Source organism: Candidatus Woesearchaeota archaeon (genome assembly GCA_016192995.1).
In the GTDB taxonomy this organism is placed as follows: domain Archaea; phylum Nanobdellota; class Nanobdellia; order Woesearchaeales; family DSVV01; genus JACPTB01.
Genome location: JACPTB010000006.1, coordinates 115,343 through 161,317 on the forward strand (window position 1 = coordinate 115,343; position 45,975 = coordinate 161,317).

Annotated in this window: 48 protein-coding genes and 3 tRNA genes (1 of these 51 running past the window's edge); 30 read left to right on the forward strand and 21 right to left on the reverse strand. The window is 34.3% G+C overall.

Annotation, left to right across the window (positions count from 1 at the left end; all coding sequences use genetic code 11):
- Positions 1-407: the 3' end of a pyridoxal phosphate-dependent aminotransferase gene (locus HYY69_05635; GenBank protein MBI3032932.1), read on the forward strand. The gene continues 796 nt to the left of window position 1, outside the view; 407 of the gene's 1,203 nt are visible here — the last part of the coding sequence; the start codon falls outside the window, past its left edge; it ends in the stop codon at positions 405-407.
- A 20-nt stretch (positions 408-427) separates the two neighbouring features.
- On the opposite strand, the gene HYY69_05640 is transcribed toward HYY69_05635, so the two are convergent.
- From HYY69_05640 to HYY69_05660, 5 genes are read right to left on the reverse strand one after another with little or no spacing between them, the layout of a single operon-like run.
- Positions 428-643: a hypothetical protein gene (locus tag HYY69_05640; GenBank protein ID MBI3032933.1), complete on the reverse strand. Its 216-nt coding sequence runs from the start codon at positions 641-643 to the stop codon at positions 428-430.
- Positions 644-646: 3 nt separating this feature from the next.
- Positions 647-1,831: a hypothetical protein gene (locus HYY69_05645; protein MBI3032934.1), complete on the reverse strand. Its 1,185-nt coding sequence runs from the start codon at positions 1,829-1,831 to the stop codon at positions 647-649.
- 47 nt (positions 1,832-1,878) lie between these two features.
- Positions 1,879-2,139, reverse strand: a complete 261-nt coding sequence (locus HYY69_05650; GenBank protein ID MBI3032935.1) for a diphthamide synthesis protein — start codon at positions 2,137-2,139, stop codon at positions 1,879-1,881.
- Positions 2,140-2,169: 30 nt separating this feature from the next.
- Positions 2,170-2,325 carry a hypothetical protein gene (locus HYY69_05655; GenBank protein ID MBI3032936.1) on the reverse strand — a complete coding sequence of 52 codons (156 nt, stop codon included), beginning with the start codon at positions 2,323-2,325 and terminating at the stop codon, positions 2,170-2,172.
- A gap of 32 nt (positions 2,326-2,357) precedes the next feature.
- Positions 2,358-2,741, reverse strand: coding sequence for a hypothetical protein (locus tag HYY69_05660; GenBank protein ID MBI3032937.1), 384 nt, complete (start codon positions 2,739-2,741; stop codon positions 2,358-2,360).
- Positions 2,742-2,954: 213 nt separating this feature from the next.
- On the opposite strand from HYY69_05660, the gene HYY69_05665 reads away from it, so the two are divergent.
- Together HYY69_05665 and HYY69_05670 are read left to right on the forward strand one after the other, a co-directional pair.
- Positions 2,955-3,470 (forward strand): hypothetical protein, encoded by a 516-nt coding sequence (locus tag HYY69_05665; GenBank protein ID MBI3032938.1) that lies wholly within the window; start codon positions 2,955-2,957, stop codon positions 3,468-3,470.
- 109 nt (positions 3,471-3,579) lie between these two features.
- A complete protein-coding gene (locus HYY69_05670; GenBank protein MBI3032939.1) occupies positions 3,580-3,819 on the forward strand; it encodes a hypothetical protein in 240 nt (79 codons plus the stop codon).
- Here the strand turns inward: HYY69_05670 and HYY69_05675 are convergent.
- Both HYY69_05675 and HYY69_05680 read right to left on the reverse strand, forming a co-directional pair.
- Positions 3,811-4,227: an HIT family protein gene (locus tag HYY69_05675; protein MBI3032940.1), complete on the reverse strand. Its 417-nt coding sequence runs from the start codon at positions 4,225-4,227 to the stop codon at positions 3,811-3,813. The two genes, HYY69_05670 and HYY69_05675, sit on opposite strands and share 9 nt — an antisense overlap.
- A gap of 39 nt (positions 4,228-4,266) precedes the next feature.
- A complete protein-coding gene (locus HYY69_05680; protein MBI3032941.1) occupies positions 4,267-4,683 on the reverse strand; it encodes a nucleotide pyrophosphohydrolase in 417 nt (138 codons plus the stop codon).
- A gap of 151 nt (positions 4,684-4,834) precedes the next feature.
- Here HYY69_05680 and HYY69_05685 point away from each other — a divergent pair, with 151 nt between their 5' ends.
- Both HYY69_05685 and HYY69_05690 read left to right on the forward strand, forming a co-directional pair.
- On the forward strand, positions 4,835-6,439 hold the full coding sequence (locus tag HYY69_05685) for a DsbA family protein (protein ID MBI3032942.1): 1,605 nt from the start codon (positions 4,835-4,837) through the stop codon (positions 6,437-6,439).
- Positions 6,440-6,643: 204 nt separating this feature from the next.
- A complete protein-coding gene (locus HYY69_05690; protein ID MBI3032943.1) occupies positions 6,644-7,831 on the forward strand; it encodes a methyltransferase in 1,188 nt (395 codons plus the stop codon).
- On the opposite strand, the gene HYY69_05695 is transcribed toward HYY69_05690, so the two are convergent.
- Positions 7,832-8,599, reverse strand: coding sequence for a hypothetical protein (locus HYY69_05695; protein MBI3032944.1), 768 nt, complete (start codon positions 8,597-8,599; stop codon positions 7,832-7,834). It abuts the gene before it with no gap.
- A gap of 43 nt (positions 8,600-8,642) precedes the next feature.
- Here HYY69_05695 and HYY69_05700 point away from each other — a divergent pair, with 43 nt between their 5' ends.
- Together HYY69_05700 and HYY69_05705 are read left to right on the forward strand one after the other, a co-directional pair.
- Positions 8,643-9,242 (forward strand): hypothetical protein, encoded by a 600-nt coding sequence (locus tag HYY69_05700; protein MBI3032945.1) that lies wholly within the window; start codon positions 8,643-8,645, stop codon positions 9,240-9,242.
- A gap of 56 nt (positions 9,243-9,298) precedes the next feature.
- Positions 9,299-9,853 (forward strand): hypothetical protein, encoded by a 555-nt coding sequence (locus tag HYY69_05705; protein MBI3032946.1) that lies wholly within the window; start codon positions 9,299-9,301, stop codon positions 9,851-9,853.
- A gap of 2 nt (positions 9,854-9,855) precedes the next feature.
- Here the strand turns inward: HYY69_05705 and HYY69_05710 are convergent, their stop codons facing one another.
- The 6 genes from HYY69_05710 to HYY69_05735 form a co-directional block, all read right to left on the reverse strand.
- Complete coding sequence (locus HYY69_05710) at positions 9,856-10,362, reverse strand: hypothetical protein (GenBank protein ID MBI3032947.1); 507 nt, start codon at positions 10,360-10,362, stop codon at positions 9,856-9,858.
- A gap of 201 nt (positions 10,363-10,563) precedes the next feature.
- On the reverse strand, positions 10,564-11,844 hold the full coding sequence (locus tag HYY69_05715) for a ketopantoate reductase family protein (GenBank protein MBI3032948.1): 1,281 nt from the start codon (positions 11,842-11,844) through the stop codon (positions 10,564-10,566).
- Between the two features lie 76 nt (positions 11,845-11,920).
- On the reverse strand, positions 11,921-12,835 hold the full coding sequence (locus HYY69_05720) for a transcription initiation factor IIB (GenBank protein MBI3032949.1): 915 nt from the start codon (positions 12,833-12,835) through the stop codon (positions 11,921-11,923).
- 181 nt (positions 12,836-13,016) lie between these two features.
- Positions 13,017-13,100: transfer RNA gene (locus HYY69_05725), tRNA-Ser, on the reverse strand.
- Between the two features lie 629 nt (positions 13,101-13,729).
- Positions 13,730-15,223: an AMP phosphorylase gene (locus tag HYY69_05730; GenBank protein ID MBI3032950.1), complete on the reverse strand. Its 1,494-nt coding sequence runs from the start codon at positions 15,221-15,223 to the stop codon at positions 13,730-13,732.
- Complete coding sequence (locus tag HYY69_05735) at positions 15,207-16,289, reverse strand: AI-2E family transporter (protein MBI3032951.1); 1,083 nt, start codon at positions 16,287-16,289, stop codon at positions 15,207-15,209. The genes HYY69_05730 and HYY69_05735 overlap by 17 nt, the downstream gene beginning before the upstream one ends.
- 242 nt (positions 16,290-16,531) lie before the next feature.
- On the opposite strand from HYY69_05735, the gene HYY69_05740 reads away from it, so the two are divergent.
- From HYY69_05740 to HYY69_05765, 6 genes are all read left to right on the forward strand, one after another.
- Positions 16,532-17,344 (forward strand): TrmB family transcriptional regulator, encoded by an 813-nt coding sequence (locus HYY69_05740; protein MBI3032952.1) that lies wholly within the window; start codon positions 16,532-16,534, stop codon positions 17,342-17,344.
- Positions 17,345-17,389: 45 nt separating this feature from the next.
- Positions 17,390-17,827, forward strand: coding sequence for a hypothetical protein (locus HYY69_05745; GenBank protein ID MBI3032953.1), 438 nt, complete (start codon positions 17,390-17,392; stop codon positions 17,825-17,827).
- Between the two features lie 102 nt (positions 17,828-17,929).
- A complete protein-coding gene (locus HYY69_05750; GenBank protein ID MBI3032954.1) occupies positions 17,930-18,082 on the forward strand; it encodes a hypothetical protein in 153 nt (50 codons plus the stop codon).
- On the forward strand, positions 18,066-18,269 hold the full coding sequence (locus HYY69_05755; protein ID MBI3032955.1) for a hypothetical protein: 204 nt from the start codon (positions 18,066-18,068) through the stop codon (positions 18,267-18,269). Before HYY69_05750 ends, HYY69_05755 begins: the two co-directional genes overlap by 17 nt.
- Before the next feature lie 32 nt (positions 18,270-18,301).
- Positions 18,302-19,348 (forward strand): ribose-phosphate pyrophosphokinase, encoded by a 1,047-nt coding sequence (locus HYY69_05760; GenBank protein MBI3032956.1) that lies wholly within the window; start codon positions 18,302-18,304, stop codon positions 19,346-19,348.
- A 46-nt stretch (positions 19,349-19,394) separates the two neighbouring features.
- Entirely contained in the window at positions 19,395-20,432 is a 1,038-nt protein-coding gene (locus HYY69_05765; protein MBI3032957.1) for a hypothetical protein, read from the forward strand.
- Between the two features lie 194 nt (positions 20,433-20,626).
- On the opposite strand, the gene HYY69_05770 is transcribed toward HYY69_05765, so the two are convergent.
- The 6 genes from HYY69_05770 to HYY69_05795 form a co-directional block, all read right to left on the reverse strand.
- Positions 20,627-22,189 carry a hypothetical protein gene (locus tag HYY69_05770; GenBank protein ID MBI3032958.1) on the reverse strand — a complete coding sequence of 521 codons (1,563 nt, stop codon included), beginning with the start codon at positions 22,187-22,189 and terminating at the stop codon, positions 20,627-20,629.
- A 93-nt stretch (positions 22,190-22,282) separates the two neighbouring features.
- Positions 22,283-22,356, reverse strand: a tRNA-Ile gene (locus HYY69_05775).
- Between the two features lie 1,009 nt (positions 22,357-23,365).
- Positions 23,366-23,468, reverse strand: a tRNA-Asn gene (locus tag HYY69_05780).
- An 84-nt stretch (positions 23,469-23,552) separates the two neighbouring features.
- Positions 23,553-24,011 carry a dual specificity protein phosphatase family protein gene (locus HYY69_05785; protein ID MBI3032959.1) on the reverse strand — a complete coding sequence of 153 codons (459 nt, stop codon included), beginning with the start codon at positions 24,009-24,011 and terminating at the stop codon, positions 23,553-23,555.
- Positions 24,008-24,217 (reverse strand): hypothetical protein, encoded by a 210-nt coding sequence (locus HYY69_05790; GenBank protein MBI3032960.1) that lies wholly within the window; start codon positions 24,215-24,217, stop codon positions 24,008-24,010. The genes HYY69_05785 and HYY69_05790 overlap by 4 nt, the downstream gene beginning before the upstream one ends.
- A 260-nt stretch (positions 24,218-24,477) precedes the next feature.
- Positions 24,478-25,962: a radical SAM protein gene (locus HYY69_05795; GenBank protein ID MBI3032961.1), complete on the reverse strand. Its 1,485-nt coding sequence runs from the start codon at positions 25,960-25,962 to the stop codon at positions 24,478-24,480.
- Between the two features lie 363 nt (positions 25,963-26,325).
- Here HYY69_05795 and HYY69_05800 point away from each other — a divergent pair, with 363 nt between their 5' ends.
- From HYY69_05800 to HYY69_05835, 8 genes are all read left to right on the forward strand, one after another.
- Positions 26,326-27,756: a hypothetical protein gene (locus tag HYY69_05800; GenBank protein MBI3032962.1), complete on the forward strand. Its 1,431-nt coding sequence runs from the start codon at positions 26,326-26,328 to the stop codon at positions 27,754-27,756.
- 46 nt (positions 27,757-27,802) lie between these two features.
- Positions 27,803-28,435 (forward strand): hypothetical protein, encoded by a 633-nt coding sequence (locus tag HYY69_05805; protein MBI3032963.1) that lies wholly within the window; start codon positions 27,803-27,805, stop codon positions 28,433-28,435.
- On the forward strand, positions 28,426-29,364 hold the full coding sequence (locus tag HYY69_05810) for a hypothetical protein (protein ID MBI3032964.1): 939 nt from the start codon (positions 28,426-28,428) through the stop codon (positions 29,362-29,364). The genes HYY69_05805 and HYY69_05810 overlap by 10 nt, the downstream gene beginning before the upstream one ends.
- 82 nt (positions 29,365-29,446) lie before the next feature.
- A complete protein-coding gene (locus tag HYY69_05815; protein ID MBI3032965.1) occupies positions 29,447-29,893 on the forward strand; it encodes a hypothetical protein in 447 nt (148 codons plus the stop codon).
- Positions 29,894-29,905: 12 nt separating this feature from the next.
- Positions 29,906-31,015 carry a hypothetical protein gene (locus HYY69_05820; GenBank protein MBI3032966.1) on the forward strand — a complete coding sequence of 370 codons (1,110 nt, stop codon included), beginning with the start codon at positions 29,906-29,908 and terminating at the stop codon, positions 31,013-31,015.
- Positions 31,016-31,085: 70 nt separating this feature from the next.
- Positions 31,086-32,552 (forward strand): CpaF family protein, encoded by a 1,467-nt coding sequence (locus HYY69_05825; protein MBI3032967.1) that lies wholly within the window; start codon positions 31,086-31,088, stop codon positions 32,550-32,552.
- 28 nt (positions 32,553-32,580) lie between these two features.
- Positions 32,581-33,399: a type II secretion system F family protein gene (locus HYY69_05830; protein MBI3032968.1), complete on the forward strand. Its 819-nt coding sequence runs from the start codon at positions 32,581-32,583 to the stop codon at positions 33,397-33,399.
- A gap of 190 nt (positions 33,400-33,589) precedes the next feature.
- Complete coding sequence (locus tag HYY69_05835; GenBank protein MBI3032969.1) at positions 33,590-34,624, forward strand: type II secretion system F family protein; 1,035 nt, start codon at positions 33,590-33,592, stop codon at positions 34,622-34,624.
- Positions 34,625-34,786: 162 nt separating this feature from the next.
- On the opposite strand, the gene HYY69_05840 is transcribed toward HYY69_05835, so the two are convergent.
- Positions 34,787-35,947 (reverse strand): DUF1704 domain-containing protein, encoded by a 1,161-nt coding sequence (locus tag HYY69_05840; GenBank protein MBI3032970.1) that lies wholly within the window; start codon positions 35,945-35,947, stop codon positions 34,787-34,789.
- 139 nt (positions 35,948-36,086) lie between these two features.
- Here HYY69_05840 and corA point away from each other — a divergent pair, with 139 nt between their 5' ends.
- The 9 genes from corA to nadA all read left to right on the forward strand — a co-directional run bounded on the left by corA (position 36,087) and on the right by nadA (position 45,824).
- On the forward strand, positions 36,087-37,037 hold the full coding sequence (gene corA, locus HYY69_05845) for a magnesium/cobalt transporter CorA (protein ID MBI3032971.1): 951 nt from the start codon (positions 36,087-36,089) through the stop codon (positions 37,035-37,037).
- 56 nt (positions 37,038-37,093) lie between these two features.
- Entirely contained in the window at positions 37,094-37,882 is a 789-nt protein-coding gene (locus tag HYY69_05850; protein ID MBI3032972.1) for a hypothetical protein, read from the forward strand.
- Positions 37,883-37,924: 42 nt separating this feature from the next.
- The gene (locus HYY69_05855) at positions 37,925-38,518 is read left to right on the forward strand and encodes a hypothetical protein (GenBank protein ID MBI3032973.1); all 594 of its coding nucleotides are present in this window, start codon (positions 37,925-37,927) and stop codon (positions 38,516-38,518) included.
- A gap of 200 nt (positions 38,519-38,718) precedes the next feature.
- Positions 38,719-39,816 carry a GTP-binding protein gene (locus tag HYY69_05860; protein MBI3032974.1) on the forward strand — a complete coding sequence of 366 codons (1,098 nt, stop codon included), beginning with the start codon at positions 38,719-38,721 and terminating at the stop codon, positions 39,814-39,816.
- A gap of 348 nt (positions 39,817-40,164) precedes the next feature.
- Positions 40,165-40,878 carry a DUF2238 domain-containing protein gene (locus HYY69_05865; protein ID MBI3032975.1) on the forward strand — a complete coding sequence of 238 codons (714 nt, stop codon included), beginning with the start codon at positions 40,165-40,167 and terminating at the stop codon, positions 40,876-40,878.
- Between the two features lie 199 nt (positions 40,879-41,077).
- Positions 41,078-43,423 (forward strand): hypothetical protein, encoded by a 2,346-nt coding sequence (locus HYY69_05870; GenBank protein MBI3032976.1) that lies wholly within the window; start codon positions 41,078-41,080, stop codon positions 43,421-43,423.
- Positions 43,424-43,478: 55 nt separating this feature from the next.
- Entirely contained in the window at positions 43,479-44,396 is a 918-nt protein-coding gene (locus HYY69_05875; protein ID MBI3032977.1) for a nucleotidyltransferase domain-containing protein, read from the forward strand.
- The gene (locus HYY69_05880; GenBank protein MBI3032978.1) at positions 44,389-44,667 is read left to right on the forward strand and encodes a hypothetical protein; all 279 of its coding nucleotides are present in this window, start codon (positions 44,389-44,391) and stop codon (positions 44,665-44,667) included. The genes HYY69_05875 and HYY69_05880 overlap by 8 nt, the downstream gene beginning before the upstream one ends.
- 128 nt (positions 44,668-44,795) lie before the next feature.
- Complete coding sequence (gene nadA, locus HYY69_05885) at positions 44,796-45,824, forward strand: quinolinate synthase NadA (GenBank protein MBI3032979.1); 1,029 nt, start codon at positions 44,796-44,798, stop codon at positions 45,822-45,824.
- The last annotated feature ends 151 nt before the right edge of the window (positions 45,825-45,975 follow it).

Here is a 45,975-nt window from a genome sequence, read left to right on the forward strand (position 1 = left end):
CTACCATGTTCCCGAGCAAACCTGCGCAATTAATAGTGGAGAAGTTCTTAGAAAATAATAGTGCTATCAAACATAGTTTTGTTATGAATAACATTCTTCCTGAATACAAAAGACGGCGTCAGATAATGGATACCTGTTTGAAAAAATATCTTCCTCAAGCTAAATATATCGTTCCTGAAGGTGCATTTTATTTTTTCGTTAATATTTCTTCTTATCTCAATAAGAAGAAAGTCACCTCTGTTAAAGAATTCTCAGAAAAGTTATTACTTGAAGAAAAGTTAGTTACTATTCCTGGATCATTTTTTGGTAAACAAGGTGAAAATTATCTCCGTTTAACTTTTGCAGCAGAAACAGAATCAAGAATTAAAGAAGGATTTGAAAGATTCTCGAAGTTTGTTGAAGAATAAAAACAGAATTGGGCAAAAAATTATTTACGTTTTAATAGAATTTTGTCTAATTCTTTAATAAGCCATTTTCTCCAGTGACGTTCAAGTTGTGTTCTTATCAGTTTAATTAAAAACTTCTCGTCTTTAGTTAATTTTAATTTTTCAAGTTGTTTAACTTTAGAAAGAATTTCATAATCTTGATCAACCGACATTACATATTTCTTTTTCTCTGTTAGTGTTAATGAGATTTTATTCATTGATCAACACCTTTTACAATATTCTAGAACTTCTTTAATTACTTCTTCACGGCTAGCTTCAATGAAATTAATTGATCCAGCTACTCTATGTCCACCTCCATCAACTTGTGCTTCAGGAAATTTCTTTTGAAGCAATGCTATAATCTGATTTACATCAAAATTTTTGATTTCTGTTGAGCATCTAAAGCTAATGCCTGTTTTTGTATAGCCGCAAGTAATAACTGGTTTTTTATGTTTTGTTTTCAACCAATCATGAAGCATTCCTGTTGTTTTTCCACGTGGTGGAAAACCAGTAGTGTTTTTCACTTTATCTATGTCTATCTCTGCAATGATTTTATCTTTTTGTTCATGAACTTTATGGTATTTGATATTGCTTTCTAATTGAAGCTTTTTCTTTTGATTGAGTTGCTTTCGAAATATATGTAATAAAGGAAGATTGCGTTCGCTTTTAGGATTAAGAATATCAGTAACAATTTCCCTGCTTTCAGCATTGCTTACTAAAAATCCAAGATAATCAAGGCATTCAGCAGTATTGTAAATATGTTCTTTGGAAATTATTTGTTCAGCAAGTTTCAGGTATTGTTTAAACTCATCACTTTCAACGCGGTCAGCTACGCCGCCAACAGCTGCTATAAACGCTAAATCGTAGGCATGAGGATTAACTAAATGGGCTAATTCACTGCATAACATGCCGGTGCAGTAATCATAAGTAGAACCAACTTTGTGGGGATTAATATGACTTCCAGTAAGTGTATCAATTTCAGGCGATGGAGGATGATGGTCAACAACAAGGACTGTCGCGCCATAAAGTTTCACTAGTTTAATCCCATCAATATCCTGTTGGCAACTGCCATTATCGCAAATGATAATGACCGGGGCTTTGGCATGTCCTCGGACATCAGTGAACGTGCTAATATCGCGAAGCGCGTCTTCTTGACTATAAAAAGGAGCTTTACAAGGAAGCCGTCTGAAATAATAAAATGCATCTCTTTCCCGAGTATGTTTTTTATTAACTAAAGGTAAAATTGCTCGTTCAAGGGCAACGCCTCCTGTATACCCATCACTATCAAGATGATGTCGAACAATAATTGGTGTTCGAGATTCAATAGCATCAATAATAATGTCTGCAGCTTTTTTCATCTCTGGTAAAAGCTGGTCTAATATGTTGCTTGATATCATTGTTTTCATGCTTTCACGTTATTTCATAATTTTAACTTTAGTTTCAATTTCTTGTTTTATTGCCATCGCCACTCACTATGGCCCCAAGCTACAAGGAGATCAACACCTATTTTACTTAGTTCTAAGGGGAAATCACATGCTCCATAATTGCTTCCTTCCCAAATCAAAAGTTCTGCAGATGTTGCAGCATGGATTGCATCTTGTATCTCTTCAGCGCGAGGTTTTAAACCATCAGGTAGTTGAATGCAGACAGTTTTTGCCTGAGTTTCCTTTATCTTTTCAATAACTCGATTAAGCTCTAAATCATAGGTTTGCATAATATAATAAATGATTATTTGTTTAAAAAGTTAACCCAACAACTGTCCTGAAATAGCCAAAGAAGAATCCTGCATATACCAGGTCATAAAAAAAGCAACGCCGAAGAATATCACAACGATTACCCCTATAAGAAAAAAGCTAAACAAACTATGGCTGTAATTGTCTTCATATTCGTATCCAAACATTACTTTTCTTGGGAAATATTTGTTTATATATTTTACCTTAGTTCTCGTATCCAAAGAAGTCCAATTTTAATCATTGCTTTGTTAAATTTGTCACTAATTCTGTAAGTTTTCTTGTAAAGATCATAATCAATCAAACCCATGCCTTTCATAGGTGTTAAAATCCGATCATAAAATTGCCGTTTATTATAACTAAGCTTTACTTGCTTGCCTTTATACTGGGGTAAATCAAGTTGTGTTACTAATTGCCCATCATGTAATGCCATGGCAAAAGCACTCATCTCAGATTTAGTGATTTCTCCGCCTTTCATTTTCATATCATTGATAAGAAGCTTGCCAACTATTCTTTGTTGATCTGTTGCAAAAATGATCTCATAAACATCTTCTGGAAGATTAAATATGTCAAACAACATTACCATAACTATATACCCCCTTGAGCCATATAAAGCATACAGCTATATAAATATTGTTATTAGTATACTGGGGTTGTGCATATATGCACAACCCTCTCTTTTATATAAAATATATATCCTCAAAGATATAAATCTTTATAAAGCAGGGTATGAAGAAAATGACAGTTTATTACGTTTATTCAGGGGGTGTAAGTACTTTAACCTTTAGGTATACCTATCATGACCAAAAAAATACGTTTAACGCCTAAATTAACTGAAGAAATCCTTACTGAAGTAGTAGGGCAGGACACGCTTCCATTAATTGAATTTCTAAAAAATCGAAAGAATATATCTGAATTTATTATAGCTGAAAAGACTAAAATTGAGATTCATCAAGTGAGAAATATTCTCTATCGTATGCATAGTCAAAACCTCGCAACTTATAGGAGAAAAAAAGACTCTAAAAAAGGTTATTATATCAGTTATTGGACTTATAATGCTAAACGGATAAAAGACCTTGTTTTGGCGTTACATCAACAAAAATTAGATCGTTTAATGGTTCGTTTGGAACGAGAGGAAAAGAATAAAGGATGTTTCTTCTTATGTGCTAATGCTTGTGCGAGGTTAGATTTCGAGCAAAGCTCAGAATTAAGCTTTAAGTGTCCTGAATGCGGTTCATTATTAAATCAGCAAGATAACTCTCGAACAATAGATCACATTAAACAGCAAATAAAGGAATTAGAAGCTTTGATGTAATGATATTTCTTATGGATTTGGCGTTTTGAGGTACTTTGTAACTAACAAGTAACAACAGTTCCGAAACATTTATATATAAGCACTTCCAGTAAAAGCATAGGTGGTTACTATGGAAGAAAAACTAGGAAAGGAAGGTAAAGAGTTGGAAGTTACTGTAGATAATACGCCTAGTCATAATAAAGAGCATTCTTCTGGTGTTGCTGTTAATAATCAAGTAGTAGTTGAATATGAAGACCCTCTTACTGAGGATTATAAAATAGAACGAAGCAATAATATTGAATCTAAAACATTCCTTGTACAAGAAGTATGGGCAAAAAAAGACATTGAACATAATATAAGATTACATTAATTTTGCTTTAATTTTTTCTTGATAAGATTCTTTTTCCTTGTCATCTACGTATTCATCCACTGGCCAGGTAAATTTAATTTCATCATGGTTATAACGCGGAATAATATGGAAATGAACATGAGGCACTATTTGGCCTGCCGCTTTATGGTTATTCATTAATACATTGTAACCGTCAGGATCAAGAGCAAGCTGTATTGCATGCGCAATTTTCTTAACTCTGATTACTAATTCTTGCGCTAGCTTATCAGGAAGCTTATCAAGCACTTCGACATGTTGTTTGGGAACTACTAAGGTATGCCCTTTATTGCCTGGTGCAATATCAAGAAAACCAATAAAATGCTCATCATCATATACTATTTGCGTTTTAATTTTACCAGTTACTATATTACAAAAAACACAGTCTGCCATTACTATCATCTCCTTATTGCTTGGAGTTGCCCTTTGTTTTTATGTTTTGTTGTTTTTACGTTTTTCCTCTTTCAAACGCTTTTCTTCTGCTTTAGTTTTTTTCCAATGTGCTTTGATTTCTTCGAGAGATCCAAAGGTAGCATTGCCAAAAACATGAGGATGGCGGCGTACAATTTTCTCTTCAACTTGTTTGATTACGTCCTTATACGAGAACAAACTTTGTTGTTTTGCCAAGGTGCAGATATGAGTAATATTCAATAATAAATCTCCTAATTCTTCTCGTAATTCATCATAATCCTTTTTATCAATTGCTTCAGCTATCTCTTCTGCTTCTTCAAGAATATACTTTTTCATGGATTCAATGGTTTGTTCTTTATCCCAGAGACAACCCTCGTGGTCATGCAAACCATGCAGTTGCTCTACTTTTTTGACAAAAGATTCAAAGGATTCTTTCATGAAGGAGTAAAACTCTTATGAGTTATAAAAAGTTATTGAAACTGCGGTTCTGTCTCAAATCTCGGGACAGAACCGCAGTTTCAATAACTTTAAATATAAACTATTATTGAGCATTTAAATTAAGTTTAAGTACAAATGAGGTGGGTAGGGCATGGCTAAGAAAAAACAACACGTAGATGTTCCAGCAGAGGTTCGAAGTATTCAAGATAATATTCAAGATAATGTTCAACAAAGTGAAAAAACAGGTTCTCAAATAGATGTACAATTAATAGTTAAAGTATTAGCAGGCTTGTTCTTATTAATTATCATTATCTCTGGTTTTAAAGGGATGTCTGGTGGAATAACAAGTGGTGTAAGCGATGATGGTTATTTCAAAGGTGCAAAAGATGCTAAAATAACGATGATTGAGTGGAGTGATTTTCAATGTCCATTTTGCGGTAAATTTTACACAGATACATTATCTCAAATTCAAAAGGATTACATAGATACTGGCAAAGTTAAGCTCGTTTTCAAGCATTTCCCTTTAAGCTTCCATGAAAATGCGCAGAAAGCAGCAGAATCAGCAGAATGCGCAGGAGAGCAGAATAAAGAGAAATTCTGGGCAATGCATGATAAAATGTTTGAAAATCAGGAAGCATTAACGGTTGTGGATCTTAAAAAATATGCAAAAGAGCTTGGATTAAAAGAAGATAAGTTCAATGATTGTTTAGGTACTAGTAAATATGCGCAGAAAGTTGCTGATGATATGCAGCAAGGTCAAAAAGCAGGAATTTCAGGGACACCAGGGTTTACTATTAATGGTGTATTAATTTCAGGCGCTCAACCCTATGAGAATTTTAAAAAAGTATTTGAGCAGATACTTTCAGGTGAAACACCGGCAGGAGATGAGCCTGAACCGTCAGCTGATAGTCAATTAGCAGATTCATCAAAAGATCCAGAGATTCTGTTAACCATTGTTAATGATAAGAATTGCAAAGCTTGTGTCACGACAGGTGTTTCTAATATTAATCAGCAGGCATTTAAAACAGTAAAAGAAACACTTGTTGATATAAGCAGCAAAGAAGGGAAAGAATTAATGAAAAAATATGATATTAAGGCATTGCCTTTTTACATCTATGACAACAAGATAAAAGAAGCAGCTAATTTTGATAAAATTCAGCAGGCTCTTGTTGAAAAAGACGGGAGTTATTACATCAATCCTGAAGCAGGGGTTGCAGTAAAACTTTTAGAAGTGCCTAAAATGACTTTAGATCATGTAAAAGGTAAAGCAGATGCTAAAATAACAATGATAGAATGGAGTGATTTTCAATGCCCATTCTGCGGAAAATTTTATAGTGAAACACTGCCTGAACTGCAAAAACAGTTTATAGATACTGGCCAGGTAAAATTAGTTTACAAGCATTTCCCTTTAAGTTTCCATGAAAATGCGCAAAAAGCAGCAGAAGCATCAGAATGCGCAAGTGAGCAGAATAAAGAGAAATTCTGGGCAATGCATGATAAAATATTTGAGAATCAAGGTGCATTAACTTTAGTCGATCTTAAAAAATATGCAGCTGACTTGAAGTTGGACAGCAAAAAATTTGATGAATGCCTTGACACCGGTAAATATGCAGACAGAGTTAAAGCTGACATGGAAGTAGGCGCAAAAGTAGGTGTCTCAGGAACACCAGGGTTCCTTATCAATGGGATTATAATCAGCGGAGCCCAACCATTAGCAGCATTTGAAGAGCTGTTTAAAGCTGAACTCCAAGAGTAAAGGTACGTAATAAGTCTTCCTTTAGTTTTAGCGCCGGTTCAGCTTTTGAAGTGTGTTTCAATTGGATTTTTCTCTATGGAACTCCGAAAAATCCCCGATGTTGACTAAGAAGAGCTTCACAAAAGTAGGCGCTAAAACCCAAGACTTATTACGTACCTCAAAGAGTAAAGCTTAAATTCTCTTTTCTTTTTCTTTATTATCATTATGCAATCTCCAGTCTATTATCCAAAAGAAGATTCGTATCTTCTCCAAAAACATATTCAGGAATATGCGGAAAAAGCGCATAACGTATTGGATGTAGGTACAGGAACAGGAATATTAGCAATTGAAGCAGCAAAATATGCTCAAAAGGTAGTTGCCGTAGATATTAATCCTCAAGCTCTTGCTATTGCAAAGGCAAATATGTATAAAGAGAATAAAGGCAAATTAACTCATTTGGTTTTCAAGTACGCTGATATCTTTTCTGAAATCAAAGAAAAATTTGATCTCATCATATGCAATCCTCCGTATTTGCCTGCAGATCCAAACTATCCGGACATTGCTTTAGATGGCGGGAAAAAAGGATATGAATTTATTGAAAAATTCCTTAACAAAGTGAATGATGTTCTTACAAAAGATGGAAAAGTATTATTATTATTCAGTTCATTAACAAAAAAAGATAAAGTAGAGGAATTTATAAAAAAAAATCTTCTTACCTTTGAAAAGATTGACCAGGAAAAGTTTTCTTTTGAATTGCTGTATGTTTATGAGCTTCAAAAGACAGCATTAAGAAAAAAATTAGAATCTTTGAACATTAAGGACATTGCGTATTTTACCAAAGGACGCCGCGGAATTTTATTTAAAGGAATTTTGAACAAAAAACAGATAGTAGTCAAAGCAACCAATGAAACATCAAAAGCGTTTAATAGAATAGCAAATGAAGCAACGATATTGAGAAAATTAGAACAATATAATATCGCTCCAAAAATAGTCTGCGCTGAAGAGAATTTTTTAGTATATGAATTTATTGAAGGAACTTTAATTTTAAATTTTATCGAAAAAGCAATTAAAAGCGAAATTATAACTGTCATCAAAACATTATTTGAAATGATGTATCTTTTAGACACGCTTAATATTACTAAAGAAGAAATGCATCATCCTATTAAGCATATTATTATAACAACAGGTAATGATGTTAAATTGCTTGATTTTGAACGCGCTCATAGGACAGATCATCCTAAAAATGTAACTCAATTCTGCCAGTTTTTAATTAATACAGGCACAAACAATCTGCTTAAAGAAAAGGAGATTGTTATTGATAAAAAGAAAATAATTAACGCAAGTAAAATGTATCGGAAGAGAATGGATCGAAATTCATTTGGTGCGATTCTTGATTTGTTGAATGTGAACTAGTTATAACTTCTCCTCATTTATTTTTTTAGCTTTCTTCCATAGTTTCTCAAAATATTCTCTTAATACAATTAATAATGCTTTATTTTTGCTGAGTAAATTTATTCTTTCCTCTTTCATTCTATAATCCTCTAATCCTAAGATAAACTCATCATTATCTTTAATCAGAAAGTTGATTAAATCAGGAGAATTCAAGCTGCGAATATCAGCGCCTGCTTTTAAAAACTGTTTTATAACATTCTTATTTTCTTTTGTAATCTTTTTTACGATTACTTGTATTTTTACGCCACGTTCAAGAGTTCTATAAATACTTGTATTGCTTGAGAATGTTCCAATAAAAAGCGGAGCAACTTGAATTAACTGCTTTTTTGCCTTGTTCCGCAATGAAATTAATGCATGAATATGCTGTTCTCTTCCAGCGAATGTATAAACAGAAGGTGTATTTTTTTCTAGTTGAAATTGTTTAGTGTTAACGTCAAGTTGTTCTATTTCATTAATTTTTTTGTCAATATTCAGTTTTTTTGATTCTAAATAGTTATAGAGCGTACTCTTAATATCTTCAATAGCATATTTCTTAGGATTTGTGGGGATAATGCTAATAAATCCTTTGTCAACAAGATCATTAAGAACTGAATATATTCTTCCTTTCGGTACTTTTGTTTTTTTATAAATAAGATAAGCATTTGCATGGTCAATGCTTGTGAGAAAGAGTATTATTTCTTTTTCATAACTATTCAAGTCTAATTGGTTAATGAACTGTGCCGTATCCATAATAAACTTTTAAAAGTTGTTTCACCTATTTAAATATTTCTTAATGCAGCTATTTGATATAATGGATAACTATTTTACCTTACATGAACTTATAGCTCAAATTGATGGGCCCAATGGAACTATTTGTCAAAAACTCCTTGATGAAAATCTTCCTTTGTTTAGTTCTGCTCGAGGTTCAAGCCATAATCATCAGGCATGGAGAGGCGGATACTTAGATCATATTGCAGAAGTAATGAATATTGGTGTTGTTCTTTATGATCAATTAAATCGGTGTAGGAGATTGCCTTTTTCATTATCCGATGCGCTCCTTATTCTTTATCTTCATGATTTAGAAAAACCGTGGAAACATATAGAATGCGAAGATGGAACAGTAATGAGAAATCCTCAATTACTTGATAAAGAAAGTCAGATATGGCCATTTGTTGAGAAGAAGATACGAGAATACGGATTTCTCATTACAGCAGATCATTGGACAGCGCTTAAGTATGTAGAGGGTGAAAAGAAGGATTATTCATCTCAGAGAAGGGTGCAAACTCCTTTAGCAGCATTTGCTCATATTTGTGATACATGGAGCGCGCGCGGCTGGTTTGATTATCCATTAAAAAATGGTGATTCTTGGCAAGGTGCTAAGAGAAGTTTGTAAAAAAAGGAAGATTGATAAAATAGACAATATTCCATAGTTATGGTAAGGTTGAAACAATGGATGTAATTATTTTAGGTGGAATGAGTAAAAAATCAAACCAACAATGGGTTGAATATTTAACAGCAGCATTGCAATCTTCTTTTCCTAACGCAGCGTACCATACTATAAGATATGACCATTGGAACACTAGTGATCAGGATTTTGATCGAGACAAAGAAGAAAATAAATTAGAAGAAGAAATTGCACAAATAACAGGAGATTATGTGGTTGTTGCAAAATCAGTTGGTTCTATAATTACACTTGATGCAGCTGTATCCGGAAGAATACAGCCAAAATTCTCTGTTTTAATGGGCTTTCCTTTATATGATTCTTTTGATGTTAACAAAAATGTTCAAGAAAAATATGCGCAATTGTTGCAGGGATATCAAGTTCCTTCTTTAATTATACAAAATCCAGATGAAAGATATATACATCCTCAACCATTAAGAGATCTTTTGGCAGTTCTTGGAGTGAGAAATACAACTGTTGTAGAAGGATATGGTGGAAAAGAACATAGTTATAATATTGATTGTGTAAGAGCAGTATTTCTTAAGGAAATTAGGAGACTTTAATACTAATCAAACCAGCTCCAAACATTAACAAAAAACCCTGCAGTGCCAGTTTTGATCTTGGTGCTCCAGTCAATAGATTCATAAACTATTTTTTCATTATCTAATGCTTCTTCAATCGCACTGACAATCTTTTCACTTTCTTTTATTTCCTGCAAAGTTTTAAGATCAGAATAGATTATTAATGAAGGCTCATCAAACGTGCCTTTTTCAAAGGAAATAATTTGATCATCCTTAGTTTCAAGCTTTAATTTAGTTAACCCATCATTATTATCATCTAATACAATATTGACCTTTTCATTATCAATAATGGTTTTGATAAATGAAGGAATTTTATCAAGATTTTCGTTATAAGTCGCTTTTGTTTTTGCAAGATTTTCATCTTGAATAAAATAAGAAACATCATTCTCAAATACAACATAACCCGTTGGATTTGGACCAAACTTAATAGTTAACACCATAACTGCTATTACTAACACCGCAACAAAACTAATATCTCGAACTAATCCCATAGAAACATTGACTAGGTATAGGTGTATTTAAAGATTTTCATTTACGTGCGTTATTGAAAAGCTCGGATGTTGCCATCAATATTGCGAAGCTTATCACTTAAAAATATTGAGTACTTTTCGAGGTTCCAGAGAGAAAAGTACCATCTATGAACTACGCCAAAGCTGAGCCGATGGCAACCTTTGCTTTGCAAAGAGAGCTTTTCAATAACGCTCATTACGTATAGCATAGGTCTTTAACCATTGAGGGTCAACATTTCCTAAATCTTTACAAGTATATTGGTGATCTAAATCCATGCAAATCATGTTTCCATACCTTTGAGGTGTTGTAAATCCAGTTCTAACTTCAGGTGATAATAGAGGACTATAAAATGAAGTTTCAGGAGTAAGTATCGATATCAGTAAAGCGAGTGTCATTCCTGCAGTATATGCTAATGGTTGCAGAGATGTTTTGTGTCTGGGAACAAAGTCCCTCTTGTCAGGATTTTCTAGTCTTAAGCAAGATTTTATTAATTGATCAGTGAAAAACCCTACTCTTGTTTTATCAACTGCACGTCTTTCTTCAAGTGCTAAGATATATTCTGCTACAGCGTCATTAGCTGGTGTTCTAAAACCATACTCCTGTGCTTTTCTCGATAGCTCGCAGTTTAATGCTTCAATTTCAGTTCTTCTTCCAGCATTTAAGTCTTGACATAAAGAAGATTTATGATTACCAAGTTGCGGCGAAGTCGTTACTAAATAATTAAAATAAGATTTTGGTGTTGGTAATCCGTCTATAACAATACCTTCTCTCTCGATAATTTGATACGCTTCTTTAATAATACTCTTGAGTAAATGTCGCTCTTGCCATGAAGTCAAAGAACTATTAGGTTTATTCAAAATACCGCTTAAAGCATTGTAGGCAAGATTAAAAACATACTTTTTCCATTGTTGTCCTGCAAAATTAGGATCTGTTCTTGCAGGGAAATCTACTTCAGTGCATATTTTAACAATCGCTTCTAACGTAGTATCTTGAACATTCCCTCCAAAAATGACTTTATCACCAACAAAAGTAATTTCAGTAGTTCTCATGCCTTGTTTTTGAAAACCAATAGGTATCACTGATTCAACAAGGGGATTTGTTTTAAAATATCTTCTTAATAACTCAGAATTGGTTACACCATTTTGTAAGCTGACGATCGGGATGGTATCGCCTACATGATCCACTAAGTTGTTTATTGTGGTTGCCGTATCACCATATTTTGTAGCAATAAAAATAACATCATAATCTGCAGGTTTGAATTCTGATGCTGCAGAAATGCGTAAATTATTATGATCTCCAAGTTTTCCAGAAATATCTATTCCCTCTTTGTTTATTGCGCTTGCTTGGGTATCAGTTCTGCATAAAAGCGAAACGTCATTGCCTTGAGAGAGAAAACCAGCAATAGCTAAACCAACTGCTCCGCCTCCAACAACTAAAATATGATGATAGTGTTTTTGTTTCATGTTAAAAAATATAAAAACGTGCTTACGTTATTCACCACTTTTAATTAAAATAAGAAGAATAAAAAGTATTTTGGAATTATTTCTTCTTAACCTTCTTAATCTCCTTCTCAAGCTTCAATTCATCAAGCAGTTCTTTGTATCTATTTCTGATTGTTACTTCGGTGACTCCTGCAACATCAGCAACTTCGCGCTGAGTTCTTTTCTCTCCATGAATTAAAGCGCTGACGTATAATGCAGCAGCTGCAATCCCGGTTGGTCCTCTTCCTGAAGTTAATTCAGATTTTTGTGCTGATTCAAGAATTTCAATTGCTCTTGATTGTGTTTCTGCGCTTAATTTTAATGCAGAAGCAAATCGCGCAATATAATCAGCAGGATTGCTTGGTAAAATAGTTATCCCTAGTTCCCTGGTAACAAAACGATAGGTTCTTCCGATTTCTTTCTTTTCTATCCCAGAAGCTTCGCTTAATTCATCTAAGGTTCGTGGAACATCATGCCTTCTGCAGGCAGCATATAATGCTCCAGCTACAACACTTTCCATGCTTCTTCCTCGAACTAAACCTCGCTGAACTGCTAACGTATAAATGCGAGCTGATTCTTCCTCAACACTTTGAGGTAGTTTTAAAAAAGAGGATACTCGCTTTAATTCAGCTAACGCTAATTTCAAGTTTCTTTCAATAGCAGTTGAAATACGATACTGCCATTTTCGCAATCTGAAGAATTTGTTTCTATCTCGATTGCCAAGAGCATACAAATCAGCTTTCCTTCCTACTTCAGTGCCTAAACCGCGGTCATATTGGGTATAGGTCATAGGCGCTCCAGTTCGTCTTTTTCTTTCAGCTGACTCTGAATCCATTTCACGCCATTCTTGACCGAAATCAACCATTTTCTCTTCTACAACTAAACCGCAGTCTTTACAGATGATTTCGCCTTTTTCTTTATTTAAGAATAAGTTTATGCCTGCGCATTCAGGACATTTCTTCACATAATGCATATTACCCACCTACCCACAACATGAATTTAAGTGATATGATTGATTTTCGAAAGTATAATCTATATATTTTATTTCAATTAACTTTATAAAGGGAATTAGAAGTTATATTTAAATGTTTCGGTCATTCTCGAGGGAAATACAATAATTAATCTTTTCTGAAATAAATCCTCTGGAATAAAAACGCTGCGGCCCAGATTTGAACTGGGATATCCTTGCGGAAACGAGCTCTCAAGGCTCGCGCATTACCAGGTTGTGCCACCGCAGCGTATAAAACAAGACTTATAAGCCGTATTTAAAAGTTATGGAAATACGGCTCTGTCCCGAATGAAGTTTTTGGTGCCATGCTGGTGATTATCCTTCAAATTAATACGTGGGAAAAAAGGAAATTCCAATAGGAATTTTTTCTTTCTTATAAACAAGTGGGATAATCACGGCACCAAAACCGAGGCGTGAGCCGAGATTAGGGACAGAGCCAAATCTTATAGGATAACTTTATATAGCTTGATCATAAATACTCATTAAAGCTTAAACAGGTGAAGTATCCTTTATGGAAACGATCCAGAAAGCAAAAGGTAATAACGCATATACTGGCTCATTAACCACCTATCTTGTTCTAAAGTGTAAGCAATGCTCACACGAATTGCATCTTGAAAGAAGCACTGCAGAAATCACGAGAGTATTTCTTTGTCATTATTGCAGGAGTATAATCGATTTTTAAATCCGTACGTATTAAGTCTTCTTCAGGTTTAGCGCCAGTTCAGCTTCAAAAGTAATTTAACATTGGATTTTTCTCTCTGGAACCCCGAAAAATCCCCGAAGTAAAGCTAAGTAGAGCTTCACAAAAGTAGGCGCTAAACCACCAGACTTAATACGTACTTAAATCCCTTAAATTAATTAACCTATTACAAAACCATCTTTCTTCTTATACTCCTGCAAAGCATAACTCAATCGCTCTTTATTATCAGAATAAACAGTAAATAATAAGTCTCCTTTCTTCACATGATCTCCTTTATGTTGATAGAGGAAAACACCCGCTTCTTTGTCAAAAGGCGCTCCTGCTACTCGAGCGAGTCTATTCATCATGCCGTTATCAATATGGGTTACTTTTCCGCTTTTTTTAGCAATAATATCATGTTTGAAATAAGCATAGCGTATTCTTTTTAATGAAGGCATGCTGCCGCCTTGTACCGTGATAATTTGAACAAATTTTTTCCAAGCTTTGCCTTCATCAAGAATTTTCTTGGCAAGTAAATAGCCGTCTGCAGACGTCTTTGCTTTTTTAACCAGACAAAACATTTCACCAGCGAGCATCAATGATTTTTCCCTTAATAAGGTGCTTTGATCAGGCAAGTGCTGCAATACTTTAATAACATCCTTTGCCTCAAGCGCAGGGCCGATGCCGTTGCCAATAGGTTGTGAACCATCAGTAATGACTACTTGGAGTTTCACGCGTAAGCGTTTAGCCACAGCCAAAAATTTCTGTTTTAATTGAAGTGCATGTTTTAGATTTTCAATTTTTGAACCTTTTCCAACAGGAATATCAATGAGAATATGTGTTGAAGAGACAGATTTCTTTTTGCCAAGGATGCTTGCAATAAGTTGCCCGACAGGATCAAGTGACATGGGATATTCTACTTTGATAATTTTGTCATCTGCAGGAGCTAAATTCATTGATCCTCCCCAGGCAAGGCAAGCGCCAGTTTTTCTGATGATTTTTTTCATCTGAGTGATGTCAAAGTCAACAGGTGAAAACACTTCAACAGTATCAGCAGTTCCTGCAGCGCTGGTAATTGATCGTGAACTTGTTTTAGGGATGGTTAAGCCGGCTGCTGCAAGAATAGGCACGACAATCATCGTTGTTCTATTGGCAGCTACTCCGCCGATGCAGTGTTTATCAACAATAATTTTCTTGTTTAATGTTAGAACATCTCCGGTATTGATAATTGCTTTTGTCAATGAAGCAGTTTCGTCAATAGTAAGTTCATGCACATATCCTGCTGCAACAAAGTAACTGATTTCAATTTCACTAAGCTTTCCAGCAACTATATCTTTGATAATGGTGAAAAATTCATTATAATTTAAGCGTTTGCCTTTTAATTTTTTCTTAATAATCGCGATAGATTTTGGTTTTTTCTCGAGTTTTACTTCGAGAGCGCAAATAATTTTACCAAATGCTTTGCTCGTTTCAAGAAACAGTCCTATTTCACCAGGTTTAATAAAACTCTGGGAGGTGGTTATGTCAACACTGGCAATGACTGTTCGATCACAAGCATTTAATCTCACTTTATCACCAGAGTAAACTTCCATTAAACTCGCATCTCTTTTATGGATCATAACAATAGGGGAATTTCCTGTTCGTATCTTCAAATGCTTAGGTTTGAGCTTCATGATGATGTTCCTCCCAATAAATTCTAACCATAGTAACAAGAATACTTAAAACTAACGGTCCAAGAATCATGCCTAATGCTCCAAAAAAAGCAATGCCACCAATAACGCCGACAAATATAATGAGGGAATGAAGTTTTGCGCGATCGCCAATAACACGAGGTTTTAAAATAAATTCAAGCGGCCAAACTATGATGCCATACAAGATCAAAAGTAAGACTCCTTTGATAACCATGCTTTCTATATCTTGAGATATGCCGGTAATAAGATAGTAAAATGCAATAGGGAGCCATACTAAACCAACGCCAACCATGGGCAGGATAGCAAGAATAGTCATAGCAAGACCTAAAAGTAATGCATGCGAAACGCCAAATATGAAAAAGATAACAGTTCCTGAAATTCCTTGAAGTATTGAAATAACTACTTGTCCATACATGACTGCATACGTGGTGTCTTTAATTTGTTGCATAAGGTGTTGGGCATGCTTTTTCTTAAGAGGGAGCATTTCTACAAACCAATGGTAGATCTTTTTTCCATCAATAAAGAGATAAAATAAGGTGATTATCATAATCACAAATTGGAAAATTTTCTTAGGCAGGGTGAAAATAATTTGGGATGAAAATTGATATACTGCTTTTCCAAGATGAATTAAACTGCTTGATGCAGTCTTTTGCAGGCCGTAATGTTCCAGAATTTGTACAAAATTACTATATACTTCACAAAGCTTGCTGGTTGCTTCTGTGCAGGTTACTGAACCATCTTCTTGGAGTGTTGATTTTAGTGCTGAATAAGTTATTTGGGTTTGTTGCACTAATGCCTGTGTTATAAATATCATCGGAGTAAAAATAATAATCAAAATAAGTAGAATGGTTAAGAATGAAGCAAAATGGTTGCTCTTTACTTTTCTGCCGAGCCATTCATAAGCAGGATAAAAAAGATATGCTAAAAGAACAGCGCTGATCAGAGCGCCAAGAAGTTCCTGAATAATGAGATATGACATATAAATGATCAATAAAAACAACACAATAAAGAAATATTTACTATATCCTTTTTCATGATCTTCAATCATACATTCTTTTGGATATAAGCGGTATTTAAAATTATTGATATACATAGCTCTATTTATTTATAAATAGAGCTATGATATCAATAATTTATATAATTCTTACATTCTTGTGTCACTCTTGGATAATAACATTTATAAATGCCTTTATATTCCTGTGAATAAAAAGGGTTTTAATAGTTAGTAGTACTTAATGATACCATGTAGAACATATCAACAGAAAATTGACTGTGATGGGGGAGTCTTCCATGATCGTAGGAGAAAAATTCGTAGGAAAATTAAAAGAATTTGGTTTAAACAGTTATGAAGCAAAAATTTGGATTGCATTGCTTTCTCGAGGCGTTTCAAGCGCAGGCGAGTTGTCTGATATTTCTAATGTTCCAAGATCAAGAGCTTATGATGTTCTCGAAAGTTTAGAGAAAAAAGGTTTTATTGTGATGAAGATTGGCAAGCCAATAAAATACATTGCAGTTAAGCCTCAAGAAGTTCTTGAAAGAGTTAAAAAGAGAATTCAGGAAGATGCAGTTAAACAAGCTGACTTGCTTGATGAAATCAAAAAAGATCCTCTTTTAAAAGAACTTGAATTGCTTTATTCTAAAGGCGTTGAAGTTGTTGATCCTTCAGAATTATCAGGTTCATTAAGGGATAGAACAAACTTATACAATAATATCAATATGTTGATTAACAATGCTCAGGATAACATTACTATTATGACAACTGAAGAAGGCTTAGTAAGAAAATCAGAGTCATTAAAGAAAGCTTTGGAAAAAGCAAGTAAACGCGGCATAAGTATAAGAATTGCTGCACCTATAACTAATAAATCAGAAAAAGCAGCAGAACTATTGCAGCAATTTGCAGAAGTAAGGCATGTTGATGTTGTCAAATCAAGATTCTGCATTGTTGATAACAAAGAGATTACCTTTGGCTTGCTTGATGATGCAAAATCAGTAGCAAGTTACGATGTTGGCTTATGGGTAACTAGTGAATTCTTTGCAAAAGCGTTGGAAGGAATGTTTAACCAAGTTTGGAATACCAAAGCTGCAAAGTTATTGAAACATTAATTTTTCACTAACTTTTTAAATTATAATTCATTTCTTAGTTTTTAAATGACAGCACCTCAAAGTATCTCTGATTTTGGATTTTGTCCAGACGAACAGATGAATGGAAGTTTGTATAGTGGCAAAGTACGAAATTTTGGGCCACTGACTCCAAGATCTTTTGAAAATAACGATCGTTTTCTTTCTGATCCAAGAAGCGTTCTCCTTAAATTAGGATATACAGAGTATGATCCCAGTACAGGAAGAATGCCTTCTGGCCAATTAGTACCAAATGAAGTCACCTATCGTAGTCTCTATACTGGGTTGGGCGATATTTATGTCTATAAATTGTTCTCAGGAGATCTTGTTGTTGTTGGTTGTTCAAGAGAATATTTTCCTGATGACGAATTGCCGGTGTGGCGTCGAAAGGGTAGAATCGTATCACTATTCGGTTTAGAAGCTACAGTTCTACATGCGCTTGAAGAATTAGACATAACTGCATCATAATATTTTGTTACTATTATTTCCGTAAATCTTTCGATTTTTCTATAAAGCTTTTCGGTTTTATCGACGATACTTTTATTAAGGAGTTCTTACACTATGAGTGATATGGCTAAAACATCAATAACTATTACAACTATGGATTCGCAAGCAGTTTTGAATAAAATTGCAAAAAAAAAACTATCTAAAGAAGAAAGCGATTATTTTAAGAAAGTTATTGCTATGATCAATGAGGTTTACAAACATGGTAAGAGAGCATGAAGATAAAATATTTGCTTTTGCAATCAAAGTAATTAGTGATGAAGAAGGAAATAAGAAATATCAATCCATAGCTCTTAATAATGATATACCTACTGAAACAATTATTATGCAAATGAAAGCATACCTTAAAAATTTAGAAGATCAATACTACGACGATTTTGAAGCTGGCACTCCTAATTCTACATAAATCTTTAAAAACAATGAAACTATTCTTTCTGTATGTCTCGAGGTCTTATAGGTATTATTGCTTGTAATGCAGGCAAACCATTTGCAACTAAAGTAACTGAAGAACTGGCAAAAATAAGACAGGAATCACAGTTAAAATTAATCATTCCAACCAAAGAGTATCATTTTGCAAATACAGAAATTAAAACAGAACTTCTCAGCAAAGTGCGAGGAATGGATATTTACATTATCCAGGATGTTGAAAATAGCACTATTCCTCAAGATCAAGAAGGCAGCAAACTAAAACAGGATTCTTATTCAGTTGATGAAAATTTAAGAGCATTAAAAACAGCCGTCTATGCAGCTAAAATATGCGGAGCGCAGCATATTGCCGCAGTTCTTCCTGTATTTCCTTATAGCCGTCAAGATAAACAGCAAGCAAGAGAAGCAATAACAGCAGCTTTAATTGCAAGAGAAATTGAAATAGCAGGAGCAGATTCAATTATTACGATGGACATTCATAATCTGGCAACAGCAGGTTTTTTTAAAGAAGCTGTTTTCATTAATTTGTTTGGTTCACGAAATCTTATACCTTATATCAGACAAAATCTTAACTTAAGTAATTTAATCGTGGTTGCTCCTGATGAAGGCGGCGTAAAACGAGCAAGTTTTTTTGCAAGAATATTGCAGACGAGATTAGCTATCATGCATAAAGAACGAGATTATTCAACAGTGAATGAAGTCACCTCTATTAAATTATTAGGGGAGGTCAATAACAAAGATGTTTTATTAGTTGATGATATGATTGACACTGCCGGCACCTTAGTTACTGCAGCAAGAACTTTGAAACAACAAGGTGCAAAAAACATTTATTTTTGTACTTCATTGGCATGTTTAAATCCTCCAGCGCTTGAACGATTGGATATTTTATACAAAGAAGGAATTTTAACGCAATTAATAACAACTGATGCTATTTTCCATGGAAATTTAAACAGAGATCATCCATGGTATACCGAGGTTACGGTTGCAGATTATTTTGCTCAAGTTATTCATACAGTTAATACTGGTGAAAGTGTCAGTAGATTGTTGCAGAAGCAATAGGTAAAAAACATTAATCTTTTTAAATTAAAAGTAATTTCTTTCTTTTATGGGGTTCATAGATGATTTATTTGCAGTGGATACTTCAAAACCTCTTCAAGAAGTAGGTGATGTTCTAGGGTTTGTTATTCCGAGAGATGGATTTAGGCAAGGTGCATTAGATCCTAAAAAACTATTAGGACTCCCAACCATTCCTAAAACAGCCGAGCAAATTCTTGAAAAAGTAGGTGCAAGAAGAGTTCGCATGAAATACCAAATGACAAAAGCAGGTGTTCCCTTAGTTCTTCCGTATGATGATACAGGGCAATTAAGTTCCCTTGATGTTGTAGCAATTAATAAAACACAAGAACGGATTAAAGATCAAGTGATGTATGACTATATTATGGGTGGTACAACACGAGGTAATGAAGAAGTTCTTAAGGGGTTTTTTGAACATGCTCATCTGAAAGCAACTCCTATAACACTACCAGGAGGACTTAGATTTAATCCAAGCTATAGAACATTGCATGAACGAGATGGTCGGGCGGTTGGAACAAGAAATTACAGGGTTATTCTTGAAAAAACATTTGATTGGCAACCATTGACCATTACCTTTGCTGTTGGTTACGAAATAAATTTCAGAGGTCAAATAGTAGGTTTTAACATAAGTTATCGTCTTCACCATGATTATAACAATTACCTGCGTGAGTTTCATACAGAAAAAGATTCATGGTACATGGCGGATAATGAATCTTTTTGGGAACGAAGTAGGGAGTCAAGTAAGGCACGAAATCAGCCCCATGGTGAATTTATGATTGCGCAAGAATTGTTGGGAAAAATGCAGTCTCAACATCTTATGGGCTATCTAGGTTCTGTTACTTCTGATAGTTATGGTTCACTAACATATTCACCTAAGTACTGGGTTTATTCAAATGGTGTTTTATTAGATCCACAAACCAAGAGTCCAGTTAAACATCAGAAAGGAAGTACTATGGTAACTGTTGATGCTGATGTTGATGCCACAGTAAAAGCATTGGTCGAAGTAATGCTTAGTCCATCATCAGGAACTGTAATCTCTACAGGTTCCTATGTTAAGACAAGATTATAAGATTAATTATCACCTATTATCTATAAAGAACTTTGCAAAATACTCGCAAAGCTCGGGTTACTGCCAGTTCGCATTTCAATAATTTACCCTAAGGAAAAAATTCCCATTGTAATTTCCTTTTTTCTTGCCCCTTGTATCGAAAATGCTCACGAAATTGGCAGTAACCATAATTTTGCAAAGTTCTCTACATACTATCAATAATCCAGCAGACTAATTTGTCCTTTCCGTTTATTTTCTTTGATTTGAACATCTTCAGGTCGTAATTTTTCCCCTACTTGTTCTTTAATATCCAATGCAACTTTCTTGCCAATTAATTGGCTTAAAGTTGTAACATCAATTTTTTTAATATCACCAAGATCTTTAATGCCATTGTTATAAAGTGTTCTTGCGCGTACTCTCCCAATCCCTTTTAATTTTAATAACCGTAGTAATTCCTCCTTTACTCCATATTGTAATCTTATTCTCGTCTTTGTTATAATGGTATGAATGTTCTTAAGTTTAAGAAGTTTGCATAATTCTTCAGTTGCATACAACAGCCAGTCTCCTCTATCAAGTTTTGCCCGCAATTCACCCGGTCTTACATCATATTTTTCAAGAAGTTGTTCTTCAGTGTTCTCTTCAATCCAGTCTTGCAGCAACAATCCAGTTTTAATGCTCTCTAAAAACCGGTCATAGTCATAATCATAAATATTTGGCTCAAGGACAAGAAGATGATCTTCATACTCACTGACTTTTACTTGGATATTTTCATACTCTTTGCTTTTTACTTTCAACCAAGGTCTCATTTCAAGGGCATGGCTGATCATATGAAGAAAAGAAAATTCATGTGCTCTTTTTTCTTGAGCGCGCTGTAAACAGATAGTAATCTCATACGCAGTTAAAGGATCAAGATATAATTCAGCAACTCTTTTGCCGATGGTTGTAGCTTCGTACGTAGTATCAAGTTCATTGGCAGATTTAAATCCTTTCTTATCAGAAACAATGAATTCATAATTTTCAAGAAGATCAAGCACTTTATCTATGATCTCTTCAAGCCTAAAATGATCTTCAAATTGATGCGCCCAAAAAGTTTTAAGGAAAAAACTCATAATTTGTTGTTTTGTCTTGACAAATTCTGTTGCAATTAAGCTCAACAAATACGTTCGAAGAACAGGTTCAACAGCAAGCTTTGAATAAATTTCTTCAGGGTCTCCCCAAATAAATTTTTCAAGGACTATTTCTTTTTCAGCATTATCTTTAACAATACAAATTGCTTCCCCATAATCCTCTTTTCCAGGTCGTCCAGCTCTTCCCGCAATTTGGTGATAATCCAAGGTTGGAATATACAGCAATCCACGTTGCGTATAACGTTTTAAATCTCGGATAATACATCGAAATGCTGGTAAATCTACTCCCCACGAAAGTGTCGGTGTGCAGCAGATTACTTTCAAAGTTCCATTTCGAAAACTATCCTCAATTAATTCCCGTTGTTCAGCAAGTAATCCAGAATGATGAAAGGCAACGCCATTTTTAATAATCCGAGCTAATCTTTCACATTGTGATGTTGGCTTTGATAAAGCATGCAAGGCTGTTTCACTTAATAAGGTAAGATGTTGAGAGGTTATTTTGGTTTTTCCAGCAATTTCTTCAGCAACTTTTTCAGCGCTTCGCTTGGAATTAACAAAAACTAATGCTTGTTTATTCCTTTCCAAAGTATCGAGAATAATATTGACGGTTGGATCTTTTACTTTTTGCTTGATTTCAATGAGTTTGGACATGCATATGAGAATTGAAGGATATTAATAAAGATTTACTCATTAAAAACAAAAAGAAAAAATGTGCCTGGTGGTAAAACCGAGTTTAAAAAAAGATGGGCCCGCGGTGATTTGAACACCGGACCACTCGATTATCAGTCGAGCACTCCACCAGACTAAGCTACGGGCCCGTTGTTCAAAAGAAAGCCAGTTTATTTATAAAGATTTCGTGGTATTTTTTAAGTCAATGGTTAATGTATTATCTGAAGAATTTTCGGTTGTCCAGTGTGAATTTTCGAATGAGGCTATAAACGTTGAATTCTGAATTTTAAAGCACTGGACATATTTGCCACTGGACATGGTGTCGTGAGGTATATAAATCAGTAATTATCATAGGTGAATATGAATAAAACTAAATTAGATATTTCAAAAATTGAATTTAGTAAAAATGACATTAAAAGAGGAATTAAATTACCTGATAAATTAACTATCGATCTTGCTCATTTAATAGGAATTCATCTGGGAGATGGTTGTTTAGTCAATAGAAAGCATGGAAATAGAATATCATATAATGGTCATTTTATAAATGAACATATCTGGTATGAAAATTATCTTTCTCCATTAATTCTAAAACTGTTCAATCTGGATATTAAACCTAGAAAAGGTCATAACTCTGTTGAAATTACTCTTCATTCAAAAGCAAGATATAACTTTTTAGATAAGGTATGTGGTCTTCCAAGCGGCTCAAAAGAAAACTGTAATATCCCTAAAATAATTCTTAATGGAAATATACAAATTAAAAAAATATTTCTTCGTGGGCTTGCAGATACAGACTTTTCTTTAGTTTTCAAAAATAGGCATAAAAACATTAATTATTATCCTGTAATTAACTATGAATCTCCAAATGAAAATATACATGTTTTTTGTAAACATACTCTTGAATCATTAGGTTTTAATTTATATTCAAATAACAGAAATAGATTTAGAAATAATAAAAAGTTGCATTCTTTTTATTTTCAAATAAATGGGGTAATCGCTTTTAGAAAATGGATGGATGAAATTGGTTTTACCAATGATAATCAATTAACTAAAATCAAAGTTTGGGAAAAATATGGTTTTTTACCTGCTAAAACCAATATTAATGATAGAATTGCAATCTTAAACGGTAAAAAAGAGATTATGTATTTTCAAAATAAAATACGCCTCGAACCAGATTCGAATTCACCAGTCAAGGCTATAAACCAAGACTTCTGGTGACCTGTCGGTTAACAGCCGACCGCTCCACCGGCTAAGCTATCGAGGCGTATGCTCAACAGAACAGATAGTTTATTTATAAATGTTGCTATGAGGTGAAATCAAGAAATAGTTGTGGTAATAAAAAATGAAATTAGTGTTTACGCATCTTTTCAAATTTCTTGAGCGCAGCAACTTGTTTTGAGTCTAAGTGAATAACAGGTCTTTTTTTTGTAATATAATCAATCGTTTCTTTCGTAGTCATTCCCTGTGAGATCAAATAAGCAGCAACAAGCGTCGGAGCTCTTCCATGACCGCGTTGGCAATGGACATAAACTTTAATTTTATTTCTGATCAATTCTCTCAGCATAGCAATCCCAATATTAAACTGCTGTACAGTTGGAGGAGCATGGTTTTTTGTAGGTAGCCATAAGAAAAAGCTAACGCCCCAAGGTTGTTCTATGCGGTTTTCTTCCAAACTAATATCTGCTTTAATCCCTTTCTTCAAAAGCTGATCTGAGAAATGAGTTCTGCAGCAGGCATTTGATCCGATATAGATATACTTTGTTATTTGGTGGTATTCAAATGGTATTTTTGTGGGATGTATATTCATGTGATATGCTCCTTAGCAACAGGACATTTTCTGTCGCCGTAATCACAAAATACACAACAGCTTTTTTCTGCGGGTATTATTTTATTGCAACCTTTACATTGGTAAAACGCTAGACATGATGATGTTGGAATTTCAATGGATTGCTTATGTTTGCATGTTGGGCAAGTGAGTGTTCCTTTTGTTTTTTCTAGGTTATCAATATCCATCATTCAAAAATAATGGAGATATCTAATAATAAAACTTTCGGTTATCCGTACGTAATAAGTCTGGGGTTTTAGCACCTACTTTTGTGAAGCTGTTCTTATATTTGCTGTGAGGATTTTTCGGGGTTCCTTGCCGATAGGCAAGTCTTATAATCCCAGACGCAAGCCAAATTATGACTCCTTGATTTATAAGAAAAATCCAATGTTTAATCACATCTCAAGCTGAACTGGTGCTAAAACCAAAGAAGACTTATTACGTACGGTTATTCTTGTTTAACAATCTCCCCTACAATACTCCTCAGCATATGCCCAATAATTTTCACAGAATATTTTTTCTTCAGTGCAACGCGTTCTTTAACACCTACAATTAAAGGATACGTTCCTATCTGTCGTAAAAAGGTAGTTTTCCCATCATACACTTCAGCAATGCAGTCATGCAAAACAGTTCCAATCGGTACAACACGCTGGAGCATGGGATAATCAATTTCCTGCCTGATTTGATTGCGCCATTTCCAATAATACTGTTTGTTTTTCTTGAGGAATTTGTCGCCGCATTCTTCATACAACTTAGTGCCTTCAAAAATAGCAGTCTGTCGTATATTAATTCGTCGTAACAATAACCCTTCATCAAGAATTTTCTTGAAATATTCCATGTTGATCTCATGGGTTTTTTTGGTTTCGCCTTTTAAGCCAAAGATAATATTAATGCCAGGCAAAAATTTAGGCATGCCATTGCTGCCTCGCTCAGCTCCGTATTTGTTGATGACTCTGATTGCTTTCATTGCAGTTTCAGCATTGCAATTCAAAGTATTTTCACGGGTGACAACAGGATCAAAACTTTCAACGCCAAATGCGGCAATATTTCCAGATGTGCAATAGTTTACTATTGCTTTAGTTATCTCCTCGCCTTTTTTAGTAGGAACAAAAATAGGATTGACATTATCTATATGTAAAATTTCAATATCAGGGCAGGTTTTTCTAATATCTTGTAGTAATTCAATGACATTTGGTACAGAATAAAAGCAGGTTTGTTTCCCTAATCTAAAATTTCGTTCGCCAAGATCATACAATGCTTTGATTTCAGCAACAATATCATCTTTATTTCGATAGGCAACTTTTGCTTTTAATGGCTCAGTGCAAAAACTGCATTTGCCAACATTGCATCCTTTGCCAGTTTCTATCTCAATTATTTTATAATTGAGAATTTGTTTGACCACTTCGGCTCCTGTAATGCTATAGCGTTTGATTTCATCATAGGAAAACGCAAAGGCTTTTTCCTCGTCAAACAAATGTTTAGGTATTTTTTCAAAGAATTTCCCTCCAAACATTTGCGTTCCAAATATAGCAGGTCCAGTTAATATTTTTTTACAGGAAATTTTAAGATCAGTGAGCAATCTGCTTACTTCAATAATAGTTCCAGGTGTTCCAGTAAGATATTTTCCAGGCACATGCACGCCTAAATTAATAATCAGTTCAGATGTTTCAGTAATTATTTGATAAAGGCGAGGAGAATTTACGGTCAGATTAAAAACACTAATATCAGTTTTCTGATGCAATTTTGTTTCAGGAATCTTATTACGATATTTATAAAACAATCTAAGATCATCAATAGTCACATAATAAATAGTTTCTTCAGGATATTTAGTTTTGAAATACCCATAGAGATAACGAGGATATGTTCCTAAATAAGGAGGCACGCCTAATCCAGATGGTTCATCAGTGTAACAGTCTAATATGGTAATTGCCATGGTAAAAATTCCAATCATGTAATAATTATATCAATAATACTTCATCGCTTCCAGTGATTGGAATTTTTAGTTCATTTAAAAACTTTTATATATCAGTACTACTTGTTTATGACTAATCAAAAGGACTCTGCCCCGAATGTATTGCGTAGCAATATACCATCAAAGAAAGTCAAATGTTATCAAATACTTTCTTTGATCAGTAAAGTTTTTGGTGCCATGCTTGTGATTATCCTTCAAATTAATAAGTGGGAAAAAAGGAAATTCCAATAGGAATTTTTTCCTTGTTATAAACAAGTGGGATAATCACGGCACCAAAACCGAGGCTATGCCGAGATTCGGGGCAGAGCCATCAAAAGGGGTAGTATGAGAAAACAAATCTTTAAAGTATTTATACTTGTTATTTTTATTGTAGTTGTAGTAACTGCTACAATAAAGATAACAGTAGCGAAAATTGATTATGGTTCTAGAAATGGGATTAAATTATGCTCTTTAAATTATGATTGTGGTGTGGCTGATGGTGTTTGCCCAGGATTGTACGATAATCCAGGTAAAAATCCGATTGAAGTAGGTTCAACGTTAGTGTGCAGCGCAGATGATCCGGATTGTTGCAGTGCAGATTTCTGGAATACCAATAAAAAGAAAGCAGATGGAACTTCATATCCTTCAATGTTCTGGATGCCTGAAGTAAAAGGCAATGCAGTTGATGCAAAGCATTTATGTTGCGGTAATGCGCCTAATGAATTTTATAAAACTGGTCAGTTTGATAATGGAGTTGGATGTTGCAATGGCCAGAAAGATGCAGTTCATGAAGGTGAATGTTATCGCGATATTTGGGAAGAGTATCCTAAAGATAAAAAAGATAAGCAAGGTAAAGATCAACAGGGTAAACTGGGTATTTGTAATCCAAAACCAGGTAGCAAAAAAACACATTGTCCAGAAATTAATGGTCAACGATATGCAAATGTTGGTGGTAAATTTATTCGTGTTAAAGATATAACAATACCTCCGGAAATTGTTTGCACTATCCCAGATGCGCAAATTCCAAAGGGCCAGCCAGCGCCTGCTTGTACTACGTGTGAAATTCTATTTGGAAAAGGTTATATCTTAAATGAAGCAGGCGAATGTGTATTTCAGGCAGAATTTAAGGATATTACGGTTCTGGTTTACAAACAAGTTTCTGGAAAAGCAGTAGGTTTATCAGGGGTTACTGTTGAAGTAAGCAGTTTAGTGACAGATGAAACCCTTAAAACCACGGAAAATATGCTTCTTGATACCAAGGTAACTGATGAGGCAGGCAAAGCAAAGCTTAAAACAAAAGCAATGCCTGAAGTAACGATTAGTGTTAATAAAGTTGGCTTTGAAGGCCAGGCAAAGAAAGTTAAAACTGATAAAACAGGAACTGAGAGCTTTACTTTGAAAAAATCAACTGAATGTATGCCTGATTGCACAAGAAATGATGGTTATTGTCATGCTGAGTGCTATGGTATTAATGACTGTACGTGGAATACAGAAGTATATGGTTCGCAATCAAGTTATATTTGTGATGTTAGTAAAATAAAATTAGGCAAAGGTTGGGAAGCAAATTCTGTTAAATATGGGAAAGTATATTGTTGCACCGGCAACACTCCTGATAAGTTAACTCCTCTAGTGCCAGTAAAGAAACTGAGTGAAAGTGATACTATTAAAACACCAGAGCAGGGAGTACCTCAAGTGCAGACGTATAGCAGATTAGCTATTGGTCCTAATGGAAAGCCAGTTGTAATTTACATCAGTGTCTGGGAACCTAAACAATAAGTACGTAATAAATTAACTTTTTATACTTGGTTGTATCTGGAACGTTATGTTCAATAAGATGTTCAGAGACATTTACAAAATTATGGTTACTGCCAACTTCAGGAAGAAAAAGGGTTACTTCTTTACTATGGATTCAATTATAGCTCTTTTTATTCTGGTTATTGGGATGAGTGTTATATTTGCATTTAAAGTATCAGAACCTCCTACGCAGCAATCTGAAATTTACAGCTTGGATTTAATGAATTTTCTTGCAAAAACAAAAATTAAAGAAATCAATGATCAGTATGTTTTTGATTTAATTAACAAAGATATTATTAGAAACACTGAGAATACCGTGCTTGAACAGCTAGCAGAATTCAATTATCGCTATCAAAAAGATCCAGCTTCATGTCCAGGTGCAGAAGATTGTTTAATGACAGCTAAAAAATTATCAGAAAAGTTAACTGCAAAACTTGTTCCTCAGCAATACGGCTTTAAGATTTCAATATACGAGCCTTTGCCGCCGGGGGTTGTCGGTAAAGGAACAACAACGCTGATCTATGAAAACAAGCAAGGTATAAAATTAGAAAATGCGCGAGTTATTTTGCCCGTAAGAAGATTAGTTCATGGTTTATATGAAGATGCTGCAGGTGCATCTATTTATGGTCCTTATCTTGGCGAGGTTGTTTTATGGCAATAAAACTACCTAAATTACATAAAAAAGGATTTTTCTTTACGTTTCTTGCTACCATCATAGTTTCTATCTTTTTCATCCAGTTTGTTGCAATTCCTCAAGCTCAAAATTCAGAAAAAGTTGAAACTGACAAAATTAAGATAGCATTGATTGATGATTTTGCCAAAACATTAGTCGATAAATATATTCCTAGTTTATTGGCTTCCACAACAAAGCAAATTTTCATAGATACTATGAAAAAAGGTAAAGTTCCGTTTGCTGGTTTTGATGCCCAATATCCTCAGTTAATGAAAAAGAACATTGATCCTCACCTTCAGCTTGTCAATGAAATTGCTAATCGTGATCTTAATATAAATACAGAACTCACCTTAAAACAATATGCTATTAAGCAGGTTAGCCCGTATTTGGTTGAAATTACTGCAGAAATGGAATTAAAAATTGCATCGTTGCAAGGAGACATTAAATTTGAATTTGGCTCGCCCACTGTTAGTGTTGGAACCAATCTTTCAATTATTGGTTTGAAGGATCCTTTGTTTGTAGCAACATTAGGATCATACGAAGATGCACGTATTATTAATGCAACAAACATTGTGAGTTGGGGTGCTGAAAATACCTCTATTTTTATGGAAAATGAAGATTATCGCGCTAATAGTGGAGCTCCTGACTTTTTAGGAAGATTTACTGGTAACTTGGCACATTCATCTTATGGTATTGAATCATTAATTGATCGAAATAATCCTTTATTTGGTGGCGGAGAAGATTATGTTGATGTTGATTACCGTTTTTTACCTAGAAAAGGAGAATGTAAAGACGGCGAGATCCCAGATCTTTTGCAAGTAAGTGGTTTTGGTGGTAATTTTTGGCTTGATCAAAACCATTTAACATTATATGATGTCAAAGGAACAGTACCATGGGGTTGTAAGAAAGAAGGATAAGATTACAACTTTTCAACATAAATGACACTACTATGCTTTAGTAACGAAAGTTTTTATAGCTCTGAACTCCTGTCAGTATGAAATGCCAGTACAAGATGAGGTATTAACTACTGATGTAGATACCTTTCTAGAGCTTGTAAAGCAAAAAAAGAAGATTACGGTAGCTGATGCTGCAAAATTATTGAATACTCCTCTTGCTACTATTCAATCATGGACTGATTTTCTTGTTGAAGAAAAGATTTTAGGATTAGAGTATAAGTTTACAACGCCTTATATTTATGCTATTGAAGAAAAAGCAAAAGATGTTGGTATGCAGTCAATAGGTTTTGAATCAAAAGAAGCATTTTTTGAAAAAGCAAGGGGAAAAGGGATACGTGAAGGCCATATACAATTATTATGGGCTAAATACTTAGCTACAAACAAAGAATTAATAAGGCAGAAATTCTTTGAAAAGGCAGAAGCCAAAGGTCTGGCCAGAGAAAAAGTCGCAGTGTTATGGGAACGGTATTATGCAGTGCTTGAAAGTTAAAAGAGGATACTTATGGACATTGATGCATTTTTAGAAACAGAAAAAGACAAAATGGAAAAATCTGCTGGTCCAAAAGCAGTTATTAAGCAGCAGGGGCTTTCTATTAAAAGCAATACTATTGAAGATCAGCTTGATAAATTGCAGCAAATGTTAGCGCAGAACAAATTTAAGGATGCTGGAGATCTTTACATGCAGGTTAAAGAGCGTTTTACTAATTTAACCAAAACGCAGATTGAAGAAAAAAATTTTATCCATAAAAAACTCTCGCAGTTAAATGAGGCATTAACCATTCAGCTTTCTCAAGTCATGGTAGATGTCGACAAAAAAGCTCAAATGATTGAAAATCTGCTGATGAAAGGAGAAGGATATCTTAAGGAAGGAAAGCTTGAAGTGGCAGATGAGATGTATAAACAAGTTAAGCAGGTGTTTGATCAGTTGCCTGATGTGTTTTTAGAGAAAAGATTGCGGTTAGAAAATAATATTATGAATTTTTTTAGCAGATTGAATATAGAAAATGCTAAGAAAATGCTTGAAAACTTTGAAAGAACAAAAAAAGAAGTTCAGGGATTGCTTGACCATGGTTTCCAGCAAGTGCAGGTAGGAAGATTGGATCTAGCTAAAAAAGATTATCTTAAAATAAATCAGTTGTATAGTAAATTGCCGAGTGGCTTTATGTATGATAAATTAATGTTGTACAAGCAAATTCTCAAATTATATAACGAGGCTGAACTTAATCTTGAAATCAAGGCATTATCTTCAGAGCTTGCAGAATTAGAAAAAGCGATGGCTGGCTCAAGTTCTGCGCCAAAACCAAGTGCTATCCCTCCACCAGGAAGTGCAGGAACAATACCAGTTCCACTCAGTAAAACAGCAACTAATCCTCCAGCGCCAAAGCCAGGTATTACTCAGAATGTAAGTGAAGCTCCGTCAAAACCAGGAGCAGCTCCATCAGCTCCAATAACTCCTTCAAAACCAGTCTTTAAAGTAAATAATGAAATCACTCCTGAACATCTGGAGAATCCTCCTCAAATGCAGGAAGTTCCTAATCAAGCAAAAAAATTAGAAGTGCCTCCGACACCCCAGAAAAAAGGGATGTTTGGATTTATGAAAAAGAGTAAATAACAATATACTCTCATTATAGTCAATAGATAAATATTTTTTAACCATAGCAGGTGGTGTGTAGGGGATAGATGTGGAAGAAAATGTACAAAGTAATGTTGAAATTTTAGATAATTATCAATTAAATGTAAATAATATTCTGGTAGATATTAAAATAGAATTTTCCGAAGAAGACACCGTGCCAAGATACGTGGTTAATATTACCAACATGAGTAAAATGACCACCTTAATTCTTGAAAAAATACGAGAAGAATTTATTTCTCAAGTAGGAACTGGCGTTACAGAATTAACTGAAGCTGGGGGCATTGAAGTCATTAAAGTGCAGTTTAAAAACGAGTTAGGCAGTCTTCTTAAAAAATATTTTCCTAACGCAGACCAGCGCACTAAAGATATGCTGATTAATTATGTTATCGAGCAGAATCTTGGATTAGGCAATGTTGAAATTCTCTTAAAAGATAAGAATATTGAAGAAATTGTTATCAACGGTTCAAAAGATTCTATTTGGATTTATCACAAGCGCCATGCGTGGCTGAAAACAAACATTGTTATTCCGCGTGAAGAAAGAATACGGCATTTTGCTACTATGATTGGAAGAGATGTGAACAAAGAAATAACTATTCTTAATCCTTTAATGGACGCGCATTTGAAAACAGGGGACAGGGTAAATGCAACATTGCTGCCAATCTCTTCTTTTGGGAATACTATTACTATCAGAAAATTTGCTGAAGAGCCATGGACCGTCGTAGATTTTATTAAGTCAGGAACTTTTGATTATAATGCTGCAGCGTTAGTGTGGCTGTGCATGCAGAATGAATTATCAGTGCTTGTCGTAGGAGGTACAGGTTCAGGAAAAACTTCGATGCTTAATGTAGTTTCAAGTTTTATGCCTCCCAATCAAAGGATAATTTCTATTGAAGATACCCGTGAGCTTCGTTTGCCAAAAACATTGCATTGGGTGCCTATGGAAACACGTTTGCCTAATCCTGAAGGCAAAGGCGGGATTTCAATGTTAGACCTTGTTGTTAATTCTTTAAGGATGAGGCCGGATAGAATTATCATGGGAGAAATTAGAAGGCAGGCAGAAGCAGAAGTTCTTTTCGAGGCAATGCATACAGGGCATTCAGTCTATGGCACCTTTCACGCAAACGATGCTGACGAAACTATTACAAGGCTTACAAACCCGCCTATTAACATTCCTCCTCTGGTGCTTCCTTCATTAAGCGCTCTTTTAGTGCAAAATCGAAACAGACGCACGAATAAAAGAAGAACCTTTCAGTTTGCAGAAATTCTTCCTAATGGAAAGCCAAATATAGTGCTGCAGCATAATCCTATCACTGATAAGCTGGAAAAAGTAGGGAATTTTCAAGTGATTACTAAAACATTGAAGTTATTTGCAGGAATTACCCCTGAAGATATGCAGAAAGACATTGAAGAAAAAATAAGAGTGCTGAAATATCTTGTTGACAATGAAATCAAAGATTTAAATTCAATAGGTTTAATCATGTCAAAGTATTATTTAGGCAAATTGAAAATAAATTAATATAATTTTGATAATTACAGGTGTTTCCATGGATATTGTTCATACGATCTTGCATTTTTATCCTAAGGTAAAAACAGATCTTCGTATGGCATATATGAAAGATCGACCAGATATCTACATTAAAAAGTCCCTTAAAGGAGCAGCAACCTTTGGTATGGGTATGACGATATTCTTCTTTTTTATGTTTCAAACATTTAAGGTAAATCTTATCTTTCTTCTGCCGACCTTTATTATTTTATGTATTGGTTTCTTCCATTTTTTTCTGCTGGTGCCAAAACAAAGGATATTAAAACGCCAGCGTGATCTTGACCGGGAAGTGCTTTTCGCGGGAAGATATTTACTGGTAAAATTAAACTCCGGTGTTCCTTTATTAAACGCGCTGTTGGATGCCTCTAAGAGTTATGGTGTTGCTAAACAATATTTCAAAGAAATAGTTGATGAAATTAATCTTGGAACACCGATTGAAAAAGCTATTGATAATGCAGTAAAATATTCTCCGTCAGTTAAATTCAGAAAAATAATGTTTCAAATAGGAAATGCCGTTAAAGTAGGCGTTGATGTAAGCAGGTCATTATCTGATACGCTGGAAGAAATTACCAATGAGCAAATGTCTGACATTCAAGCGTATGGTAAAAAATTAAATTCTCTTGCTTTATTTTATATGTTGCTCGCAGTTGTTGTTCCTTCGTTGGGGATGACAATATTTATTGTTATTGGCACGTTGGTAAATTTCTTAACTCCCGATACAGCTCCGCGTTTATTCGGCGTAGTATTGGGATTCCTTGTTTTTATTCAATTTATTTTTGTATCAATATTTAAAACAACAAGATTATCGGTGAATATATGATATTGATAAAGAGAACTTTGCAAAATTATGGTTACTGCCTATTACGTGAGCATTTTCGAAATACTTATCGGGCAATTTTCGAGGTTCCAGAGAGAAAATTGTTTTGTCAAACATATATCTCAATGCGAACTGGCAGTAACCCGAGCCTTGCGAGTATTTTGCAAAGTTCTCTAAAGGTAGTGGTGAATCCATGAAGCTTTTTTTTACTGATGAATTTGGAAAAGCATTTGTTCCAAGAAAAGCGCGGCCTTATCTTCACAGATATTTATTCAAGGCAGGAATTTATCATGATCCTTACAATTTCTTTGGCATTCTTTTCTACATTTCTTATTTATTGACTATTATCCTTTACTTCAGATATTTTTGGGAGCCGATTAAAACGCAGGCTCTTCATATGGTATTTGTCTATGCATTTCTTATCTGGCTTATTCTTCCGCTGGCACTGGTAGGTTTTTTCACGTTGTTTGTTTATTTTTATATTGATATTAGAATTTTTAACCGAACAAGAAAAATGGAAGAAGTTCTCCCTGATTTTCTCGCAACAGTTTCTTCAAACTTAAAAGGTGGTTTGTCGTTTGAAAATGCATTATGGCTTTCGATTAAGCCGCGGTTTGGTGTTTTAGCTCATGAGATTGCGCTTGCGGCAAAGAAAGTAATGACGGGAAATGATGTTGACGAGGCATTGCAGGATTTCGCGAGCAAATATGATTCTCCTATGTTAAAAAGAACGGTTGATTTGATTGTCGGTGAGATTGCAAGCGGAGGAAAAATCGCCGATATTATGGATGATATTGTGCATAGTTTAAAGAAAACAAAGGCATTAAAAGATGAAATGAATGCAGCTGTCATCTCATATATGATTTTTATTGCAGCTATTGTTATATTCATTGCGCCATTATTATTTGCCCTTTCATTCAATCTTTTGAGTGTAATTCAAGGTGTTACGAGCATGCTATCAAGTTCAACAGCTGGAGCTTCAGGATTCTCATCATTTTTAGGCAGCGCCTCAGGTAAGAAACTTGATCCTCAGCTTTTCATTAATTTCTCAAGATGGGCAGTTGCTATCATTGCTTTCTTTTCGTCAATGATTGTTGCAATATTAGAAAAGGGAAATGTCAAAGCTGGTGTTAAATACATCCCTATTTTTTTAATTTCATCGCAAGTGATGTATACTATTTTTATGGCAGTCTTTGGATTTGTCTTTGGGAATTTTATTAAAATATAGCTATTTTTTGTACCTATTAAGTCTGGGGTTTTAGCGCCTGCTTTTGTGAAGCTCTTCTTAAATTTACTTTGGGGATTTTTCGGAGTTCCAGAGAGAAAAATCCAGTCGAAATAATATGTTCAAGCTGAACTGGCGCTAAAACCATAGAAGACTTAATAGGTACTATTTTTTACCATGTAACAAATTAAAAGGATAAATAACACTGACCATGGTATTAAATTGTTCCACAAAACTATCGGTAAAGAATTTTAAATATCGCAGGGTAGGTAAATATCGTGGATGGACAATGCCGTTGATATTCTGTACATATTCAATATCTTTGATGCCAATTTTGCCATAATATAATTGGTTAATATCTCCTCCTTCTGCAACAAATTTTTTAAGAGCAAGATACCCTTGGTAATAAACAACATCTTTTGTACAACCACCAGGCTGAGAAGTATCGGCAATGCCGCGTTTTGCACGGATAGTTAATCGCCAGGCAACATCGGGAGTAAAATATTTTCTGAGATGGTTATACGTATTTCTAAAAGAATCCTGCAATGCTTTATCAATAGCAACAACGCGACCAGCATATATTTTTAAGGTAAACGGATCTAAACATCCATGGTGTTCTTCATTAACGACTGCTAAGCCTTCTTCAGTCATAAGATAACCTGGCAAACCGCGTTTAAACAGAGTATAAGGTTGTTTTTCGCCATTTTCTGCTCTAATCACATGGGTGCCAATCTCATGAACTACAAGTCTTTTAAGAAATTTTTGAGAAAATTTTTCATTTTTTTTGATAAGGACCTCTTTTTCTCCCACTTTTACTGCAGCGCAAGCAATCATGTTTTTTTCTCGAACTGTCCAGCCTCTCAACCCATACTTAAGAAGAGCTACTTGAAGTGCATTGATGACTTTTTTTGTCGTCAGTACTTTTTTCCCGTCATTTCTTCTTTTTCGAGGAATTGCTTGAAGGATTTGTTTTGCTCTTCCCACAATTTTTTTGTCTGGTGCTTGCCATAATTTCAAGCATTTTTCAGTGAATGCAAGTTTACCGCGTTGTTCAAGCATTTCTATTTCCAAAACAAAAAGTTGGCGAATATAGCCTAGTAGAGTTCCGATGGTAGATTCGTCAGTTTGTATATTTGCAAGTATTGTTTTTAACTCCCCCAAATTTTCTCGATACGGAGCATAGGTAAATTGAGGATTATAATTTTGAGAAGCAAAGAATTTCTTTTTTTCTTCATCAGCGTTGATAGGATTAACCGCATAAAAGCTTATTTTTTTGTTTATTTCATCCAGCTGGCAATCAACTTTTTTAAGATCAACATTGGTCATGAAACACACCTAGATTGCATTATTTTCTCGTACTGTTTGTTTATAAATCTGCCGAAATAATCGGCTCGGCAAAAGTAATATTGTTATTTCATAGTGTCAAAAATAACTTTTATATACTACTATGCAACTTAAAAGTGCTATGTTGGAAGCATATACTCATCTTAAAGATCAATTTCAAACAATATCTTTGGTTGAAGTAGCTAAAACTAAGAAGAAGAATATTATCTGGGTTGATTGCGAAGCTCCAACAAAAGAAGAATTAGAAGCGCTTTCGAATCTTATTGGAGTTTCTACGCATGATTTGATGGTTTGCCTTGATGAAGGCGAACGTCCAAGGGTAGAGGCAGCATCAGATTTTGTTATGGTTATATTAAAAGCGCCTTTATTTGTTAATAAATCAATTGAAACAACACCTTTAGGTATTTTTATCAAAGATAAATATATTGTTACCTTGCGACTAGAAGACAACCGGGTAATTGATAGTATCAAAGCGCACCCTAAAAAAGATCTCCTTAATCGAACTATTCCTTATGTTATCTATCATATAACCTCGAAGGTAATATTATCTTTTGATGAAACTCTTGATAAAATTGATATGCAGGTTGATGTTATTGAGCGTGATGTTCTTAACAAAGTGGAGAAAAATTACATGGAAGAGACCTTTGCTTTCAAAAAAACACTGATCTATTTTAGAAAAGCTATTAAAAGCAACGCTGAAGTTATTAAATCATTACGTTTAGGGCTGGCTTTTAATTTAACCTCTAAGGAGAAAGAGCTTTATTCAGACCTTTATCAAGATGCTAAACAGCTTGAAGATATTGAAGAAATTAACCGTGACAGATTAAAAGAGATTCTCAATGTGCATTTATCGACAGTTTCCAATGATCTTAACAAGGTTATGAAATCGTTTACTGTTATTGCATCGCTGGTTTTTGTTCCAACTTTAATTTCAGGGATATATGGTATGAATTTCGAATATATGCCTGAATTGCACTGGAAACATGGTTACCAGTATGCATTATCATTAATGTTTTTTGCAGTTTTCTTCATGGCGTGGTATTTCAAGAAAAAAGATTGGTTGAAGTTTTAATCTGTTTTAATATTGTTATATTAAATTTTATAAATAATCACCGTTTTCTCGCATCTATGGAAGAAAATAATGATATTGAAATAGATTTTGTCATTAATTTGTATGAATTATTAGAAAATAATAATATTGAATATGTCAAAAATGAAATTCTCGAGCTTACGAATTACGTCCGAAGTTTCCAGAATGACTGCCGTAGAATTATTACTAAGGTAATTATCGAAACCTGCTATCTTACTTCAGAGCAAATAAAAGAGCTTAGCCAATGGTGCTGCCATATAGGCGCAGATTTTGTTAAGACTTCTACAGGTTATGGTACAAGGGGTGTTTCAGAAGAAGATCTTAAGCTGATAAAGCCAGTGTTGTATGATGGAGTGCAGATAAAAGCATCAGGAGGTATTGCCTCATTTAAAGATGCCATCACATATATTAATCTTGGTGCTGCAAGAATTGGCACGAGCAATACTGTTGCTATTCTTGAAAATGCAGATGAACATGAACTGAAGCAGAATAAACTTTCTCTAGAAGCATTTGCCTCTTTATTTGATCACACTAATCTCGATTCCCAGGCAACAGAAGAAGAAATACAAACAACCATAAAGGATGCAATAACCTATAATTGCAAATCTGTTTGTGTAAGGCCGGAATTTCTTGAACTTGCTTATCACCTAATAAAAACAATAAAAACTTTAAGAAAAAACACTCCTCTTCGTATTTGTGTTGTTATTGGTTTTGAGAATCTCATAGAAAAAGATAATGGAAGCTTAGGATTCGAGCGATATAATATTTCAATTGAAGATAAAAAAGCAGAACTCGATAAGATTTTTTCTATCATTAAAATCGAATAGTAAAAGAAGATTTAAATAGAAGTTCTGCTTAATAGGAAAATCATGTGGGAAAAATTAATTGAGTCAAACGATTTGATCAGCTTTGAGCGAAAAACAAAGCAGATGATTGTTCGTATAGAAGCGAGAATGAGAGAGAATAAAGAATGGAATATTTTTGTTACTCACTACAATGGCAAAGATATAAGTTTTACTGAAGAATATCATTGTAAAACAAAGGAAGAATTGTCAAAATTAATGCAGCAGTTGCAAAAAATGAAAGTAAAATCAAAAAGAGAAATTGAGTATTTAAAGTTGCAGACCAGCAAAAAAATAGCAGTAGACTTCATAAGAGAATTTAGGGATTATACGGTTGAAAAATGGCGTTTTAGCATTGAGAAGGACGCAAATTATAATTTTATTTTGTTAAGAGATTCAGAGTTTATTGATTTAGATATTATTATGCATGAAAAATATAAGCTTCGTGAAGAAGATATTATAACAGAACTCTACAAAATCTTGGGATTGCAGCAAGGTGATTTGCCTATTCGAAGAAACATATTTTATTATTCTGATAGGAGTACAAGCTTAAATAATGACGCGCGAAACCAGCTTTTTGTTGGCAGAATTGAATTTGATTTCTCAGGAAAAGAGGAATAAATAGTACGTAATAAGTCTGAGGTTTTAGCGCCTACTTTTGTGAAGCTCTTCTTAAATTTCCTTGGGGATTTTTCGGAGTTCCAGAGAGAAAAATCCAATCAATAATCACATCAAAAGCTGAACCGGCGCTAAAACCATGGAAGACTTATTACGTATCACAAAGAGTAAATCTTATAAACGTCTCCAATTCCTTAAGGTTTATGGCTGAATATAGCAGTAAAATTAAGGATCTTGAAGCTGAAATCAAAAAAACCCAATACAACAAAGCTACGCAGCATCATATAGGTTTAGTCAAGGCGAAAATTGCGCAGCTGAAAGAAAAAGAGGATGCGCGTTCAAGTAAAGGCGGCGGTGGCAAAGGATATTCAGTAAGAAAAAGCGGTGACGCAACTGTTATTCTCCTTGGTTTTCCTTCTGCAGGTAAATCTACATTATTAAACGCATTAACAGGAACCAATTCGCCTGTTGGCGCCTACGAATTTACAACCTTGGATGTCATTCCAGGGACTTTATTGTATAAAGACGCAAAAATTCAAATTTTGGATATGCCGGGAATTGTTAGAGGGGCTGCAGCAGGCACAGGACGAGGAAGAGAAGTTTTATCAGTATTGCACAATGCTGATTTGGTATTGATGTTGATAGATGTTTTCAGGCCGGATGTTATTGATGTTCTTTTAAAAGAGGTTTATGATGCGCATCTCAGGTTAAATCAAAGAAGTCCAAATGTAGTATTGAAGAAAACACCTCGAGGTGGAATAAACATTGGAAAAACCGTGAGGTTAACAAAGATTGATGATGAAACTATTGAAAAAATTTTAAAGGAATTCAGAATAAATAATTGCGATATTGTTATCAGGGAAGATATTACTGCTGAGCAGTTGATTGATGTTATTCAGGGAAATAAGGTTTATACTGATGCAATTACGGTGTTAAATAAGATTGATATGATTTCTAAAGAAGATCTTGAAAGAATAAAACGAAAACATAAACCAGATATTTGTATTTCTGCTGATCAGAAAGTAAACCTCGGTGAGTTGAAAGATTTGATTTACAGCAAGCTTGGCTTTGTTCGAGTTTACTGCAAAGAAATTGGTAAAAAAGCAGACTTGAACATTCCATTAATTTTAAGAAAAAACGCAACTATTGAAACCATGTGCCATACGCTGCATAAAGATTTTGTTACTAAGTTTAAATACGCAAAAATCTGGGGAAACTCAGTCAAGTTTTCAGGGCAGCGATTAAATAAATTAGCGCATTTGTTGAAAGACAAAGATATCGTTGAGATACATTTGAAGTAAGTGGTACGTAATAAGTCTGGGGTTTTAGCGCCTAGATTCTTAGTTCTGTCCTGAATGAAGTTTTTGGTGCCATGCTGGTGATTATCCTTCAAATTAATAGGTGGGAAAAAAGGAAGTTCCAGTGGGAATTTTTTCCCTTGTTACACACAAACGGGATAATCACGGCACCAAAACCGAGGCTATGCCGAGATTCAGGACAGAACCCCATTTTGTGAAGCTCTTTGGTTAAATATTCAAGGATTTTTCGAGGTTCCAGAGAGAAAAATCCAATCGAAATACTCTTGAAAAGCTGAACCGATGCCAAAGTAAAATCATTAACTATAAATAGTCATTCTACTTAATTAAAACATGAACATTGATTTCAAAAAACATTATCCTAAAATCCTTTTAGGAATCTTCTTAATTCTCTGGTTAATATTAGCCATAAATCCTACCTATCGTTTTGATTGGTTTCTTGAAAATCTTCTCGTATTTATCTTTGTGCCAATCTTAATCTTAACCTATAATCACCTTCGCTTATCTAATATCTCATACACCCTTATTTTTATCTTCATGAGCTTGCATAGTATTGGGGCACATTATACCTATGCATTAGTTCCCTTAGATTGGACAGTTTTAGGTTTTAGCAGAAATCATTATGATAGGGTAGTTCACTTCTCTTTCGGATTACTGCTTGCATATCCCATTAGAGAACTTTTTATGCGGATTGCAACAGCGCGTGGTTTTTGGGCGTATTATCTGCCGTTTGATGTAACACTTGCTTTCTCTGCATTATATGAAATTATTGAATGGTTGACAGCAGTGATTGTCGCGCCAGAAGCAGGAAATGCATTTCTTGGTACGCAAAGAGATGAATTTGATGCTATTAAAGATATGGCATTGGCAGGAACTGGAGCAGCATTGAGTATGGTTATTACTTCTCTTGTTAACTTAAAGTACAACAAGCAATTCAGTGCAGAAATCAAGGAGAGTTTTTCAGTTAAGGGAAAGCTACCCCTTGGTGAAGTTAGATTGCAGCAAATGATAGCAGAGAAAGGCAAGAAGAAAAACAAGGCTCTGTAGAAAATCTCGGCATAGCCTCGGTTTTGGCATCAGTTCGGCTTTTAATGTAATTATGGATTGGATTTTTCTCTCTGGCACTCCGAAAAATCCCCACCTATCAACTTGAAGAGCCTCACCAGAAGATGCCAAAAACTACATTTTCCACAGAGCCAAAAACAAGAAAACTATTTAAAGCTTGGAGAATATAAATGATTTGTCCATGAATAAATCAAAATTAAAAAGAGATGTTATTCTTTATAGTATAATAATTATTCTTATTATTAGTTTAGTTTATCTTGGGAAGTATGTACAGCATGATTCAGCAGATGTTGCTGGTAAGGTATACAGGTATGCCGATTTTGGTGCAGCTCCAGCTGATGGAAAGGAAAAATATTCTGTTCGAACTAGCCGTGAAAAAAGATCTTCTGAAATTTTGCCTGAAGAGGAATTTAATCTAAAACAATGTTTAAGTCTAGGATGTTATGATACCGATGGTGATAATCCAGATGTTTCTGGAGCAGTGTATCTACGCAAGCAAAAATTAGGGGGTAAACAATATTGCGTCTCTAGTGATGATGGTTGTAAAAAATATGAAGATAAATGGTATGTTATTGAGCAAACATGTAAGGATCAATGTAAGGATGAAGAAGGTAATATACAATCTTTTTGTAATGATCAGAATATTCAGAATTATTTTGTAACACAAGCAATTCCTAAACCTTGTGAAGGTGTATGTAATAATGGAGCTTGCCAACAACCATCATGTGAAGATGGCATTCAAAATCAAGATGAAGAACAAGTTGATTGTGGTGGTGTTTGTGATGTTTGTGTTAGTGAATCTTGTGATGATCCTTTTGGATTCACTCCTTTAGTTAAAGACCATGTTATTGTTAAAGATATTAAAGTGAACGATGTTAATGATGATGGTCTTCAGATCTATGATTCTTGTGTTGATGAACAAGGAAAGAGTGTTGATGAAAGTACTATACTTTTTGAGAGAACGTGTAAAGATAATAGCTTGAACAAAGAACAAGTACATTGTAAATGTAAGAATGGAGCATGTGAAAAAGCATGGTGTATGGATAGTGATGAAAAAGATATTCATAATCAAGGTTTTACCTCCGGGATCCAATCAGGAAATATGTATGCTGGTCCTTTAACAGTTAAAGATACTTGTAATGACGGAAAAGATACACCAGAATCTGAATTAGGCTCGCATGTTGTAGAACTATTTTGCAATCCAGAAGATTATCTTTCTTATGGAGATTTTATTAAATGCCCTGATGGAGAGTGGTGTTTTGATGGAGCTTGTCAGAAAGTAATTTGTCAAGATACTGATGGTGGATCAGATTCTTTTAAAAAAGGATCAACTAAAGGTTTTAGTAAAGATTGGAATTACCTTCTCGAAGGAGAAGACAAATGTTTAACAGGCAAAGAAATACTTGAAACGTCACCTGAATTAGTAAGTGAAGAAATATCACCTGAAAAAATATATGTCCTTGAACATTATTGTAATAAAGAAGAAAAATTTATTGGAGCTTATATTGAATGTAAAAACGGTTGTACCAATGGTGCATGCAACGAAGAAATGATTTGCACTGATAGCGACGGTGGAAAAGATATTCATACTAGAGGTGAAGTAGAAGTTAATCCTAAAAATGGTCCCAAAATATATGGTGCAGACCATGATTATTGTGATAATAAAAATAATCCAGGATTTTATCTTTTAAACACTGGTGTTGAAGAAAGATCTTGCAAAACACTTAATACAGATGATACTGAAATGATTGATTGTAATTCAAATGAAATATGTGATAACGGAAAATGTCAGTTAAAAACTGAATTATTCTGTTATAGCAAAGATGAAAAAGGCAATATGAATAAAGTTTATTATTTAGAAGGTGATACGTGCAATAATAGCTATAATTGCAATGGAGATTCATTTATTATCTCTAAAGGCACTTACACTGATTTATACAAAGCTTTTATTAATTCTGTTAACGGATACGCTAAAACTCTTCAGATTACGTTTAATGACAACAAAAAGCCGGCTGCAAAAGGACTTGATATTAAAAAATTCTCATTTGATGATGCTAAAGAAACAACATTCGAATATCAAGGAATAAAATTCACCTTAGTCATCGATACAAAAAAGAAATCAATCTTCTTCAAAGACCTTGGTACGTATCCAAAAGAACTGCAAAATATACAATGTCCTCTTACCTTTGTTCCGATTACTCCAATACTCATGAAGAATTTTCCAAATGCTACCCTTGCTACCCTTTGTACTGATCCAGATAATACTAAATCACAGGATCCTTATATCCTAGATAATTCTATCTTCGTAAAAACAACTGGTTATATTAAAGGACAAAAAGAACCAAATGATTATTATACAGATACCTGCGGGTACAGTACAAACTATGGTAATCGTAATGATTATAGCACTATCTTTGAATTCACCTGTTCTTCTAAAAAAGTCATAATTGAACCAACAGATCGTTTTATTTTATTTAAATGTCCTTCAAATTATATTTGCCAAGACGGTGCATGCATCAAGAAGTAAAGAATTCCCTATTTTCAGGGAAATCTTTATAAATGAATAAAACATTCTCTCCATTATGGAATTGTTAGGGAATAAAACTGCTTTGAAATTATTAAGGATATTAATAGCTGAACCTCTCAAGCAATATAAAGAAATTGAGTTAATTAAAAAAGCAAAAACAGGCAAGGGATCTGCAAATCTAGTTGTTAATGAACTAGTTAAGGCAAATATTCTCAAAGAGCAAAGAGTTGGTAACGCAAAGTTAATCTCTCTGAATCTCAGCAATAAAACATTTTTTTTAATAAAAAATATCTTAGATCAACAGAAATTGTTGAAATTAAATGAAAGAACACTTGCAGCAATTTTACTGTTAAAAGAAAAGGTAAGACAATATTGTGAGGTATGTATTCTTTTTGGTTCGCAAATAGCAGATACAGCCACAGAAGAAAGTGATATTGATCTCCTTATAGTCAGCGATCATTTTGAGAACATACATCAAGAAAGAACAAAAGTAGAAGAATTATTCGGGGTTCGGTTTAATCTTCATGAGTATAATTATTTAGAAGAAATAGAGGATAAGATAAAGGTAGATCCTTTTATAAAAAATACATTGTTCAGAGGAATTATCCTATTAGGATTAGATAATTTACAAATGCTGTTCTCAAAATATCAACAGATTAATGATTTTGAAAGGATTCTTTTCTTTATTGATAGAATAAGAGCTGCAAGAAGAAATTATCTTCAAAAAGATGAAAATACGAGTAAAGAAATTATTAAAATTACTAAAGAACAAATAACTTATTTTATTCTTTCAGAGAAAAATATTAAATATGTTAGTAAAAGAGATGCTGAACAGGCAATAAAAAAGATAGCTGAAGGAAGAAAATTAGAAAAGATAGAAAAGTTGCCGATAGGTAAGAAAATTGATGGATTTGAAGACTTTATTTTTGAGTTATTGGCAGAAAAAATAATAATGGGTGAAGGTTATGGTTGAACAAGAAATTGAAGATGATTTTAAGAGGTCAGTTATTGCATTGGAAGCAGCAGAAAGAAATCTACGAGAAGGTGATATGTTAACAGCTGCAAACAGAAATTTCATCGCTTGTGAAAATTCAGTATATGTTTTATTGAAAGTAAGATTTGGCTCTACTTCAATCAGCAGGATGAAAATTGCAACATCATTATCAGAAATAAACAAAGAATATAAGAAAATCTATGACCTTTCTTATGATCTACGAGTGCAAGCAGATTATGGGAAGAAATAGAGATTAGTCAAACTGACAAAAGAGAATCTACAAAGTTCTTTAGAACAAGTAAAACAAGTAGTTGAATCAGCACAGAAATTAGTGAACAAATAATCACCTTTAAAAACAACAAAACATACCATACTTCTATGGCAACATCAGCATTATCACCACAAGAGTCAGAACAAGAAAGTAGGTATAATGAACTTCATGAAGAAATTGAAAGACTCCACAAACTCTTAGCTCCAGTAGGCAGAACCAAAGAGGACTGTGCATTATATGCGCCATTAACCTTGTGTATTAACAAGCTTAAAAAGCAAAAAAACGCCATTATTCTTACCCATAATTATCAGCGTGCAGAAATTATTTTTGGTGTTGGCGATGTCAATGGTGATTCTTTGGCTTTAGCAAAGAAAGCAGCTGGAACCAGCGCAGATATTATTGTATTTTGCGGTGTACATTTCATGGCAGAAACAGCAAAAATCCTCAATCCTGATAAAAAGGTTCTTCTACCGGATTTAGAAGCAGGTTGCTCGTTAGCTTCTTCAATAACTGCAGATGATGTTATTAACTTAAAAAAACAGCACCCAGATGCGCCTGTGGTGACGTATGTTAATACTTCTGCCCAGGTAAAAGCAGCATCAGATATTGTTTGCACGTCAGCAAACGCGCTTAACATTATCAAAAAATTACCCGACAAAAAAATAATCTTCTTGCCTGATGAATACATGGCAAAAAATCTGGCAAAGCAAACAAATAAAGAAATTATTTCATGGAATGGCAAATGTATTGTTCATGAACAATTCAAGCCCTGGCAGATTGATCAATATCGCCAGCTCTATCCTGAAGGCAAAGTTTTGGCTCATACGGAATGTTCTCCTGAAGTTATTGCAAAAGTTGATGTCGCTGGAGGCACTTCAGACATGATTTCATACATCAAAAACTCACCTGCTGATAAATTTATGATCGTAACAGAATGCGGTATGGGTGAAATGCTCCAAGTGCAGCATCCAAGCAAGCATTTCACCACTCCTTGCACCATTTGTCCTCATATGAAAACAATTCATCTGGAAAATGTCTTGATTGCCTTGGAGCAGGAAATCCATGAGATTACGGTTCCAACACTAATTGCAGAACAAGCAAAGAAAGCATTGGATAGAATGCTGGCGTTGAGTTAAACTACTAGGTTGCGTAGAAATCCTCCAATGCGCTTAGCATCCTCAGGTCAAAATTCAATCGTTTTTCTTCATCGAGAGCGTTACGAGGGGTTTCTCCCGAGTTTGGTTAGAAATATAAGTAGCCTAGTTTCAAAGGAGTTTGGTGAACCAC

What these genes read in the sequence shown, in the direction of transcription:
- HYY69_05640 (MBI3032933.1), bottom strand. Translation starts at nt 643, where the DNA reads ATGAATAAAATCTCATTAACACTAACAGAGAAAAAGAAATATGTAATG.
- HYY69_05645 (MBI3032934.1), bottom strand. Translation starts at nt 1,831, where the DNA reads ATGAAAACAATGATATCAAGCAACATATTAGACCAGCTTTTACCAGAG.
- HYY69_05650 (MBI3032935.1), bottom strand. Translation starts at nt 2,139, where the DNA reads ATGCAAACCTATGATTTAGAGCTTAATCGAGTTATTGAAAAGATAAAG.
- HYY69_05655 (MBI3032936.1), bottom strand. Translation starts at nt 2,325, where the DNA reads ATGTTTGGATACGAATATGAAGACAATTACAGCCATAGTTTGTTTAGC.
- HYY69_05660 (MBI3032937.1), bottom strand. Translation starts at nt 2,741, where the DNA reads ATGGTAATGTTGTTTGACATATTTAATCTTCCAGAAGATGTTTATGAG.
- HYY69_05665 (MBI3032938.1), top strand. Translation starts at nt 2,955, where the DNA reads ATGACCAAAAAAATACGTTTAACGCCTAAATTAACTGAAGAAATCCTT.
- HYY69_05670 (MBI3032939.1), top strand. Translation starts at nt 3,580, where the DNA reads ATGGAAGAAAAACTAGGAAAGGAAGGTAAAGAGTTGGAAGTTACTGTA.
- HYY69_05675 (MBI3032940.1), bottom strand. Translation starts at nt 4,227, where the DNA reads ATGGCAGACTGTGTTTTTTGTAATATAGTAACTGGTAAAATTAAAACG.
- HYY69_05680 (MBI3032941.1), bottom strand. Translation starts at nt 4,683, where the DNA reads ATGAAAGAATCCTTTGAATCTTTTGTCAAAAAAGTAGAGCAACTGCAT.
- HYY69_05685 (MBI3032942.1), top strand. Translation starts at nt 4,835, where the DNA reads ATGGCTAAGAAAAAACAACACGTAGATGTTCCAGCAGAGGTTCGAAGT.
- HYY69_05690 (MBI3032943.1), top strand. Translation starts at nt 6,644, where the DNA reads ATGCAATCTCCAGTCTATTATCCAAAAGAAGATTCGTATCTTCTCCAA.
- HYY69_05695 (MBI3032944.1), bottom strand. Translation starts at nt 8,599, where the DNA reads ATGGATACGGCACAGTTCATTAACCAATTAGACTTGAATAGTTATGAA.
- HYY69_05700 (MBI3032945.1), top strand. Translation starts at nt 8,643, where the DNA reads ATGCAGCTATTTGATATAATGGATAACTATTTTACCTTACATGAACTT.
- HYY69_05705 (MBI3032946.1), top strand. Translation starts at nt 9,299, where the DNA reads ATGGATGTAATTATTTTAGGTGGAATGAGTAAAAAATCAAACCAACAA.
- HYY69_05710 (MBI3032947.1), bottom strand. Translation starts at nt 10,362, where the DNA reads ATGGGATTAGTTCGAGATATTAGTTTTGTTGCGGTGTTAGTAATAGCA.
- HYY69_05715 (MBI3032948.1), bottom strand. Translation starts at nt 11,844, where the DNA reads ATGAAACAAAAACACTATCATCATATTTTAGTTGTTGGAGGCGGAGCA.
- HYY69_05720 (MBI3032949.1), bottom strand. Translation starts at nt 12,835, where the DNA reads ATGCATTATGTGAAGAAATGTCCTGAATGCGCAGGCATAAACTTATTC.
- HYY69_05730 (MBI3032950.1), bottom strand. Translation starts at nt 15,223, where the DNA reads ATGAAGCTCAAACCTAAGCATTTGAAGATACGAACAGGAAATTCCCCT.
- HYY69_05735 (MBI3032951.1), bottom strand. Translation starts at nt 16,289, where the DNA reads ATGATTGAAGATCATGAAAAAGGATATAGTAAATATTTCTTTATTGTG.
- HYY69_05740 (MBI3032952.1), top strand. Translation starts at nt 16,532, where the DNA reads ATGATCGTAGGAGAAAAATTCGTAGGAAAATTAAAAGAATTTGGTTTA.
- HYY69_05745 (MBI3032953.1), top strand. Translation starts at nt 17,390, where the DNA reads ATGACAGCACCTCAAAGTATCTCTGATTTTGGATTTTGTCCAGACGAA.
- HYY69_05750 (MBI3032954.1), top strand. Translation starts at nt 17,930, where the DNA reads ATGGCTAAAACATCAATAACTATTACAACTATGGATTCGCAAGCAGTT.
- HYY69_05755 (MBI3032955.1), top strand. Translation starts at nt 18,066, where the DNA reads ATGGTAAGAGAGCATGAAGATAAAATATTTGCTTTTGCAATCAAAGTA.
- HYY69_05760 (MBI3032956.1), top strand. Translation starts at nt 18,302, where the DNA reads ATGTCTCGAGGTCTTATAGGTATTATTGCTTGTAATGCAGGCAAACCA.
- HYY69_05765 (MBI3032957.1), top strand. Translation starts at nt 19,395, where the DNA reads ATGGGGTTCATAGATGATTTATTTGCAGTGGATACTTCAAAACCTCTT.
- HYY69_05770 (MBI3032958.1), bottom strand. Translation starts at nt 22,189, where the DNA reads ATGTCCAAACTCATTGAAATCAAGCAAAAAGTAAAAGATCCAACCGTC.
- HYY69_05785 (MBI3032959.1), bottom strand. Translation starts at nt 24,011, where the DNA reads ATGAATATACATCCCACAAAAATACCATTTGAATACCACCAAATAACA.
- HYY69_05790 (MBI3032960.1), bottom strand. Translation starts at nt 24,217, where the DNA reads ATGGATATTGATAACCTAGAAAAAACAAAAGGAACACTCACTTGCCCA.
- HYY69_05795 (MBI3032961.1), bottom strand. Translation starts at nt 25,962, where the DNA reads ATGGCAATTACCATATTAGACTGTTACACTGATGAACCATCTGGATTA.
- HYY69_05800 (MBI3032962.1), top strand. Translation starts at nt 26,326, where the DNA reads ATGAGAAAACAAATCTTTAAAGTATTTATACTTGTTATTTTTATTGTA.
- HYY69_05805 (MBI3032963.1), top strand. Translation starts at nt 27,803, where the DNA reads ATGTTCAATAAGATGTTCAGAGACATTTACAAAATTATGGTTACTGCC.
- HYY69_05810 (MBI3032964.1), top strand. Translation starts at nt 28,426, where the DNA reads ATGGCAATAAAACTACCTAAATTACATAAAAAAGGATTTTTCTTTACG.
- HYY69_05815 (MBI3032965.1), top strand. Translation starts at nt 29,447, where the DNA reads ATGCCAGTACAAGATGAGGTATTAACTACTGATGTAGATACCTTTCTA.
- HYY69_05820 (MBI3032966.1), top strand. Translation starts at nt 29,906, where the DNA reads ATGGACATTGATGCATTTTTAGAAACAGAAAAAGACAAAATGGAAAAA.
- HYY69_05830 (MBI3032968.1), top strand. Translation starts at nt 32,581, where the DNA reads ATGGATATTGTTCATACGATCTTGCATTTTTATCCTAAGGTAAAAACA.
- HYY69_05835 (MBI3032969.1), top strand. Translation starts at nt 33,590, where the DNA reads ATGAAGCTTTTTTTTACTGATGAATTTGGAAAAGCATTTGTTCCAAGA.
- HYY69_05840 (MBI3032970.1), bottom strand. Translation starts at nt 35,947, where the DNA reads ATGACCAATGTTGATCTTAAAAAAGTTGATTGCCAGCTGGATGAAATA.
- corA (MBI3032971.1), top strand. Translation starts at nt 36,087, where the DNA reads ATGTTGGAAGCATATACTCATCTTAAAGATCAATTTCAAACAATATCT.
- HYY69_05850 (MBI3032972.1), top strand. Translation starts at nt 37,094, where the DNA reads ATGGAAGAAAATAATGATATTGAAATAGATTTTGTCATTAATTTGTAT.
- HYY69_05855 (MBI3032973.1), top strand. Translation starts at nt 37,925, where the DNA reads ATGTGGGAAAAATTAATTGAGTCAAACGATTTGATCAGCTTTGAGCGA.
- HYY69_05860 (MBI3032974.1), top strand. Translation starts at nt 38,719, where the DNA reads ATGGCTGAATATAGCAGTAAAATTAAGGATCTTGAAGCTGAAATCAAA.
- HYY69_05865 (MBI3032975.1), top strand. Translation starts at nt 40,165, where the DNA reads ATGAACATTGATTTCAAAAAACATTATCCTAAAATCCTTTTAGGAATC.
- HYY69_05870 (MBI3032976.1), top strand. Translation starts at nt 41,078, where the DNA reads ATGAATAAATCAAAATTAAAAAGAGATGTTATTCTTTATAGTATAATA.
- HYY69_05875 (MBI3032977.1), top strand. Translation starts at nt 43,479, where the DNA reads ATGGAATTGTTAGGGAATAAAACTGCTTTGAAATTATTAAGGATATTA.
- HYY69_05880 (MBI3032978.1), top strand. Translation starts at nt 44,389, where the DNA reads ATGGTTGAACAAGAAATTGAAGATGATTTTAAGAGGTCAGTTATTGCA.
- nadA (MBI3032979.1), top strand. Translation starts at nt 44,796, where the DNA reads ATGGCAACATCAGCATTATCACCACAAGAGTCAGAACAAGAAAGTAGG.